A 56011-nucleotide genomic window follows, 5' to 3' on the forward strand; every position below is an offset into this window, starting at 1 on the left:
GGCGCCGAGCTGCGTGAGTCGTGCGGGCACCTCGGCCCGTTGCGCATCGAGCGCGTCGATGTCGCGCTCGATGTCGGCGACACGCCCGGCGCCGGCCCGCAGCTCGCTCTCGCGTGCGGGCAACTCGGCCTCTTGCGCTGCGGCCGCGACCCACACCGCGAGCTCGCCGGTGAGGGTCTCGACGAGCTCGTCGAGGTCGGTGGCGGCATCCACGCCGGCCCGCTCGGCGGCATCCCGCCATGCTGCTTCTGCGTCGTCTGCTGCGGCACGGGATGCCGCGGCCGATCGCTGCGCACGGCGCGCGGTCTCGAGCGGCGCGCGCAGCGTCTCGGCCGATCGTCCGCGCGTGAGCGTTGCGCGGTCATCGGAGACGCTCGCAGCCGCTTCGTCGAGCGCGGTCAGGCGCTCCCGCGCGCGGAGGAGCTCGGACTGCCCCTTCGCCAGCGCTACCCGCGCGGCGTGCTCGTCGTCGGCCGCCGCACGGGCGGCGTCGGCGCGATCGCGTTCGTGCCTCAGCGTCTCGAGTCGATATGCGGCCCGCTTCTCGCCGAGCTCGACGGCGGCGCGTCGTGCGCCGAGATCGGTCGGGGCATCGCCCTCGTCGGCCAGGTCGTTCGCCGCGATGAGGCGCTCCGCCTGCTCGAGGAGGGTTCGTGCCCGCTCGCCGACCGCGTCGAGCTCACGCTGCGCCGCTTTGCCGCGCTCGCCGAGGTCGCGCGCGTACTCCTCGTAGCGCCGGGTGCCGAACAACGCCCGCAGCAGCGCCTGCCGTTCGGTGCCCGACGAGAGGAGGAACCGCGAGAATTTGTTCTGGGCGAGCAGGATGACCTGCTGGAACTGCTGGGCGTTCAACCCCAGCACCTCATCGAGCAGCAGTCCCACGTCGCGCGGCTTGGCCGCACGGCCGACCCAGGCATCGTCTACCCGCTCTTCCAGCTCGGCGCGCGTCGGCTCGGTCGTGAGCCCGCCGCCGCGGCGCGCGGGTCGCTGATACTCCGGTGCGCGCGTCACGCGCCAGCGCCGGTCGCCCACGGTGAACTCCAGGCGCACCTCGGTCGGCTCGTCGGGCGCGCAATGGTCGCTGCGCAGTCGCTTGTCGCCGGTCTCGTACCGCGGCACCGATCCATAGAGCGCGAAGCAGACGCCGTCGAGGATGCTCGATTTGCCGGCGCCGGTGCGGCCCGAGATCAAGAAGATCCCGTCGCGTGCGAACGCGTCGAAATCGACGCTCTGACGCTCGAGGAAGGGTCCGAACCCGGTCAGCTCGAGCTGGTGCAGCCTCATGCGGTGGCCTCTGCACGGGTGCGCTGGCCGAGCATCTCGGCGATCAATTCGTACTCGCGGGTCGTCGCGCCTTCGCCGTCGCGCACGTGGAGGAGGAACGCATCCACGAGCTCGGCGTCGTTACGAGCCGCCCGCACGCGCTCAGCGTACGTGCGGGAATCGTCGACGCGCGCCGCGACGGGGATGTGCGCCACCGCGGCGCAGTACGGGAAGCGCTCGAGCAGACGGCGCATCGGGTCGCGCTGCGGCAGCGGATCGGTGTACTCGGCGTTGATCCAGTCGCCTTCGTGCGGGGCGTGGCGCGCATCTGCGAGCAGATCTTCCAGCGTGCCGGTGAGGGTCGTGAGTGCGCGCGGCACCGGGAGCGGCAGCCACCGGACCGCGGCCTGCGCAGCTTGGTCGCCGGCGTCCGATTCGTCTGCCCCGGGCAACTGCGCACCCAGCCCGTCGGGCCCGAGGTCCACGAGCCACGACCCGCGCGGCTTGAACCGCTCACCGAAGCTGTAGTGCAGCGGTGCACCCGAGTAGCGCACGCGCGGGCTCGGTTGCTGCTGCCCGTGGATGTGCCCGAGAGCCATGTAGTCCACGCCGTCGAAGGTCGACAGCGCAACGATGTCGAGGCCGCCCTGCTGGATGTCCCGCTCGAGCTGCGGCGTCGGCTCGACGCCTGCCGCGAAGCAGTGCGCGATCGCGACCGAGCGGCCGCCGCGGACGGCGAGATCGGCGCGCACGAGATCCATCGCCCGCTCGAGCACGTCGGCCTGCGACCGCACGCCCGGCCAGACGTGCCGCATGAGCACGGGCTCGAGGAACGGGATCCCGTAGAAATGGACGGGACCGTCGTCGTCCGACACGGTCACCGGAGCACCGATCGATGCGGGATCCGTGAGCACATGCACGCCGTCGCGGAGCAGTGCCGACTGAAACCCGAGCCGTGCAGCGGAGTCGTGGTTGCCGCTCGTGACGATCACCGTCGCGCCGGTGTCGGAGAGGCCGCGCAGCACGTCGGAGAGGAGGGTGTACGCCCCCGCCGCCGGGGCGGCGGAGTCGAAGACGTCGCCGGCGACGACCACCACGTCGACGCCCTGCTCGCGCACCTGCTCGACGAGCGCCTCGAGCACGCCCCGCAGCGCCTCGAGCGTCGAGTGCCCGTGGAAGGACCGGCCGATGTGCCAGTCCGAGGTGTGCAGGATCCGCATGCTGACACCGTACGTTCGCCCGCCGACATCTCGATCGAGGCGAGCCGGGCAGGCGCGAACCGCCTGCCTGCGCATTCTCTGCGAACGCCGCCCGGACGAACTCGGCCGATTCAGACCGCGCCGTCGCCTCCCGCTCCTGCGGCCGCGCGTATGCGGCGACTCGGCGAGGTGTCGCGCGCGCACCCGGTCCGCGGGCATATCGTGGAATATGGCGCCCACCCCAGACTCCGCCCCGCGATCCACGGTCGTCGCGCTCGTCGGGGCGGGCAGTGACGAGCTGCTGACCGGTCTCGCCGATGTCCCGGCGCTCATCGCGCTGTCACTGCGCGAAGCGGATCCGTCGGTCGCGACGCACCTGGTGACCTCGGCATCCGCTCCCTACGTGATCCACGATGCCGACCCGCTCGAGCACGTCGCCGCGGCGTGGGTCGAGCTCTACGAGGAGCGGGCCACGCTCGGATCGCTCGAGATCGAGGTCGAGACGCTCCTCGGATTCTTCGCCTCGGGCGAGGTCGTGATGCCCGACTACTACGTCGTCGCCGGACCCGAGGCGATCGAGGGGACGTGGCGGCACTGGTGGCTCGGGGCGCTCGCCCTTCGCGCGCCCTCACGCGTGCTCCCGGTCGAGGCGTCCGGCCCCGCCCTGCGCTCGCGCCTGCGGTCGCTGCCGACGTCGCGTCCCTGGCCCGATCCTGCGACGTGGCTGCCGCACGTCCAGTTCGACATCCCCGACCGCGTCGGCCTGCGCGATCAGCCCGGCGCGGCCTGATCGTGGCGCCGGATCGCGAAGAGTTCACCTCCCTCGGGGCGACGCTGATCGCTGAACGCCGCGGCCGAGCGCCGGCCGCCTTCGTGCTGATCCACGGGATCGGGATGGGACGCACGGTCTTCGGGGATCTCATCCGCCATCTCGGCGACGGCGAGGTCGTCGCCGTCGACCTGCCCGGGTACGGCGAGGCTCCCGAGCCGCCCCGGGTGCTCACCATGGAGCGGAGCGCAGATCTCGTGGCCGCCTACCTCCGCGACAGAGTGGCGACACCGGCGGTGCTGATCGGGCATTCGATGGGCGCTCAGGTCGTCGCAGAGGTCGCGGCGCGGCATCCCGACACCGTCGCCGCCGTCGTGCTGATCGGCCCCACCGTCGACCCCGCCGCGCGAACGGCGCCTCAGCAGCTGTGGCGGCTGCTGTGCGACATCGCGGTCGAGAGTCCGCGCGTGATCGCCCTGGGCGCCCGTGAATACATACGCGCGGGGCCGCATCTGCGCACGAAGTTCCGCGCGATGCTCGTCCACGAGCCGGAGAAGACGTTCCCGCGCGTCCGGGCGCCCGCTCTGGTGCTGCGAGGAGAGAAGGATCTGGTGGCGCCGCGTCGCTGGTGCCGAGCGGTGGCGTCATCGCTCCCGCAGGGGCGGCTGGAAGAGGTTCCCGGCTACGGTCACGAGACGATGATCCGGGATGCCGCGCCGGCCGCCCGCCTGATACGCGCGTTCGCCGCATCGCTCTGATCCGCATCGCTCTGATCCGGGGCGTTCGGTCCGCGTCCGGCGGGCCGCGGACTGCCTCGCTGCGACGGAATCCTGCCAACCAGCTCCGCCCCGGCAATGTCGGAACCCCCGCGTACGTTTTCGCCGTCGGAACCAACGGAGGAAACCATGCTCTCGCTCGTCACCGCCGCCGAACACCAGTACCGTCACGAGGCTCGCACGCGCGATCGCGAACACGCTCTGCGTGCGTCGATCCGCGAGCACCACGAGTATCGTGCGACAGCGACCGCGGTCGCACAGCCCCGCACGGCCGTCGCGGTCGCCTCGCGCCCTCCGCGCGCCGTCTGGGCGCGACCGATCGGGGCGCATGCGAACCCGGACGCCACGCAGGTCGGCTGCGCCATCGCGTGAAGCGACGCCACCCCGCCCCGATCGGGCGAGGTGGCGTCGATCCACGCCTACACGGGATCCGCGGCGTCACCGACCGAGACCTGGCGGGCCAGCTCCTGGATGTCGTCGTCGGGCAGGTCGACACCGGACTGCTCGAGCCGCTGACGCAGCACGTCCGCGATCCTCTCGAGCGACTCTGTACCGACGTCGCTGCGCGTCTGCGCGACGATTCCGGTGACCTTCTCCACGTCGGACGCGTTGTTCTGCGCCATGGCGGGCAGCCGCTGCTCCTGCTCCGTGCCGAGCGCGCCCGGAGTCCGCTGGGCTTCGCCGGCCGTCGATGTGTCGCGGCCGTCGTCCTGCCCGTGGTGATCCGTTCCCTCGTCGGGCACGCCGATACCGACCGCGGTGTGGCTCGGTTCCGGCGGAGCGGCTCCCTCACGGGTCGGCTCCCCCTCGGCCGGGGTGCGCGTCGCACCATCTGCGTCTTCACGGTCGGGGTAGTTGATCCCGGGCTGCTCGTACTCGTTGCCCGTCGTGCTCCGGGTGCTCTCGTTGCCGGCAGTGCTCATCAGGGCTCCTCTCCTCGGTCGGCGTCTCCCACGAGGTCGGGGTCGGTTCCGCGACGTGCGGCCTCGCCCTCTACAGGATCGTCGGGTGCCAATGCGGAATCGGTCAGCAGGTCCTCGGCGTCGGCGGCCTGTGCAGCCGACGAACGCTCGCCGGCTTCTTTGTCGCCCACCTCGTCCCACCCACCGGGCGGGTCGGCGTCGATGACGCCTTCGGGCAGATCACGGTCCATGACACGCTCCTCTCGTCTCACTCCACCCTCGCGTGGAGCACCCCCCGGCGACATGGGGTTGACAAGAGGGGTCAGGGACGCTCGACGCCCTCGGGGTCGACGGCCCGCGCTCCTGCGGCGGGTGCGGTGCCTGCCGCAGCAGCGCGATCGCGCACGACGGCATCGCCGATCATCTGGCCGCCGCTGCGCGTGAGCGCCCGCCGCCACGGCAGCGTGCCCTCGATCTCGATCTGGATGGACATCGACAGCAGCGTCCGGATGAGGACGATCAGACCGAGGATCGCAGCATCCTCCAGCGACGGCTTCGACGTGATCGTGCGGATGAGGTCGGCGGCGACGAGCACTTCGAGGCCGAGCAGGATGGCTGCACCGAGGGTCGTGCGCAATGTGGTGAACGCCGCCGCTCCGCCTTCGCCGCGCGAGAGGGATCGGACACCGAGGACCACGGCGATGGCGAAGCCGACGATCATCGCCAGCGCGCCGACGGCCTCGAATGCGACGGCGACCGCGGTGAAGACCTCTTCCATGTGCACGCGGCCAGCTTAGGACCGCGGTGCGCGCACGCGGCTCAGGCCGATCGGCGCTGGTTCAGGATGCCGCCACGCGCGGGATTCGCGGCGAACCAGTCGGCGACGTACCAGCACACCGGGCTGACCTTGCGATCGCCGGCGGCCTCGAGTTCGCCGACGGCGCGCTCGACCAGTTCGCCGGCGTATCCGTGGCCGCGGAACGTGGGGATCGTGTAGGCGCGCGTCATGGCCACGGTGCGTCCGTCGTCGCGATAATCCAGAACGCTCACCAGGTCGTCGCCCCGGTGCAGCGTGTAGCGCGAGGCATCCGGCTCATGCGAGAAGCGAAGCTCAGTCACCCGCACAGGCTACGCCCGCTCTCGCCCCCTCGGACCAGGGAGCCGGGATGTCGCAGCGATCACTCGGCGACATCCCGGTTCACGTTCAGGACGAAGGCCCGGTCGGTCTCCTCGGGCGTGACGCCGGTGCGTGCAAGCCGCGAGTACCACCGACCGCTGTCCTTCACGGTCCGCTCCAGTGTGTCGAAGTCGACCCGTACGATGCCGAACCGCTTGGCGTAGCCGTAGCCCCACTCGAAGTTGTCGAGCAGCGACCAGACGAAGTAGCCGCGCAGGTCGACGCCCTGCCCGATCGCACGGTGCGCCGCGGTGAAGTGGCGGCGCAGGTAGTCGAGGCGCTCGGGGTCGGGCACCGACCCGTCTTCGGCGACGACGTCGTCGAACGCGGCACCGTTCTCGGTCACCATGAGCGGCTGATCGGGGAACTGGTCCTTCAGCGAGACGAGCAGCTCTTCCAGGCCTTCGGGCGCGATGTTCCAGCCCATGGTCGTATAAGGCCCGGGCTGCTGGACGAACTCGACGAGCTGGTCGCTGCCGGGCCATGCCGTCCCGCCTGCGGCACCCTTGTGGCCGTCGTTGGTCTGCTTCGGCGAGACGCCGTCCCACAGCTGCACCGTCGCGGTGGAGTAGTAGTTGACGCCCAGCACATCGATCGGCTGGTTGATCGCCGCGAGGTCGCCGTCGCGCACGAACGACCAGTCGGTGACCGACGCGGTGTCCGCCAGCAGATCCGCCGGGTACGAGCCTTTCAACAGCGGGTGCGTGAAGGCCCGGTTCGCCAGGGCGTCGATACGGCGCACGGCCTCGGCCGCGCCGTCGCCGACGCCTCGCAGCACGTGGAAGTTCAGCGTGATCGAGTAGTCGGGGTCACCGGTCGAGGTCGCGCGCAGCGCCTGGACGGCGCGGCCGTGCGCGAGGTTGAGGTGGTGCACGGCGGCGAGCGCGGCGGCCGGCTCATGCCGTCCCGGTGCGTGCCCGCCCTGCCCGTAGCCGAGATAGGCCGAGCACCACGGCTCGTTCAAGGTCGTCCAGGTGTGCACGCGGTCGCCGAGGGCCGCGCCCATCACTTCGGCGTATCGTTCGAACGCGTCGGTCGTGGCGCGCACGGGCCAGCCCCCGGCATCCTCCAGCGCCTGCGGAAGGTCCCAGTGATAGAGCGTCGCGACAGGACGGATGCCGCGCTCGAGCAGGCCGTCGACCAGACGCGAGTAGAAGTCGATGCCGGCCTGATTCACCTCGCCGGTGCCGGTCGGCATGATCCGCGGCCACGCGATCGAGAACCGGTACGCGCCGAGGCCGAGCTCCTTCATGAGGTCGAGGTCGGAGTCGAGCCGGTGGTAGTGGTCGCACGCCACGTCGCCCGTGTCGCCGTTCCACACTTTGCCGGGCGTCTTGCTGAACGTGTCCCAGATCGACGGGCCGCGGCCGGCCTCGTCGAACGCGCCCTCCACCTGATAGGACGCGGTGGCCGAGCCGAACGTGAAGCCCGGCGGGAATACGAGACCCGAGTCGCGGTAGTCGGGCGAGCCCTGCACAGGGGTGGAAGTGGTCACGGATGTCATCGTGTCACCTGCGCGAGGTCGGCGGTGAAGTCCTGGGATCGGCCGTCGGGCGCGGTCACCGTGATGGTGCGTGAACCTCTCCCGCCGGGAAAGACCCTCAGCTCGAGCCCGTCGAGATAGTCGTAGTCGGGCCGGTCGGTTCGCGCGCCCCACGGCAGCACCGTGCCCGGGCGGACGTACAGCGGGAGGCTGTCGAAACCGTGGGTCTCGCGGCGCCATGCTCCCCCCGAGACGGTCTCGCCGGTGAGCAGATTCGTCCACTCGCCGTCGGGCAGGTAGAAGTCGACCTCACCGGCGGCGGAGAACACGGGAGCGACCAGGATGTCTCCGCCGAGCATGTACTGCCGGTCGAGGTGGAGCACGGCGGGGTCGTCGGGGAATTCGAGCAGCATGGGCCGCAGCACCGGCACACCCGTCGCCGCGGCATCCACTCCCGCCTGGAACAGGTAGGGCATCAGGCGCATCTTGAGGTGGGTGAAGCGCCGGGTGACCTCGACGGCCTCGTCGTCGAACGCCCACGGCACGCGGTACGAGCCCGAGCCGTGGAAGCGGCTGTGGCTGCCGAGCAGGCCGAACGCCGTCCAGCGCTTGTAGACGGCGGCATCCGGCGTCCCCTCGAAACCGCCGATGTCGTGACTCCAATGCGCGAAGCCGCTGTAGGCGAGCGACAGCCCGCCGCGCAGGGTCTCGGCCATCGAGGCGAAGGTCGAGGTCGAGTCGCCGCCCCAGTGCACCGGCATCGTCTGGCCGCCCGCGGTCGCCGACCGCGCGAACAGCACCGCGTCGCCCGCGCCGCGCGCCTCGACCAGCACCGCGTGCACGGCTTCGTTGTACAGCTGCGCGTAGAGGTTGTGCATGCGCTGGGGATCAGCGCCGTCCGCCCACTCGACGTCGACGGGTATCCGCTCGCCGAAGTCGGTCTTGAAGCAGTCCACGCCCTGATCGATGAGACGGCGCAGGTGCGCCTGGTACCACGCGGTCGCGTCGGGGTTCGTGAAATCGACCAGGCCCATGCCCGCCTGCCAGAGATCCCATTGCCACACCGAGCCGTCCGGTCGCTTCACGAGGAAGCCCTGCTCAGCGGCCTCCGCGAACAGCGGCGAGCGCTGCCCGATGTACGGGTTGATCCACACGCAGACGCGAAGGTCCTTCTCGTGCAGACGCGCGAGCATGCCCTCGGGATCGGGGAACGTGCGGGGATCCCACTCGAAGTCGCACCAGTTGAACTCGCGCATCCAGAAGCAGTCGAAGTGGAACACCGACACCGGCAGCTCACGCGCGGCCATCTCATCGATGAACGACGTCACGGTGGCCTCGTCGTAGTCCGTCGTGAACGACGTCGACAGCCACAGTCCGTACGACCACGCCGGCACGACGGGCGGACGCCCGGTGAGCGCGGTGTAGCGCGACAGCACGTCCTTCGGCGTCGGACCGTCGATCACGAAATACTCGAGCACCTCGCCCGGCACGGAGAACTGCACCCGTTCGACGGCCTCGGAGCCGATCTCGAACGACACGTGTCCGGGGTCGTTGACCAGCACGCCGTAGCCGCGATCGGTCAGGTAGAAGGGGACGCTCTTGTAGGCCTGCTCGCTCGAGGTGCCGCCGTCGGCGTTCCAGATCTCGACGCTCTGGCCGTTCTTCACGACCGGTCCGAACCTCTCGCCCAGGCCGTAGACGAGCTCGCCCACGCCCAGGTCGAGCTGCTCGTGGACGAAGACGCGCTCGACGGGTGCCGGCGCTCCGGTGCGGGCGTTGTCGACGATGCCGGTGTCGACCTGCGCATCGGCGGCGAGTCGCAGGTACCCCTGCGACTTGAGCCCGCTCGACGTCAGCACGCGGCCCTCGCGCTCGAACGACAGCGACCACGGCTGGCCTGCGGCGACGCGTGCAGTGAGGCCGCCGGTGGTCAGCACCCCGCCGTCGGCGGTGACGGATGCCTCGCCGGCCCCGCCTTCGACGGCACCGGGCAGACCGAACCCGCCGTGCCACGCTCCGCCGACGTGGTGCGCGATGCGCACGCGCACCACGCCCGCCAGCGGCGACGACAGGGTCACGGTGAGCACCGGGCGGTTGAGCGTGTCGCCGCGCTTGGCGATGACGGTCGTCGGCGCAGTGATCACGAGCCCCGGGCCGTCGGGGGTCGCGTCCGTCTCCCAGACGTCGTACGCCTCTTGCGCGTAAAGCGCGGTGACTCCGGGCCGGAGCTGCCAGAACCCGTCGGTGAACTTCATTACTTGACTGCTCCTGCCGTGATGCCGCGTGTGAGGGTGCGCTGGAAGATGAGGAAGAAGAGGAGGGTGGGGATGAGGCCGAGCAGTGCCGAGGCGCTCGTCGTCGTGACATCCATGAGCCGGTCGCCCTGCAGCACGCTGATCGCGACGGGCACGGTCTGGTTGGCGTTGGACACCAGGAACGTGAGTGGGATGAGGAACTCGTTCCACGTCCAGATGAAGAAGAAGATGAGCAGCACCGACAGGGTCGGGCGGCTGATCGGGAAGATCACGCGCCAGAGGATCTGCCATCGGCTCGCGCCGTCGATCGACGCCGCCTCGAGGACCTCCTTGGGGAAGGTGCCGTACACCGAGGAGAGCAGGTAGGTGCCGAAGGCCGCCTGGATGACCGTGAAGATGATGATGACCGACCACACGTTGTTGTACAGGCCGATGCCTTTGAACATGTAGTAGAGCGGATACAGCAGCGCCTCCTGCGGCAGCAGGTTCGCCAGCAGGAACAGAAGCACGATCCACGAGCGGCCCTTGACGCGGCCGATGCCGATCGCGAAGGCGTTGAGCACCGAGATGAGGACGGCGAGCACGGCGACCATCCCCGAGATGAAGACCGAGTTCCACACCTTCTCGGGAAAGTTCACGCGCTCCCAGAACGCCGAGATGCCCTCGGTGTAGAAGCTCGTCGGAAGCGCCAGCGGACCGCCGTTGGAGTACTCCGCCGGCGACTTGAACGAGTTGACGAGGATCAGGTAGAACGGCGCGATGATGACGAGGGCGGCGACGATCGCGAACAGCAGCAGGAGCCAGTCGACCGGCTTCTTCTTGGTCAGGCCGCCGCGGGGCTTCGGCGCGCGGGCCGTCCTGCGCTTCTCCGCCTTCGCTTCGACGGGGATCACGGGGAGCGTCGAGACCATCACAGGCCCGCCCTTTCCTTGCGCTCCGCGGCGTTCTGCGCGCGGATGAACAGCACCGAGACGATCGCGATCACGATCGTGAGGGCGGTCGCGATGGTCGCGCCGTAGCCGACCTGCTGCGCCTGGAAGAACTCGGTGTAGGCGTAGTACGCCGGGACGATCGTGGAGGTGCCGGGGCCACCGCGCGTGAGCACGTAGACCGGTCCGAAGACCTTGAGCGCGGCGATCGTGCACGTCAGGGTGACGACGTAGATCTCGGGGCGGATGATGCTCACCGTGATGGCGCGGAAGCGCTGGAACCAGTTGGCGCCGTCGAGCTCGGCGGCTTCGTAGAGTTCAGGATCGACGCGCTGCAGTGCCGCCATGAAGACGACCACCGGGTAGCCGATCTGGATCCACACCAGCACGACCATGAGACTGGGAAGAGCGGTGGCCGGATCGCCGAGCCAGTTGTGGGCGAGGCCGCCGAGCCCGATGTTCGTGAGGATCTCATTGAGAGCGCCGTCCTGCGGGCGCAGGATCCAGCCGATCACGACGCCGGCGATCGCTGCGGGCAGGATCTGCGGCAGGTAGTAGGTCGCCCGCAGGAAGCTCGCGGACTTTCCGCCGAACTTGCGTCCGACGAGGTCGAACAGCAGCGCGGCGAGGATCAGGCCGATGAGCGTCGGCACGATGACCATGGCCACGATCATCCAGATGCTGTTCGCGAACGACGTCCAGAACTTCGCGTCGCCGAACAGCTCGATCCAGTTCTCGAGGCCGATGAACTCCGGCGGCTTGATGCCGCGCCACGAGGTGAAGCTCAGGTAGATGTTCCAGCCCAGCGGCACGAGCACGACGAGGGTGAGCAGCACGAAGCCCGGAAGCAGATACAGCCAGTACGAGCCTCGGCCGCCCCGGCCGCGCTGCGGGATCAGCGGCTCCTCCGCGGGAAGCCGGGTGCGCGGGGCTCTGGCCTTGCGCACGAAGGGAACGGCGGTCATGTCCTTCTCCTGAGGGGTGAAGCGAGCGTGGATGCCGCAGCAGCGGCCGTCTCGTCGGACGTCGGGTCACGGCATCCGGTGTCGGGCGGCCCGCCCGAGAGCGGGCCGCCCGAGGGGTCAGCGGAAGTCCGCCACGTAGGACTCGTACTCGTCACCGAGCGACGTCTGCACCTCTGCAGGGGTCTTGGTGCCGTTGACGAGTTCCTGCAGCTCTGCGACGAGCGAGTCGTAGAACGTCGGGGTGGGCCAGTCGGGATAGAACGAGAGGCCGTCCTTGTCATTGACCGCGTTGAACGCCTGAATCAGCTCGAGGCTCTTCGCATCGGTGATGTCGGCCTCATCGGCCGCGACGGGCAGTCCGCCGTTGTTGCCGATGAGCGCCTGGATCTCGGGGCGCATCGTGATGTCGATGAACTGGTAGGCGAGGTCCTTGCTGCCCGAGCGCTCCGGGACGACCCAGAGGTTGCCCGACGAGCCCAGGCTCAGGTCGCTGTCGGGGAACGGGAACACTCCCCAGTCGAAGCCGTCGATCTCGTCGACGAAGCGGCCGTACCACCAGCTGCCCGAGATGAAGATCGGTGCGGTGCCGTTGATGAACGAGACGCCGGCGTCCTCGGCCTTGAGGCCGGTGACGTCCTTCGAGATGTAGCCCTGGTCGACCCAGTCCGCCAGAGTCTCGGTGGCGTACGTGATCTCCTCGCCCTCCCAGTCCACGGGGTTCTCGTAGAGCTGGTAGTCGTTCACGAACTGGCGGTCGGCCTGGCTCAGCGCCAGCTGGTACCAGACCTGGCCGAGCGGGTACTCGAGGCCGGCCGTCGCGAGCGGCGTCACACCCTGATCGGCGAAGGCGCCGAGCACGTCCACGAACTCGTCGTAGGTCGTCGGGACCGCGAGGCCCGCCTCGGCGAAGGCATCCTTGTTGTAGTAGACCGTGACGAACTCGCCGTAGTTCGGGATGCCGTACCAGGCGCCCGAGCCCATCACGCCGTCTTCGTCGTAACGCGCGGTGGTCTGCAGCGCGGGAGCGAGCTTGTCGTCCCAGCCGTACTCCTCGACGGCATCTCCGATGTCGGCGAGCAGGCCTTGACTCGCGAGCAGGCCCGCGGTCGCGTTGCCCTTGTTGTACTCCATGATGTCGGGAGCCTCGTCTGAGTTGAGCACCTGGCTCGCCGTGGAGCGGATCTGCTCGAAGCTCTTCTCCTCGAACTCGACGGTCGCGCCCGTCTCCTCTTCGAAGACCTTGATCGCCTCGTCCCAGGCGATGCCCATCGCGCTGTTCGCACCTTCGAAGTGCCACAGGGTGAGCGTGTTGTCGTCGGATTCCTCGCCGGATCCGCCGGCGCACGCCGACAGCGCGATCGCGCCGATCGTCAGTGCGCCGACGGCGGCGAGGCCGCGCCGGGCGTTCTTGCGTGTGATTCGTGCCATCAGTGGCACTCCTTTCTCAGTGACCTGCGTTGGTCTCTCTGCGACCTGGTGCGGTCGAGGGGTGGGGATTCGGTTGTGTTGTCGAAGCGCTTCGATAACGGACACGAAGCAAGGATCGGATGCCGCGGCGATTCAGCTCGCCGCAGTCTCCGACGATGGTGTCGCCGGCGGGGCGACGGACCCCTGCGGGCTGTACGTGGGCGCGATGAGGCGGACTCCGGGCTCGGGCCGGTCCGGTCCGAGCGCCTGAATGGCCAGTTCGACCGCGAGGTCGCACGATGTCTGCGGCACGAGCGGAATCGAGTCGACGGAGACCGGCAACGCGGTCGTGTCGAACGACGCGCCGACCGAGATCACCGACACATCCTGGGGAACACGAAGGCCGCGGGATTCGATCTCGGCGAGCACGGCGGAGTGCGCCTCGTCGGAGCAGTGAAGGATGAGCGCGGTCGCACCGCCGGCGAGCAGGTCGCCCGTCGTGCGGCGAACCCAGGCGCGGTCGGCGTGCTTGATCCCCGATGTGCCGTGTGCGACGTCGGCGTCCCGCTCGCCGGCCCGGGCGAGCACGCTCGCGCGCACCCTCGGCGGGAAGTTCGATTTCACGTACGCGGTCTCGGTCTGTCCGACGAGCCCGATGGATGCGTGGCCCGCATCGACGAGGACGTCCACCGCCCGGGCGGCGGCCGCCTCGAAGTCCAGGTCGACGCAGACGAGGCCGTCGTGGTCGTCGGGGATCCCGATGAACACCGTCGGCGTGCTGATCTGACGCGCAAGGGCGACCCGAGGGTCGTCGGGGGCGACGTCGAGCACGAGGATCGCGTCGACGAGACCGTTCGCGGCCACACGGCTCATGCCGGCCTGGGCCTGTTCGTCGGTGAGCAGCAGGATGTCGTAGTCATTGCGTCGAGCGGCGATCGCCGTGGCGAGCACGAACGACATGTGCGTCGGCGCATGCGTGTCGTTGCGCAGCGGCTCGGTCAGGGCGAAGATCTGGGTGCGGGAGCCTGCGAGCATGCGAGCTCCGGCGTTCGGGCTGTACCCGAGTTCGAGCACGGCGGCCTCGATGCGCCGGCGGGTGTCGGGCGCCACCGGCCGCTTTCCGCTCAATGCGTACGACACCGTGCTGATGGACACCCCGGCGACCTCAGCCACCTCGTTGATGTTCGCCACGTTGACCTCGTCGTCGTTCGCCTACAGGGTTGCGAAGCGCTTCGCGGAAACGCTTCGACGGCATGTTAGGCAGGTCTCGACCCGGAGCGCAAGCCTTTTGTCGAACTCGACAACAAATCCCCGAGCCGGCGACTGAGCAATCTGTCACATTCCGTCATCATCGGGACGCGGCCTCCGGGCGATTTGACGCATTCAGACCCTTTCCGACATAATCAGCCTCATGACTGACAACGCGCATTCTCTGTCCGCCTGGGAGGCGAACAGGACTGCCGGCATGATGATGGCCGGCAGCGTTGTCATGTGTTGTCGAATGTGCCACTAGCACGGTGACCCGCCGGACTCCTCCTCCGCTTCTGAAACACGGCCAGCAGGAGTCCCCCCGAAGCACCGGTTTCGTGCGTCGATCACGCGCACCGGGACTGCTTCGCACACCGCCCAATGTCGGGCACCAGCCTCCAGAGGCTCCCTGCCACTCAGGGCCGCAGCACAGCCGAACCCGCCGTCATACCGGCCGGTTCCCTCCCACAAGGACATCGTCATGTCGACCATCGCTCTCCTCGACCGCCCCGCCGCTTCTTCCGTCCGCCACCTTCGCGCCGTGAACCACCCGGCCACCGTGGACGCCACCGCAACCCCCGAACCGGCCCAGGCCGCCCGCACGCTCCCCGCCGGCACGTCGCCCCGCGGCTTCGCCCTCTACGTCGGCATCGACGAGGCCAAGGCCGCCGCGTCCGGCGTGAGCCTGGGCGTCCTCGTCGAGGCGCTGCGCCGTACGCTCGGCGAGCTCGCCCCCGACGCCGAGACCTACGCCACCGTCGCCCTCGCGCCCGTCGGCTCGGGTGGCCGCGATGTCGACGTCGTGCGCCTTGCGCTGCACGAGCCGTCGGCGATCGCCCGCACCAAGCAGGAAGAGCCCGAAGACGAGGACCGCGCCGCCGGCGGCGTGGTGGTCGACATCTCGCGCAAGCGCGTGCTCATCGACGGCGACTCGGCCGCGTTCACCTTCAAGGAGTTCGAGCTGCTGCAGTACCTCGTGCTGCGCGAAGGCCGCACCATCGAGCGCACCGAGCTCGTGTCGTCGCTGTGGCAGGCCACCGACGACGACGCCCCGGGTGAGCGCACCATCGACGTGCACGTGCGACGTCTGCGCGCCAAGCTCGGCCGATACGAAGACATCGTTCGCACCGTGCGCGGCGTCGGGTACCGCTTCGACCGCCACGCCGACGTCGTCATCCGCTACGGCCACGGCACGCCTTCGCCCGACCGCTTCTGATCCGACGCGTCCCGTCGGGTTCGCACGCGACGACTCGGCGGATGTCGGAGGGCTCGGCGTAGGGTGGGCGGCATGACCACGTCGCTCTCGCACATCCCGCGTGCGAGGGATGCCGGTCGCTTCGTCACCGCGCCGTCTCGATCGCGTGACGCTCGGCCCGATACGACGCACCCGCTCGAGACGGAATACCGGCCACGGCATCCGCTCGATGTGCGACGCACGCTTCTCTTCCAGCGACGCGGCGCCGGCGACCCGACGATGACCGTGGCGGGGTCGGTCGTCTGGCGCGCGAGCCGCACCCCTGCCGGAGTCGCGACGCTCGCGATCCGCGAGACGCATCCCGGGGTGATCCGCGCGGCCGCGTGGGGGCCCGGCCGCGACTGGGCGCTGGGGCAGCTGCCGGCGCTGTGCGGCGCAGACGACGATCCGACCGGCTTCGATGCGTCGCGGCATCCGCTCATCGCGGACGCGCACCGCCGCAACCCCGGCCTGCGGCTCTCACGCACCGGCCTCGTCTTCGACGCGCTCGCGTGCGCGATCTTCGAGCAGAAGGTCACCGGCATGCAGGCCTTCGGCGCGTGGCGGCGCATCGTGACATGGTGCGGCGAGCGGGCGCCGGGCCCGACGCCGACACCGCTGTTCGCTCCCCCGACGATCGACGGCTGGCAGCACGTCCCGTCATGGGTGTGGCATCGCGCGGGCCTCGAGCCGCCGCAGTCGCAGACGGTCGTGCGCGCAGCCCGGCGCGGCGACGCGCTGGTGCGGGCAGTCCTCGCCGCCGACGACGGCGAGGCCGTCGACCGGGTCCTGGTGAGCCAGCCCGGCATCGGACCGTGGACCTCCGCCGAGACCCGTGCCCGTGCGCTGGGCGACCCCGACGCCGTCAGCGTCGGGGACTTCCACCTCGCGCATGAGGTCGGATACGCGCTGACGGGCACACGAACCGACGACGACGGGATGCTGCGTCTGCTCTCCCCCTGGGCGGGCCACCGCCAGCGGGTCATCCGCCTGATCGGCGCGAGCGGCGTCAGCGAGCCTCGCCGTGGACCTCGACTGCACCCCGAGGACCACCGCGACCGCTGAGCGCGCATCGCACGACGATGACATCTCGTCGACACCGCGTGTCGATGGCTGGTGCACGTCGCGAGCGGGCGGCAGGATGGGGCGATGATCGAGTCGCTGCACGGCCTTCCCGATGGCGTCCTCGGATTTCGCGCGGTCGGCGCAGTCGAGGCATCCGATTACGAGAGCGTTCTCGACCCGGCGATAGACGCCGCCATCGAGGCCGGGCGGGCGGTCAACCTCGTCTACGTGCTGGGCGAGGAGTTCGAGCGCTACTCGCTCGGAGCGCTGTGGCAGGACGCACGGCTCGAGGGCAAGCCGCCGAAGATCTGGGGGCGCATCGCCCTGGTGACCGACCACCCGGTGATCGGCGAGATCATCCACGGCATCGCGTTCCTGTTTCCCTGCGAGCTGCACATCTTCGCGGTCTCGGCGCTGGACGACGCGGTCGCGTGGGCGGCGGAAGGTCCGCAGACGTTCTGATCGGCGTCACCCGAGGTCTCTTGCGAATGTCGGAGGCCCGGACGACACTGGGATCCGCCACGCGGCCGGGCGCGGCATCCCTCTTCTACGTCCAGGAGTACGACATGCCCAGCCTCAATCCGTATCTGTCCTTCCAGAACCAGGCCCGCTCCGCGATGACCTTCTATCAGAGCGTCTTCGGCGGCGAACTCGATATCTCGACGTTCGGCGAATTCGAGGGGATGGTGCAGGACGACGCCGAGAAGGATCTCGTGATGCACGCCCAGCTGACCAGCCCTGACGGCTTCGTGCTGATGGGCGCCGACACCCCCACGGGCATGCCCTACGCGAAGCCCGCAGGCATCTCGGTGTCGGTCAGCGGCGATGACGAAGCCTCGCTCCAGGGGTTCTGGGACAAGCTCGTCGACGGCGGCGAGGTCGTCATGCCGTTCGACACCCCGCCGTGGGGCGGCCGGTTCGGCATGCTCACCGACAAGTTCGGCATCGACTGGATGGTCGCGCTCAACGCCTCGCAGTCGTAGCCGCAGCGAGCGGGGGCGCGATCACGCGTACTCGCTGTCGTCCACCGGCGAGGGTGCGGGGCCCAGAGCTGCCAGCTCGTCCCACACCCCGTCGGGGATCGGCGTCGCGGCGAGCTCATCGAGCTGCGCGCGCCGGTGCGGTGACGACACCCCGACCACCGTCGAGTCGACCAGGGGCGAACGCAGAGAGAAGTGCAGCGCGACCGCCGGCAGCGACACTCCGTGCGCCGCGCAGACCCGTTCGAGGCGCGACACCCACTCCTGCAGGTCGGGCGGCGCCGGCCGATATGCGTACATCGCGCCTTCCCGGGGGCCGGTGACCAGGATGCCGGCGCCGAACGGCGCCGCGTTGAACACGGTCATGCCGCGTTCGCGTGCGTCCTCGAACACCGGCGCGGCCGACGAATCGACCACCGTGAAGCGGTTGTGGATGAGCACGGCGTCGAAGACCCCCGTCCCGACGTAGCGCGCCATGAGGGGCACGGGCCCCGCGGCCACCCCGATCGCCGCGACTCGTCCGGACTCGCGGAGCTCGAGGAGCGCCTCGACGGCTCCGGCCCGACCCATCGCCTCGTCGAAGGTGACGCCGTACGGATCGTGCAGGTGCACCAGGGCGAGGCGGTCGACACCCAGGCGAGTGGTCGTCTCGTCGAACGAACGCAGCACACGGTCTCGGTCGAAGACCCCCGTGTCGAGGTCTGCGTCGACCTTCGAGATGATGCGGGATGCGGCATCCGGTCCGACAGCCGCGATCGCGAGCCCGAGGATGGCCTCGGATCGGCCGGCGGCGTAGTTGTTCGAGGTGTCGATGAATGCGTGGGTGCTCGCGAGCAGGTCGAGCGCGGTATCGACGGCCGCGGCCTCTTCGGACGATCCCGGCTCGGTGTCGCGGCCGAGGCCGGAGGTGCCGAGGGTCAGTGGGCTGACGTTGAGAACCATGGTTTCCGTTCCGGTCGGGCGAGCATCCCTTCCAAACTACCGATCCCGCGACTCGCGGGGCCCTAGGCTGTGGCCATGGCAACGAAGAGCAGGGGCTGGACCCGCGGTCACTCCGGGTGGGCGTTCGGCACAGCGCTCATGTTCACCCTCGGCATCATTTTCGGCCTCATCTGGGGCAACGTGCTGCTGGGCGTCGTGCTCGCCGCCGCGGTGTCGATCGGGTGGCTCATGGCCTACGAGTCGTGGCGGGGCCGCAACGTCGGCCTTGAGAACCGCGACGACGACGGCGCACGGCTGTAGCACCGGCATCCGCTGATCTGCTCCGTCACGAGCGCAGCGCCCCGAGCGGGCGCGCGGACGGACCCCTACCCTTCGCGACGAGCGCGTCGTATCGTGAGCGCCAGGAGGTGGTCCGCATGCGAGCGATCGTCGGCGACCGCGTGATCATCCACGGACGTATCGTCGGTGCAGCCGAGCGTGCCGGTGAGGTGATCGATGTGCGCGGGAGTGAAGACAACCCGCTGCTGCTCGTGCGCTACGACGACGGGCACGAGGTGCTCCTGTCGCCGGGCAGCGACTGCGAAGTCCGGCACGCCCCCTGACGCATGACCCGACTGCGGCGCCGCAGTCGCAGCCGGCACGGCATGGCCGCGGATGCCGACGGCACCTCGCCCCTGCGGTGACCGGCCGAGGCGTATCTTCGGAGCACGATGAGCAGCACGCAGAATCCCTCTGGTCGCCGGACGATCGCCGTCGCGGGTGGCACGGGCGTCGTCGGCCGCCATACCGTCGAGGCCGTCCGCGCCGCCGGGCACGTCCCCGTGATCCTCAGCCGCAGCACCGGAGTCGACCTGCTCACCGGCACAGGACTGGACGCCGCGCTGGCAGGTGCCGACGCCGTCATCGACACGTCGAACATCACGACCCTGTCCGCGGCCGCGGCGACGACGTTCTTCACCACGGCGACCGGCAATCTCGTGGCGGCGGCCGCACGGGCCGGCGTGGGCCATCTGGTGGTGCTGTCGATCGTGGGGATCGACCGCATGCCGCACGACTACTACGCGGGCAAGGTCGCCCAGGAGCGCGTCGTCGCGAATTCGACGGTGCCGTGGACGATCCTCCGAGCGACGCAGTTCCACGAGTTCGCGGCGCAGCTGTTCGACCGCGCGAAGCTCGGTCCGCTGCATGTCGCCCCTCGTGCGCGAGTGCGGCCGATCGCCGCGCGTGAAGTCGGCACGAGGCTGGCCGAACTCGCCGCCGGTCCCGCCCAGGGCCGCGCCACCGATCTGGGCGGCCCGCGCGAGGAGCGCCTCGACGAGATGGTGAAGGCGTTCGCGCGGCGCACCGGTCACCGCGGCTGGATTCCCTCGGTCAGCCTTCCCGGCGCCCAGATGAAAGGCATGAGGGCCGGGCTCGCGCTCCCCGCGTCCGGTGCCGTGCTCGGCACCCAGACCTTCGCCGCGTGGCTCGACACGCTCGACTGAGCCGCCCCGGGAAAGCGGCGAGAGCTACCGCGGCCCGAGGAGTTCGGCCACGATGGAGCCGGGGCAGGCGAACACACGACAGCGAGGGGGCAACGTGCGGCTCGCGATCGCCGGCGGCACAGGCCTCACCGGCTCCCGGATCGACGCGGTCGCGCGCGCCCGCGGACACGAGACGGTCGTGCTCGCGCGCAGCACCGGTGTCGAGCTGCTGAGCGGCGCGGGCATGCGCGGCGTACTCGAGGGCGTGGACGCCGTCATCGACGCCACCGATGTCGCGACCGCGAAGCCCGATGTGTCGGTGTCGTTCTTCGCGGGTGTCACGAAGACCCTGCTCGCCGCAGAGCGTGCGGCCGGCGTCTCGCACCACCTCGCGCTCACGATCGTGGGAGCGGATGCCGCACCAGACGGCTACTACGCGGGCAAGCTCGTCCAGGAGCGACTCGTCGCGGCGGGGTCCATCCCGTGGACGATCCTGCGCACGACGCAGTTCCACGAGTACGCCGCGCTGCTGTTCCACCGCGGACGCGCGGGCGCCCACGTCGCGCCGCGCGGACGGGTGCAGCCCATCGCGGTGGACGAGGTCGCCGCGCATCTGGTCGACCTCGCCGAGCAGGCGCCTGCGGGCCGCGCCCGCGACCTCGGCGGGCCGCAGGAGGAGAGCCTCGCCGACATGATCCGCCGCTACGCGCGCGCGATCGGGTTCCGCGGACCGATCCCGCTCGTGTCGGTTCCGGGGACGTGGGGCCGGGCGCTGCGCACCGGCGCACTCCTGCCGAGACCGGACGCGAGGCGCGGCACCCAGACGTTCACCGACTGGCTCGACGCTCTGCCCGACGCCTGATCGCTCGGCGCGGCGACCGCGTCCCGACCTGGTCAGTGACCGATGCGCAGCAGATGCGTGATCGCGCGAAGGACATCCCGACGACCGGACACCGACGATCGCCCCGCACGCTCGGCTCGGCTGAGCTCGACACCGGCGCGCGCGGAGGCCGCTACATCTCCTCGTGGACGTCGGGGTCCGCGTTCCACAGCCTCCCCCGCTCGAGCGCGCTGATCGCAGCGAGCTGGTCGGCGGTCAGTGTGAAGCCGAAGACGTCGGCGTTCTCGCGCTGCCGGTCTGCATCGGCCGACTTCGGGATGGGCGTGCTGCCGAGCTGGGTGTGCCAGCGCAGCACGACCTGGGTGGGCGTGACGTCGTGGACGACCGCGAGCTCCTGCAGGATCTGCTCCGTGAGCAGCTCGCTCCGTTTGGCCAGCGGGCTCCAGCTCTCGGTACGGATGCCGTGCTCGGCGTGGAAGGCTCGCAGCTCACCCTGAGGGAAGTACGGATGCATCTCGACCTGGTTGACCACGGGCACCACCCCGGTGCGCTCGATCAGCTCACTGAGCATCGCCTCGGTGAAGTTCGACACGCCGATCGACCGCACGAGCCCCCGTTCGCGCGCCTCGATCATGCCCTGCCAGGTGTCGACGTACTTGCCGACGCTCGGATTCGGCCAATGGATGAGCTGGAGGTCGATGCGATCGAGCCCCAGCATCGCGAGCGAACCTTTGATGCTGTCGATCGCCTGCTCGCGCCCGTGATGGCGGCCGGGGATCTTCGAGGCCACGAGCAGATCATCACGATCCGCTCCGCTGCGCCGCACCGCCTCGCCCACCTCGCGCTCGTTCTCGTAGTTCACGGCCGTGTCGAGCAGGCGATAGCCCGACTCGATGGCGGACACGATCGCCGAGATCCCCTCCTCGCCGCGCAGGTCGTAGGTGCCGAGCCCGAGCTCGGGGAACCAGGCGCCGTCGTTCAGAGTCACCGAGGGGATTTCGCTCATGACTCCATCCTTACGCGGTGACGGACGCCTTATCCAGGGGCCGTGTCGATCATCGGGCGAGCCCTCCGCGTCGGCGGCGGCTATGCGCCGTCGTCGGGGCCCTCGCTGATCGAGCGGATCCGCTCGCGAGGACCGGGAATCGCCCGCTCGGCGCGAGACCAGAGTCCGTCGGCGCCGCGCACCTCGTAGGCGGCGAATGCACAGGCGATGCCGTTCGCGGTCATCAGGTCGGCGGAGTCCATGAGCTGGAAATGCAGGTGCGGTGAGGTCGAGTTTCCCGTGTGACCGACGCGGCCGAGGATCGCGCCCGACGCGATCGCATCTCCGGACGCGACCTCGACGCTCCCGGGCACCAGGTGCGCGAAGCCCGCGTACACGTCACCCGCCCGCAGGATCACGTGGTTGCCGAGGATCGCGGGGATCCTGTCCGGCCGGAAGGTGACGCCGTTCCAGATCATGCGCGCCGCCTCGCGGAACGGATTGATCCAGCGTCGCTCCGGCATCCCGTCGACCGCGGCGACGACCTCGGCATCGAACGGCGCGTGCACCGCAGCGCCCCACGCATAGCACTCGTCCGTGCGGCCGCCGATCGTCGACGCGACGAAGGTCGACGTCGGGTGCACGTGCACGCCGGCACGATCATCGACCTTGATGAAGTCGAACGCGTACCGCTGCCCGAGAATGTCGACGCCATGGCTCGGGATCCGCGCCGCAGGCGTCGTCACCGCCATCCAGCCGGCACCGCGCAGCGGGAAGTCCACGACCACGGCGTTCTCGAGCTCGTGCGGCATGGGCACGAGCGTACCGACCGACCACCGCGAACGCTGTGCGATCGCCCCGCATCCGGATAGCTTCTCTCATGAGCGTCGGACCGACACCGACACAGACGAAAGGCCACGAATGACCTGGCGGATGCCGCACGAGGGCGACCTCCACGAGCGCACCTGGATGGCGTTCCCGAACGACGGGGCGACGCTCGGCGCCGACCCGGCCGAGCAGGACGGCTACTACGACGCGTGGAGTGCGGTGGCCCACGCGGTCGTCGAGTTCGAGCCGGTGACGATGCTCGTGGATCCCTCGAAAGCGGACCGTGCACGCCGCATGCTGAGCTCGGAGATCGAGATCGAGATCGCGCCCGTCGACGAGTTCTGGTTCCGCGACCATGGGCCGACCTTCGTCATCGATGACGAGCGGCCGGGCGTGCTGGGCGCCGTCGACTGGATCTTCAACGGCTGGGGCGCCCACGAGTGGGCCGGCTGGGCGGATGCCGCGCGGCACGCGCGCCTCGTCGCCGGCCTCGTCGGGGCCGAGATCGTCAGCTCGCTCCTCGTCAACGAGGGCGGCGGCATCCACGTCGACGGCGAAGGCACGGTGCTGGTGACCGAGACCGTGCAGCTGGATCCGCGCCGCAACCCCTACGCCGACAAGGCGCGCGTCGAGGCGGAGCTGGCTCGCACGATCGGTGCGACGAAGGCGGTCTGGCTCCCCCGCGGCCTCACCCGCGACTACGACGACCTCGGCACGAACGGCCACGTCGACATCGTCGCGACCATCCCTACGCCCGGGCGCCTCCTGCTGCACCAGCAGCGGAACCCCGAACACCCCGACTTCGCAGTGTCGCGCCAGTTGCGGGAGGTGCTGACGCAGGAGACGGATGCCGCGGGCCGCAGCTTCGAGATCATCGACCTGCCGGCACCCGACGTGCTCCGCGATCGCGAGGGATTCGTGGACTACAGCTACGTCAACCACCTCGTGGTGAATGGCGGCGTCATCGCGTGCGGCTTCGGCGAGGAGCGCGCCGATGCCCGCGCCCGCGACATCCTCGAGGCGGCCTACCCGGGCCGCCGCGCCGTGACGATCGACGCGCGCCGGATCTTCGCCGGAGGCGGCGGCATCCACTGCATCACCCAGCAGCAGCCGAAAGTGCTCCGATGACCCGTGTCGCGAGGACCATCCGATTCTGTGCTCGAGGCGAGGCGGTCTGATGTTCCCCGTCGTCGAGAGGACGATCGCCGAACTGCGCGCCGCACTCGCCTCGGGCGCCACCACGAGTGTCGGGCTCGTGGACGCCTACCTCGCCCGGCTCGACGCGTACGACCTTCCCGGCACCGCGACCGCGCTGAACTCCGTCGTCGTGCGCAATCCCGACGCGCGAGCCGATGCAGCGGCCTCGGATCTCCGGCGCCGCGAGGGGGGTGCTCTCGGGCCGCTGGACGGCATCCCGTACACCGCCAAAGACTCGTATCTGGCACGCGGGCTCACGGTCGCTGCCGGATCGCCGGCGTTCGCCGACCTCGTCGCGCGGCACGACGCGTTCTCGATCGAGCGTCTGCGCGCGGCCGGATGCGTGCTGATCGGCCTGACGAACATGCCTCCGATGGCGAACGGCGGCATGCAGCGCGGCCTGTACGGGCGCGCCGAGAGCCCGTACAACAGCGCATACCTGACGTCGGCGTTCGGATCGGGGTCGTCGAACGGCTCCGGCACGGCGACTGCCGCGTCGTTCGCGGCGTTCGGCCTGGGCGAAGAGACGTGGTCGAGCGGCCGGGCGCCTGCATCCCACAACGCACTGTGCGCCTACACCCCCTCGCGCGGCGTGATCTCGGTGCGCGGCAACTGGCCGCTCGTGCCGACGATGGATGTCGTGGTCCCGCACACACGCTCCATGGCGGATCTGCTCGAGATCCTCGATGTGCTCGTCGCGGACGATCCCGAGACCCGCGGTGACTTCTGGCGCGCGCAGCCGTGGATCGAGATACCGGATGCCTCGGCCGCACGTCCACTCTCGTACCCCGCCCTCGCATCCTCCGGTGCGGAAGCCGCGCGCGCGAAGCTCGCCGGGCGGCGGTTCGGGGTGCCCCGCATGTACATCGGCACCGATCCGGAGGCGGGCACCAATCCGGACGGCGGGATCGGCGGACCGACCGGCGAGCGCATCCGGCCCCGCCCGTCGGTGCTCGCGCTGTGGGAGCACGCCCGGCGAGATCTCGAGGCGTCGGGCGTCGAGGTGGTCGAGGTCGACTTTCCGGCGGTGACGAACTACGAGGGCGACCGCCCTGGTGCGCCGACCATCCTCACGCGCGGTCTCGTGTCTGCGGAATTCCTGCGGCGCGAGATCGTCGACCTGGCGGCGTGGGCGTGGGACGACTTCCTCGCCGCCAACGGCGACCCGGCGCGGGATCGGCTGGCGGACGTCGACGGCGCGACGATCTTCCCCCCTCCCTCCGGAGCGCTGCCCGACCGCTACACCGGGTTCGACGACGACATCGCGAACTATCCCGCGCAGGTGCGGGAGCACCCGTACACGTCGTTCACCGACATCCCCGAACTGGAGGCCGGAGCGCGCGGGCTCGAAGAGACCCGACGTGTGGATCTGGAGGAATGGATGTCGCGGCTCGGCCTGGACGCGGTGATCTTTCCCGCCGTCGCCGATGTGGCACCCGCCGACGCCGATGTGAACGACGCCGCGGCCGACATCGCCTGGCGCAACGGCGTCTGGGTCGCCAACGGCAACCTCGCCATCCGCCACCTGGGCATTCCGACGGTGACCGTGCCGATGGGAACAATGCCCGATATCGGCATGCCGGTGGGCCTCACGCTCGCCGGCCGCGCGTACTCGGACGCCGACCTGCTCGCGTGGGCGTCGGCGTTCGAGGCACTCCGCTCGCGCCGCACCACTCCCCCGCGCACACCCGAACTCTGACCGGAGCGGCGGGGTGACCGAGCCCCCGCGAGCAGAGCCCCGCGAGCCGGAGAGAGAACGCCCCGGGGCGGATACATCACCTCGGGGCGGGGAATACACGTCCCGAGGGGGAGGAAACGCCCCGGGGCGGATACATCAACACGGGGCAGGGAATACACGTCCCGAGCCGGAGAGAGAACGCCCCGGGGCGGATTCATCACCACGGGGCAGGGAATACACGTCCCGAGGGGGAGGAAACGCCCCGGGGCGGATTCAGGAAACGCCCCGGGGCACCGGGCGTATCAGCGCACGCTCGAGCGCAGATCCTCGCCGGCCCCGCCGATGGCCTCATCCGTGCTGTGCAGCGATGGCGGAGCCGCGGCATAGGCGGCCGACAGGGCGCGGTACGGCTTCGACCCGAACGCGAGCAGCACCACGATCAGCAGCACCAGACTCGCCCCGACGAAGGCGAGGGCTATGCCGCGCGCCTCGCCGGCGCCGAGCAGCCATCCGAGCGAGTCCTGACCCTCCTGCGAGTTCATGAACGGGATCAGCCAGAACTGCGCGAGCGGGCCGATGAGGAACGCCGAGACGGGAGCCGCCGCCGACTCCACGCTCGCCGCGAAGCCGAACACGCGCCCCTGCTTCTCGAACGGCACGACGCGCTGCACGATGGTCTGCTCCGCCGCCTCTGCGATGGGCATGAGGCACATGAACACGAGGATGCCCACCCCGTACAGCCACCACCACTCCCGGATCGCGAAGGTCATGCCGAGCACCGCGATGCCCACGTTGACCAGCAGCATGGTGCGCACCGGGTTCCTGCCCAGGCCGAACTTCGCGACTAGCGCGCCTCCGAGGATGAAGCCGAAGCTCGTGATGCCCAGCACGATGCCCCACACCTCGACAGAGAACAGGGTCAGACCGTAGGGGTCCATGAGCGCCATGAAGACGCCGCCGACGAGATTGTTGAACGTCGAGAACAGGATCAGCGCGAGAAGCCCCGGGACCACGACGACCGCGGGGATCACGCCGCGGAAGCCGAAGCCCTTCGGCACCTCGCCCTCGACGTGCACGACCCCGCGCTCGGGGATCGGCACGACGAGCAGGTGCACGAGCGCGAGCCCGGTCGCGATGATCGCGATGACGATCGTCCAGCCCATGCCGAGCAGACCGATCGAGAGTCCCGAGAAGACGCTCGTGACCATGAACGCGATCCCCTGCACGGCGCCGACCAGCCCGTTGGCCCTGTCGCGCCGCTCGGACGGCACGAGCAGCGTCACGGTCGTCGACAGCGCGATGTTGCGGAGGTTCTCGACCACACCGCCGATGAGGATGACGCCGGCGAAGACCCAGAACCACGGCCCGCCCCAGTCGATCAGCACGCTCTCGGGGAACGACAGGTACATCGCGCCCGCGAGCAGGTACGTCGAGAGCGTGACGACGCTCGACAGCACCATCACGGCCTTCTTCTTCATGCGGTCGACGATGACGCCGAACACGACGCCGAACACGGCGACCAGCAGCATGTACGACCCGCCGATGATCGCCGTCGCCAGGACCGAGCGCGTCTCGAGGTAGGCCCAGAACGTCAGCGCCCACCACAGGTAGCTGGAGGTGACGTTGGCCACCGCCGTGTTGGCGAGCACCTGGTAGAAGGCGCGGATCGTGCGGGGTCCGGGAGGCGCCTGCAGCGCCTCGGCATGCGTCGACGGCTGGGGCGACGACTGGCTCATGGGGGATTCCTCCGGCGTGGGCTGCGGGGCGAACGACGAGCGGGACCGCTAATGTGAATGTGGACACCGTTCACATAGATGTTCACACCGTACACACACGAGCGGAACCGCGCAATGACTTCACCGCGCACCTATCACCACGGGGACCTCCGACGTGCCCTGATCGACGAGGGTCTGCAGCTCGCGCGCGTCGGCGGACCGGCCGCGGTCACCCTGCGCGAAGCGACTCGCGCCGTCGGCGTCTCACCCAACGCCGCGTACCGCCACTTCACCGATCGCGAAGACCTCGTGCGCGCCGTGGCCGGTGAAGCGCAGCGCGCGCTGGCCCGTGCGATCGGCGACCGCGTCGCCGCTGCGCCGATCCACCTCTCCCCCGCGGATGCCGCGATCGAGCAGCTGCGCCGGGTAGGCCTGGCCTACATCGACTTCGCCCGGGCCGAGACGGGCTGGTTCGAACTCGCCTTCGCGACCCAGGATCCTCAGCCGAGCGAGGGCATCGTGACGCTCGACGACGAAGTCGTCGCGCCGTTCCAGCTGCTGCTGGACACGCTGGATCGGATGGTGGATGCCGGAGCCCTGGACCCCGGACGCCGTCCCTTCGCGGAATGGGCGTGCTGGTCCGCCGCGCATGGCTTCGCCGACATCGCCGTGCACGGTCCGGTGCGGTGGCAGCCGGCATCCGTCATCGACGCCCTCGCCGCCTCGGTCGTGGAGGCCGCGATCACGGGCGTCCGCGGCACCCCGTCGCCCGCACCCGCCGGGCTTGCGGCCCCGTAGACCGCAACCGGTCGCCGATCACGCTCGACGCTCGCGGCGCAGGCGAGCGCCGGGGCGGATCCGTCACCCCGGGACGGGGCGTTCACGCCCCGAGGTGGAAGGCGCGCCCCGGGGCGCGCCGCCATAGACTTCGCGCATGGCACGTCCCACGCCGCATGGCACCGCCCGCCCGCCGGTGCTGCGCAGACTGCTGTGGTGGGCAGCCGACTACCTCTACGCGGGGCGCCGCCAGCTCGCGGTGCTCTCGCTGCCCTGGTCGATCGGCCGACCGCGGCCCACGCCCGATTCGTGGCGCCGCGGCGATCCCGCACTCGCCGAGGTGTACCTGCTGCCCGGCGTGTACGAGCACTGGACGTTCCTGCGTCCGCTGGGCGATGCCCTCGCTGCCGCGGGGCACCGGGTGCACGTCGTGCACGGCCTCGGCGTGAACCGGCGGAGCATCCCCGATACCGCGGAGCGGCTCGTGCAGATCCTGAGCGAGACTCCTTCTCCCCCCTGCGGCCGCGTTCTCGTGGCCCACAGCAAGGGCGGACTCATCGGCAAGCTCGCCCTGGTGTCGTCGGGCGCGGCGATCCAGCTCGCGGACCCGCCTGCGCTCGGCGGGGACCCGTCGGTCTCGCTGCCCCCTGCGGACGGCATCGGCGCCGCGCACGGAGTCTCCGGACTCGCGAGCCCCGCCGCGAGCTCCGTCGAGACGCACCCGCTGGGGCTGCGCGGGCTCGTCGCGGTGGCGACGCCCTTCGGGGGAGCGCGGCGCGCGCGATATCTGTTCGCCGATCCGAGCATCCGCGCCTTCCTTCCCGCGGACGAGACGATCATGATGCTCGGCCGCGAGACGTCGATCAACGGACGGATCGTGTCGGTGTTCGGGTCGTACGACCCGCACATCCCCGAAGGCAGCGCGCTGGACGGTGCGACCAATGTCGAAGTGCCTGCGCCCGGTCACTTCCGGGTGCTGGCCGCACCGTCCACGGTGCGAGCCGTTCTCGACGCGATCGCACTGCTCGCCCCGGGCGGTCTCGCCGCGCCGTGATCAGGGGGATGCCGCGCCCGCGGGCTCCGCGGCGGCCGGCGCCGCGTCGACCACGACGCCGACCGGCTCATGGGCGCTCGCCACGTCACCTCGCCACGCGCGCAGGATCTCGATGTGCCGCAGCAGGAACGCCCGCTCGTCGAGCCGCTTGCGTCGAAGCCACCCGGTGACCTCGTCGTTGCTCTTGCTCGCATTGCACGAGCGGCAGGCGGGCACCACGTTCTCGAAGGTGTAGCGGCCGCCGCGCGAGATCGGCTGGACGCAGTCCTTCTGGAGCGCTCCGCCTTCGTCTCCGCAGTACGCGCACGCAGCCCACGCCTCGACGAGGGCTTCCCACTCCTCGACGGTGAGGTCGTTGTCGGCCGCCGCCACACGACGCGCACGGCGTCGGGACGCACGCGCCCGACGGGTCTGACTGACGGCCATGGCGGAAGGCTACCCGGGAACGGCCACGAACCGCCTGCACCGGACACCGTGTTCCTCGTCATGAGCCGAGGAGAGCCACCCCGGGCCCGTGTCAGGCGGCTCCGTCGAGAAGCTTCTCGATCGTCGTGATGACGCCGCCCTCGAGGTTCGAGGGCGCTGCGAACCTGGCCCGGGCCGACACCTGCGGATGCGCGTTGGCCATCGCGAACGACAGGTCCGCGGCATCCATCAGCTCCAGGTCGTTGAGGTAGTCGCCGAACGCCGCCGTCTGCGCGCGCGTGATGCCGAGCGCGGTCTGCAGTCCCTCGAGGGCGATGCCCTTGTTCACGCCCTGGTTCATGACGTCGATCCAGTGGTGGCCCGACACGACCACCTGGTGCGTCGCGCGCAGGTCGTCGAGCGCGGGGGCGGTCTCTTCGGCGGCGACGAAGTCGTAGATCGCGACCTTGAGGATCTGGTCGTCGACGCCGAGCAGATCATCGACCGGCTGCAGCCGCGCGTAGTACTTCTGCGCCTCGGCGAGGAACGAGGGATCGGTGCGCTCGATGTACGCCGACCGCTTGCCGCACACCACGACACCGAGATCGGCACCGTCGTCGGCCAGCGCGCGAAGGCGCGTGACGAGGGATGCCGCGAACGCCGGGTCCATCGCGTCGGAGCTGACCTCGACGTCGCCGTGGACGACGTAACCGCCGTTCTCCGCGATGAAGACCATGTCATCGAGATGATCCGCGAAGGCGCGCTGCAGGGTGGCGAGCTGGCGGCCGCTGGCCGGTGCGAAGCGGATGCCGCGCTCGTGCAGCCGGTCCAGCAGCGGCCAGAGCGCGTCGGGGATGCGGCCGGCGCCATCGAGCAGCGTGCCGTCCATGTCGACGGCGATGAGCTTGAGATCGGGCGAGGGAAAGGGCATTCGGGACCTCCGCCTTCCAGCGTAGGCGGAGGCGACCGGCTCCGGCGCAGGGCCGGAGGGACTCACAACCCGGGTCGAGCGTCAGTGAAGACCGCGAAACCAACGTGCACCCGGGTCCCTGTACCGTGAGTTGCGTGACTGCTCCCGTCGATGCCACCGCCACGTCCGCCTGGGCCGAGCTCAGCTCGATCCGCGACTCGTTCTCGCCCGACCTGCGCGGCTGGTTCGCCGCCGATCCGGACCGCGCCGAGCGGCTGAGCCTCGAGCTCGCCGACCTGCACGTCGACCTGTCGAAAAACCTCGTGACCGACGAGATCCTGGCCTCGCTCGTGCGCCTGGCCGAGCAGACCGGCGTCGCCGAGCGCTACGCCGCGATGCTCGCCGGCGAGCACATCAACACGACCGAGGACCGCGCGGTCCTGCACACCGCGCTTCGCCGCCCGGCGGGCGCCGAGCCCGCCCTCGTGGTGGACGGCCAGGACATCGACGCCGATGTGCAGTCCGTGCTCACCGCTCTGAGCGCCTTCGCCGACCGCGTGCGCTCTGGCGAGTGGACGGGCGTGACGGGCAAGAAGGTCACGCACATCGTCAACATCGGCATCGGCGGGTCCGACCTCGGCCCGGTCATGATCTCGGCCGCGCTCGAGCCCTATGCCACGGCCGGCATCGAGGCCCGCTTCGTGTCGAACATCGACCCGACCGACATCGCGCAGAAGACCAAGGGTCTCGATCCCGAGACCACGCTCGTCATCGTCGCATCCAAGACGTTCACCACGCTCGAGACGCTGACCAACGCGCGCCTCGCGCGCGACTGGCTCTGGGCCGGTCTCGAGGCATCGGGCGCGATCGACGGCAGCGAAGAGCAGCGGACGGATGCCGTCGCGCACCACTTCGTCGCCGTCTCGACCGCGCTCGACAAGGTCGCGGCCTTCGGCATCGACCCGGTGAACGCGTTCGGGTTCTGGGACTGGGTGGGCGGCCGCTACTCGGTCGATTCGGCCATCGGGCTGTCGCTCGCGATCGAGCTCGGCCCCGACGTGTTCCGTGAACTGCTCGCCGGCTTCCACGCCGTCGACGAGCACGTGCGCACCACCCCGCTCGCGCAGAACGTGCCGGTGCTGATGGGCCTGCTCAACGTCTGGTACACGAACTTCCTCGGCGCCCAGTCGCACGCCGTTCTCCCCTACGCGCAGCAGCTCAGCCGGTTCGCCGCCTACCTGCAGCAGCTCACGATGGAATCCAACGGCAAGTCGGTGCGCTGGGACGGCACGCCGGTCACCACCGACACCGGCGAGGTCTTCTGGGGCGAACCCGGCACCAACGGCCAGCACGCGTTCTACCAGCTGATCCACCAGGGCACCCGAGTGATCCCCGCCGACTTCATCGCGTTCGCGAATCCCGCCTATCCGCTCGCCGACGGCGGGCGCGATGTGCACGGACTGTTCCTGTCGAACTTCCTCGCGCAGACCAAGGCGCTCGCCTTCGGCAAGACCACCGAAGAGGTCGAAGCCGAGGGCACGACCGGACCGCTGGTCGCTGCCCGTACGTTCGCCGGCAACAAGCCGACGACGTCGATCTTCGCCCCCTCGCTGACCCCGTCGGTGCTCGGCCAGCTGGTCGCGCTCTACGAGCACATCACCTTCACCCAGGGTGTCATCTGGGGCGTGAACTCGTTCGACCAGTGGGGTGTCGAACTCGGCAAGCAGCTCGCCCTTCAGATCGCTCCCGCGGTCGAGGGCGACGCGGACGCGCTGGCCGCGCAGGACGCCTCGACCCAGGCTCTGCTGGCGTACTACGCCGCGCACCGCACCGTCTGAATCGAGACGGATGCCCTCCCCCACGCGTCGTGACCGGCGCGTGATTCGAGGGTGTCGGCATCCGTCTCCTTCGGGGTGATTTCCCGTTCCTGAGTCGGCCTGATCAGGCCTTTGCGAGCGGGCGCTCTCACGGTTCTTCCAGCGAAGCCCGGGGTTTCGTCCAGACGGATTGCGCAGACTCGGGAACTTGTGCGTCCGACCCGAGGACGCACCACGTCGCTTTCGCCGACGCGGAACACCCGAAGGATCGTACGCTCTCCATGCACGAAACCCCCTCGAAAACCCCTACCCGTCGCACTCTCCGCAAGACTCGCTCCAGCGCCCGCCGCCGCCCGACCCTCGCCGTGACCGTCGCCACCGGTGCCGCACTCGGCATCCTCGTGACCACCGGATTCGCCGCCGCCTCACCGGCCGTCGCGGTTGCCGCCGCCTCGACTCCGCTGGCCGCGTCGACCGTGGCGATCGCCTCGTCGATCGTCGGCGCCGAGACCCTGAGCGACATCCGCACCGACGCGCAGAGCACGCTCCTGGCCGCGCGCGTCGCCCTCACCGAGGCTGACGCCATCACTGCACGGATCGAGGCTTCGGGCCTCGACATCGGCGTCGACCGCACGACGATCGACACCTCGGCACTGCAGAGCTCGACCGACCAGCTCGCGAACCTCGACGTCGTCCCTGCTCTGCTCGTGCCAGGTATGGCCGAAGACACCGCGACCGCGACGCAGGCGGTGGCCGACCGGGTCGATGATCTGAGCGAGCACCTCGTGGCCGCGCAGGCGCAGAAGGCGGCGGAAGAAGCGGCCGCCGCTGCCGCTGCCGCCGCCGCGGAGGCTGCCGCAGAGGCCCAGCGTCAGGCAGAAGCCGCTGCGGCCGCCATCGCTTCCGCCAACACTCCCGATGGCGCGAAGGCGCTCGCCGCGCAGATGGCGTCGGCGAGCTTCGGCTGGGGCAGCGATCAGTTCTCGTGCCTCGCGTCGCTCTGGCAGAAGGAGTCGAGCTGGAACTATCAGGCCTACAACGCCTCCAGTGGCGCCACCGGCATCCCGCAGGCGCTGCCCGGCAGCAAGATGGCGAGCGCGGGCACCGACTGGCAGACCAACGCCGCGACGCAGATCGCGTGGGGCCTGGGCTACATCTCGTCGGTGTACGGGACCCCCTGCTCGGCATGGGGCCACTCGCAGTCCACGAACTGGTACTGAGCTTCGCCGCCGACGGAGGACGTGACGGGCGCCCCGCCCCGTGGGGCGGACGTCACTCCCCCGTCGGCCCCGCATCGAGCTGCCAGGCGGTGACCGCGACGTTCGACCCTTCGATGATGTCGAGATCGACCGGCCATGAGCCGCGCTCCATGCCGGCGGTCGGCGCCGCGTAGACGGTCTTGGTGACGAGCGCGCCGTGCGGTGATGCGGCATCCCATCCGAGGAACGACACGGCATACCCGCCGGCGGGCACCTCGATGCGCTGCGGCCCCGGATCCTGGGTCATGAACGAGCTGCCGGGCTCGATCGTCACCGCCAGCAGGTGGTTGTTCTGATCGCCGAACGCCACGTCGGGGTACCCCTCGATGGTGCACGGCTCGTCCGAGAAGTTCATCAGCCGGACCGGCATGCCGCGATGCCCGGTGGCCGCATCGGGCTCGCCGCTGAGCAGCATCGCCTTGTCGGCGGTGCACCACTGCGGGTCGAGATCGACGGATGCCGGAGCCTGCGTCGGCACGGGAACGCCGGGGGCCTCTGGATCGGGCAGGGCGCCGAACGTGACCTCCGCCTCGGCCGCCTGCCGCGCCGCGTTCTCCGCGGCGATGGCCTCTGCGCGCGCGCTGACGGACGCGACACCACCGGCGACCACGGCGACGATCGAGATCGCCGCGGCCGGCAGCAGCCACGCGGGTCGCCGGCCGGATGTCGGGGTCGCACCTGGGTCGGCGGGGACCGGGACCGGCGCACGCGCGACGAGGCCCGGCATCCATCCCGCCGCCAGGCCCCACAGTGCACCCGACGCGGCGCCGGCGCCGAACTCGCCCCCCAGAAGTCCGCGAGGACCGAACATCGCGAGCGAATCCCACGCCGCCGCAAGGTCGAAGGCGAGGCCGACGAGCGCACCCGCGGCGATGGTCGCAAACCATGCGACGACGAAGAGCGCTCCGCTGCGACTCAGAAGCGCGGTGACCAGCGCGTGCACCAGCGCCACGGCGAGCGCGCCGAGCAGCACCGCGGCGATCAGCCAGCCGCCGCTTTCACCCCACAGGAGTTGCGCCGGAACGACCTCGGGCACGAGCTGTGCGAGCTGGGCGGCTCCGCTCTGTATCTGCGAGAACGCCCAGCGGACGACGACGACCAGAAACCAGAGGGCGGCCGCGAGGACACTCGACACGAGCAGGCGGCGGCTGAGGGGTGTGCGCATCGCCCCCTATCCTGACGGATCCGCGGTCCACAAGTGCGGAGCCGGTGACCCGGATCAGCCTGCGCGCCCTGGCCCGTACCGCTCGGCGATCTGCTTCGAGGTGAACCAGCCGTCGTAGGTGTCGCTCTGCGGCCATCCGTCCGGCGAGTCCTGCCAGGCCTCCTGGCGGCCGTAGGGCAGTACGTCGACGAGCGGGAAGGTGTGCCCGAGCTGTTCGGTTCCGCGGCCGTTCGTGTGCCACGTGCGGAAGACCCGGTCGCCGTCGCGGAGGAAGACGTTGACGGCGAATCCGCCGCCGGCCGGTGCGTCCATGTCGGCGCCGAAGGCGCTGCCCGCCGTCGAGTACCAGTCCATGCGGTTGCCGGTCCGCTCCTTGTAGGCGAGCGCCTCGTCGATCGGCCCCTGGGTCACGATGACGAATCGCGCGTCGTAGGGCTCGAGGAACTCCAGGCGCGTGAACTGCGACGTGTACCCCGTGCATCCGGGGCAGTGCCACTGCTTTCCCTCGAACCACATGTGGTGGTACGCGATGAGCTGCGAGCGACCCTCGAAGATGTCGGCGAGACGGACGGGGCCCTCGGCGCCCACGAGCGTGTAGTCCGGCAGCGCGACCATGGGCAGTCGCCGCCGCTGCGCGGCGATCGCATCGAGCTCACGTGTGGCGGCCTTCTCGCGGATCCGCAGCGCGTCCAGCTCACGACGCCAGCTGTCGGCGTCGACGACGGGCGGGAGCGGTCGTTCGGTCGTGCTCGGCATTCCAACCTCCTGTGCGTTGTGCGCGATTATGTTCACACTGTACACATCGAGAGATCGGCGTCAAGGGGTCCGTACCGCCGTCGACCCCGTCGCGGGCGTCGCCGCCACACGCTGCAGCGCCGACTGTGGCAAGGGAACGCTAGTCCGGCACCGGATTCGATGCCGGCTTCTTCGTCGGCGTCAGGGCAACGCCCCCCGCGACCGCAAGGGCAGAAAGAGCGAGCGCGGCAAGACCGGCGCCGAGCGTGAACGCCGACGCAACCGCGCCGACGAGAAGCGGACCAGCGCTATCGCCGAGCTCTCGACCGAGTTCCGCTGAGCCCATCGTGCGACCCATCCGCTCCGGCGGCGTCGAATCGGCCAGAGATGCGAATGCGAACGGCGTGACCACGCCGATGCCCACACCGATGAGGACTGCCGCTGCGTACAAGCCGACCGGCCCCAGAGGCACTGCCGCGATCAGCACGCCCACAGCCAGCAGCAACAGCCCGGCGACCGTGCCCCGTCGATCCGAGACTGCGCCTCGATCGCGACGTGCGCCGACCCAGGGCTGCGTGATCGCGGAACACAGCGCCAGCACCGACGCGATTGCCACCGCCGCGATCACGCTCGACCCGTCTTCGGTCGCGAGAGCCGGCAGGAAGCCGATCGACGCACCCAAGACGGCCGTGGAGGTAGCGAGGGCGAGGGTCGGGATCACGAATCGACGATCGGTCGTCTGCCGAACGAGATCGACGACGGTATAGCGCGGGCGCGGCAACGGCGGGATCGACGGCAGCGCAACGGCCACCCAGACAGCACTCACCGCAGCCACCGCGGCCAGGACGCCGAACAGCAACGGCATCCCGCCCATGCCGATCAGTGCAGCCGCGAGAATCGGCCCGAGCGTGTACCCCAGAGACTTCCATGAGCCATATCGACCGAAGTACCGGCCGGTGCGCCCCGTGCCCGCGAGGCGCGCCACCGATGCCGACGCCGCCGGAGAGAACGCGGCAGCAGCGGCTCCCTGCCCGAGCCGTGCGACCGCGAGCATGACCATGTTGTCAGCCCCCAGCCCGAACAACGACAAGCCCGCGAACGCCACCAGCCCACCCACGATGACGGGCTTCGCGCCGATCCGGTCCGACAGTGATCCGAAGATCGGCTTGAGGAGGACTTCTGCCACGTCGTACAGGGCGAGGAGCACACCGATACGCAGGAGGCTGAGCCCGATCTCCTCCCCCGTCGCCCCCAAGCCCGCGGCCACGCTGAACGCCCCGAAAGCGGTCACAAAGCCGGCCGCATACAACGGAGCGATCGCCGACGTCGCCGCAGGATCCGCGATTCTCGTCACGCCAACTCCTCTCTCGCAGCGGCTCGAAAGACCGCTCCTCCAGCATGGCCTGCGCTGGGTCTCTCTCACGCTCTCGGCAACGGCGACTCGGTTCTGGCGCTCTAGGACAGACCCTTAGGAAACAACTCGAACTTCCGTCGCGCCCGCGACGTTGCGCCCAGAAGGGTCAATGTGTAGTTTCTGCCAGGGATGCTGTGGTCGAGTTCGACAAATTCACTGGAGAGCTTGGACGCCCAAGGACCTCGTCAAGGGGGGCGGGCAGCGACAGTGATTCTGTCGGTCATCGGAGCCTCGCCGGTCCTGCTCGGCCCGGAGCGGAGCGGATCGGGGAAGGCGAGCGGTCGGTCAGTGCTGTTCTGGGTCGAGCCACAGAGTCATGCGGAGGCCGTCCTCGGGGAGGTAAAGGACTTCATGGCGACGTGCGACCACGTCGCCGTCGTGGATTCTGAGGTGCTTGACCGATGTGCGTCGACGCTCGACGATGTGTCCGCTCCACCACGTTTCGAACTGCGAGTTCGTCGCGCTCAGTTCGCCAACGAGTCCCTTCAGCTCGGGGTCCTGAAGGTCATCCGCGTTGGCGGCTCTCAGATGGGCGACGGCGCCGTGGGCGAGTTCTTCCCATTCGACAAACGTGTTTCGCGCTCTTGGATCGGTCATGAGATACCTGCAGGTGTTCCGCTGCGCTGGCGGCATTCCAGCGAAGCCGTCGTAGAGGGTCAGCCCTTCCGCGTTCGATGCGACTATGTAGCTCAGACGGTCAAGCACGTACGCGGGGTGCGGACTGACGGCTTCGACCAGCGCGTTCATGCGATCTCTCACCGCATCATCGACCCTCCGCTCGGAGGTCAGCGCTGAGGGGCCGCGATTTCGAAGACGGTAGAGGTGATCCGTGGCGTCGGCGGTTAGCCGGAGTGTTTGGGCAAGCGCATCCAACACCGTATCGCTGGGGTTGCTCTCGCGGCCTTGTTCGAGGCGGATGTAGTAGTCGATGCTGACGCCCGAAGCGGCGGCTACCTCCTCGCGCCGCAGGCCCGTGACGCGTCGTCGGGTCGTCCTCGCCGGCGGGGGTTCGAGAGTGGCGTCAGCGCGTCGGGCGCGGAGGAAGTCGCCGAGTTCGTGAGCCATACGGAAACTCTCGCAGACCCTGCGGCGACTTGTGCGGAAAGGGGTTGCGCCACACCTAGGAGTGGCGCGGTCTTCCCAGGGAGTATCAACCGAACGAGGCTGAGGCCGACCAACTTCACCGACTTCAATGGAGATCTCATGGCCACCTACACCCACGGGTATCACGAGTCCGTGTTGCGATCACACCGCTCCCGAACTGCGGAGAACTCCGCGGCCCATCTCTTGCCGTTACTCAAGCCCACCGATCGACTCCTCGACGTGGGTGCGGGCGCCGGGACAATCACGGCGGATCTTGCCCAGCTCGTCCAGTCCGTGAGCGCGACTGAGATCGGACCGGGGGAGCTTGCGGTGACGCGGACGACAGCGGCGGAGCGGGGCGTGGGCAACATCGACTTTCACACCGCCGACATCCATTCACTCCCATTCGGCGACGCCAGCTTTGATGTGACTCACGCGCATCAGGTGCTCCAGCACGTCACTGATCCCGTTCGGGCATTGCGCGAAATGGCTCGGGTGACGAAACCCGGTGGGATCGTCGCTGTCCGAGATAGTGACTATGCGGGGTTCTGCTGGTGGCCGGAGCTACCCGCGCTCGACTCCTGGCTGAGGCTCTATCGCGATGTCGCTCGCCTGAATGGCGGAGAGCCGGATGCCGGTCGGCGCTTGCTGTCCTGGGCGCATTCGGCTGGCTTCACCGACGTTGCCGTTACATCGAGTACGTGGTGCTACGCGTCGATTGAGCAGCGCGAATGGTGGGGTGGCATGTGGGCAGATCGCATCCTCAACTCTGCGATCACGGGACAACTCACAGACGCCGGACTGGCCGCTCACAACGAGCTTCGCGACATCAGCGACGCGTGGAAGCAGTGGGCGTCCGACGAAGACGGATGGATCTCGATACTCCACGGTGAACTGATCTACCGCATACCGGAAGAGTAGAACCTTCTTTCAAGTCGTCGCTGTGAGCCACGAGCGGATGGGAAACGGGCTGTGCGGGGCGCGCCGCGCCGCCTACCGCCGTTGGCTCTCGCTCAAGTGTTCTCTTCGTCGGGAGCAGCGACTTGCCACTTGGTGACAACACCGCAGAGGTGACGATCGAAGAGATGGTCACGGTGGGTGCCGGACGGCGAAGTCGCGGCATTCCCCGATCGACGTGCGGATCCACGTCGAAGTGCCAGCGCACACCATCTTCGGCGATCGGGGGCAGGTCGAACAACGCAGGGGAAGCGACTGTCTGCTACGGCCTGGTGTCGCCGCCCGGCCTGAACTCACAGAAGAGGACATCGCCCGCGTCGCTCACATTCTCGCGACCAAGGGCGGGCTGGAGGCGATCAACTCGGCGCTGCATGAGGCGTTCCCGGAGGACTACATCCGCATCGTTACCGATCTGTGGAACGGCGTGACCGGTGGTCGCGGTGGGGATCCTCGGGACGAGGCGGGCGAGCTGTCCTATCTCTCAGCCACATCTCACTCGAGCCCGGCGAGACAGGCTGCGCGACCGACCTGTACTCGACCCCGCCGTTCTGAATCGGGCAACAATCGCACGTGTTTCACGGGCGCGGCTCTCCGAGCGCGGGCTGATTCAGCAGCAAGGGGATCACTCATACGGACTCCGCGAACGCATGCAGGAGACACTCGGAAAAAGAATCACAAAAAGATAACGCCCACCTCTTGCCACCGTTATCTGCCCGTTATAGAGTCATCGCACGGTAGTTGTTTTGCTGTGGCAGCTACCTAACATGTGATTGCAGGACACTCTTGGTGCAAGGGACAAGGGCCGGTCGGTAGCCTCTCCGACCGGCCCTTACTCTTGCCGTTTCGAGGCATTGCTCGCCCGGCTCGTCGTCCGCGGGCGAGTGCCTACCGGTCTGCGGGGAAGACCCAGGTGTGCACGGCCGGATCGTAATACTCGACGCCTTCGGGCAGCACATCTGCGGGTTCTCCGAACCAGACCCGATAGTCGGTGTCGTCAGACCCCGCCGCCTCCCCCGCCGCCGCCGCCGCCACCTGCCGAGCCCCCGCCCGATGAGCCGCCCGACGTCGAGGACGACGAAGCGGTCGAGGCCGACAGCCCCGAGATGCCCGCTGAGAACGCGGCGGCGTTGAAGCCGCTCGAGCCCGAGTACCAGCCCGGCGAATTGCCTTCGCCGTACAGCACGGCGAGCTCGCTGGCCCACTCCTTCTCCTGCCCGAAGACGACCGCGTACGGCAGCAGCACCTCGTACAGGTGCAGCATCTCGCGCCGATCGGTGGTGTCGACGACCACCCTCTCGGCACCGCGCGGCGACTGCAGCATGCGAATGCGGTCGGCTTCGGCCCACTCGATGAACTCCTTGAGCCCCGCGAGATGGTCGCGCGCCTCGGCACCGGCCGCACTCAGCGGCACCCGCGACACCAGGCCGATCACCACGAACAGCGCGAGGCCCGATCCGACGATCATCAGGATCGGGATGAGCGGATCGACCGCGGCGCTGAACGCGAGAATCGCCGTCAGCACCACCAGCGCCGCTGCCGCCATCGCCAGCAGGACCGGCCACGCACGGACCGTTTTTGGCACCTCACGACGAAGGCCGCGCCGGGTGAGCTCCTCGTTCGCGAGCTTGAGGATGTTCTGCGCCGCCGATGAGAACCGGGTATCGGTGCTGCCGAACTCGTACTCGGTGCCGGGCGTGAGGAAGGGGAAGAGTCCCGCGAGCAGCAGCCTGCCGTCGCCGTCGGCACGCGACGGGTCGACGAGCAGAGCCTTCAGCTTCACTCCCCCGAAGAACTTGCGCTCGCCTTCGACGATGCGGATGCTGCCCACCACGGCCTGCTCCAGCACCTCTGCCGGAATCGCCTTCGTGGTCTTGCCGAGCAGCACGGCACTCTCGAGCGCGTCGATTCCCGCCGGCGGCGTGTACTCCGCGATGATCGTCGGCCGGCCCGGCTCATCGCGGAGGTACCGTGCGCGGGTGACGACGGCGAACACGATCGCCCCGACGGCGGTGAGCCCGGCGAGCATCTGCAGCCACCCCCATGGCGAGGCGAGGTACGACGAGTCGAACGGCGTGAATGTGCCCTGCTCGAATCCGATCGCGATCGTCATGGTCTGGTACGCGAACACGTCGGTCGCCGACGCCTCGAACGTCGCCGCGCCGTTGGCCGCGGCATCCCGTGTGATCTCGCACGTCTGGCCCGAGCCCTCGTAGCCGACGTAGCAGGCCTGTGCACCGGTGAGCGATTCGGTGAGCGCCGGTGCGACGACGAGTCGCACCGAGACCCGGCCGAACGGCTGCTGCCATTCGGTGCCGTTGACGTTCCAGTAGAACTCGTCGACGCCGGTGTCGTCGAAGAAGCGCGCGACGTTTTCGAGCGTGTACGTGAACACGTACGTCTGAGCGCCGTGCACGTAGCCGTCGGCGCGCGAGGTCATGCTGAAGTAGCCGTCCTCCGACGAGGTCTCGCTCGCTCGCGGGTTGCCCTCGCCATCGGTGATCGAGACGAGCGCGGGGTTCAACGGCGCCCCCAGATAGGAATCGGGGATGCTGCGCCGCATGCCCCGGTTCTGGTCGGTCTCGGGAAACAGTGCGACGAAGGTCTCGACCACGGTGAGCGTGCTGCTGCCGTCATCGGCACGATCCAGCCGGTACTCGACATCGAGGCTCTCGAAGGTGAAGTCGTTCACATCGGCGCGCGCCGCGGTGCTCTGCCAGCCCGCCGCGGGCAGCACCAGCGCTGCGAAGAGGGCGACCAGCATCCCGACCACGACCAGGCTCGCCGGCCGAATCCGCCGCGGCGCGAGGGAAGGAGTCCACATGCGGCCAGCCTATGGGGCGGCGTTCGCCGTACTCTGTTTCCTATGACCGATCGACGCCTCGCCATCGACGCGTGGGAGAGCCTGTTCCGCGCGCAGCACGAGGTGTTCGGCGACATCAACCAGGACTTCGACGAAGACACCCTCAGCCAGGCCGAGTACGACGTGCTGCTCACCGTGACCCGCGCGCCCGAGATGACCGCGCGCCTGCGCGATGTCACGTCCAACATGCTGATCAGCCAGCCGAGCGTGTCCCGGCTCGTCGACCGCATGGCCGTGCGAGGACTCATCGTCAAGTGCGCCGATCCCGACGACGGGCGCGGCTCGCTCGTGCGGGCCACGGCGACGGGCGCCGCGCAGTTCCGCAAGATCGCCAGCGCGCACGGCCGGGCGATCGCCGAGCGGATGTCGCTGCTCACCGACGACGAGCTGGCGCAGCTGCGCGACCTCGCCTCCAAGCTGCGCAAGAAGCAGCCAACCTGCTGAGCGCAGACGCTACGGCGTGCGGCGGCGCAGGGTCAGCGATGCGAGGATCAGCGCACCGACGGCGAAGGCGACCACGACCAGCAGCGGTCCGAACACATCCCAGCCCTCGTCGCCGGCGGTGACGGCGTTGATCGTATCGATCGCGTAGCTCAGCGGCAGCGCCTTGGAGATCTGGTAGAGCACCTCGGGCATGTCTTCGCGCGGCATGAACAGCCCGCCCAGGATGATCTGCGGGAACACGATCAGCGGCATGAACTGCACGGCCTGGAACTCGGTGCGTGCGAACGCGCTCGCGAGCAGGCCGAGGGCTGTCCCGAGGATCGCGTCGATGACGGCGACGAGTCCGAGCTGCCAGATCGGCCCCTCGACCTCGAGCCCGCACACCCAGACTGCGAAGGTCACGGTGATGACCGCCTGCAGCGTCGCCATGAGGCCGAACGCGAGCCCGTAGCCGACGATGAAGTCGGCCTTCTCGACCGGCGTCGTCATGAGCCGCTCCAGCGTGCCGGACCGGCGCTCCCGCAGCGTCGTGATCGAGGTGATGAGGAACATCACGATGAACGGGAAGAGCGCCAGGATCGGCCCGCCGAACTGATCGAACACCCCTTCCTGATCGCTGAAAAGCCAGGCGAACAACCCGACGAGCAGGCTCGGAGCCACGAGCATCAGGACGATCGAGCGGGGGTCGTGGCTGAGCTGACGCAGCACCCGCCCGGCGGTGGCGAACGTCCGCACGCCGTTCACGACTCGTCCGATCCGGGCTCGGGGGAAGCATCCGGATGCTCGGCCTGCTCGCGCGCCTCACGCCGGGTGCGGGGGTGCGCGTCGGCAGGCTCGACCGCCGCCGGGATCCCGGACTGCCTGTCGCGCTCGATGATGGCCAGGAACGCGGCATCCGGATCCGTCGTCCCGGTCTCGGCGAGGAGTCGTTCGTGCGTGGTGTCGGCGACGATGCGACCCGCGCGCATGAGGATGAGCCGGTCGCAGCGCAGCGCCTCGTCCATCACATGGCTCGACACGATCAGGGTCGCCCCGCGCGCGGCGAGGCTGCGGAAGACCTCCCACAGCTCCGACCGCAGGAGGGGATCCAGGCCCACCGTCGGCTCGTCGAGCACGAGCAGCTCGGGAGTGCCGAGCATCGCGACCGCCAGCGAGACGCGCGATTCCTGCCCGCCGCTGAGCGATTCGATCGTCTGATCCCGCTGGTCGGCCAGACCGACCTCTTCGATGACCCGGTCCACGTCACTCCGCGGAGCCCCCAGCAGCCGGGCGAAGTAGCGCAGATTCTGGCGGATCGTGAGGTCGCCGTACACCGAGGCCGCCTGTGTGTCGTACGACACGCGATGGCGCAGCGTCCGCGATCCGGCTGGTTCGCCCAGCACCGTGACGGTGCCTCCGGCGACCCTCTGCACACCGACGATGGAACGCATCAGCGTGGTCTTCCCGCACCCCGACGGCCCGAGCAGTCCGGTGATCTGCCCGCGCGGGATGTCGAGATCGAGGTCGGTGAACACCTCGGTCGCGCCACGTCGCACGTGCAGTGCGCGCACGTGCACGGCGTCCGCCACGGCATCCGTCCCCGCAATATTCATCACGCGATGAATTATTCGCCTGCCGAACGACGAGGTCAACCCCTCCGCGCCGGTGCGAAGGCGCCAGCCTCAGTCGTAGAGGAACCGCTGCACGCTGGGCGCGACCCGCACCACGAGTTCGTCGACGGATGCCTCGGTGAGGGCGGGCAGACGCAGCACGTAGCGTGCGATCAGCAGGCCCGCGACCTGCGATGCCACGAGCGAGGCGCGCAACTCGGCATCGGCGACGTCGAGCGCGAGGGCGATCCGTGAGAGCAGCTCCCGCGAGAGGAACCCCGCCAGCAGCGGCGTGGTGAGCTTGTTGCCGATCGCCGTGCGCAGCAGCGCGACGCCCCGCCGGCGCACCTCGGGCTGCTCCCACGTCTCGAGGATGTACCGCACGATCCGCTCGCCGACCTCGTTCCGGGGCCCCGCGAGGATGTCGGGCAGCGCGATGTCGGGCCGCATCGGCGCACCGATCGTCTCGCCGAACAGATCGGCCTTGGTGCCGAAGTGATGGTGCACGAGCGCCGAATCGACTCCGGCCCGCGCGGCGATCCCCCGCATCGTGGCGCCGTCGTACCCCAGCTCGCCGAACTCGTCGATGGCCGCCGCGAGGATCCGCTCGCGAGCGTCGGACTCGCCCGCGCGCGGGCGTCCGCGGCGCCGCTTCGGCGCGGGCACGACGTACTCGACCACGAGGCTCAGCCTACGTCCGGGTGCCGCGGCGCGGCATCCGTTCGAGGTGAAGCCCGCCCGTCACCAGCGGTTGTGAACCTCCTCGGCCCAGCCGAGGATCCCGTCGAACGAGATCGTCTCGCCGTCGCGCGTGGCGAACGTCCCGGCCCAGTGCCCGAAGCACTGGTCGGTGCGCGAGGCGACGACGCCGAGATTCGTGCGCGTCACCTTGTCGTAGAACGGGACGAAGGATGCCGCCAGCCCGCCGCCCGAGACGCGCCAGGGCCGCCGCCAGTCGGCGATGTCGTAGTCCCAGTCGAGCTCGTCGTGGATCTTGTGCAGACGCCCGTCGACGAAGACGGCGTTCTCGGTGGATCCCGTGCCCTCGGTCCACTTGCCGCCGACCTGGATGCCGATCACGCGACCGCCTGAGACGCCCGAGCCCGCACCCCAGTTCCAGCGGATGTCGTACGGCCAGCGTCCGCGGCCGTGATCGAGCACGGCCCACGAGTCACCGGCGGGCACGTCGTACGCGACGCCCTCGATCGTGACCGCACCCGACGCGGGCCGCGCGACATCCTTCACCGTGTACTGGAAGCGCGTGCTGCTCCACGGCACGACGACCGCGAGTCGCTCGTGCCCTTCGGGCAGCTCCGCGACGACGTCGAACGAGACATCCGGAGTCCGTGCGCGCAGCCGCGTGCCACCGGCGACGGGGTCGATGTCGATCTCGAGGTCGTTCGCCCGGGCCCGAGCGGAACCGCTCTCGACGTTCGAGGGAAGCTCGACCCTGCGGGCGGGCAGCACGGTGGCGCCCTTGCTCCACGAGCGCTCGGTCGCCCGATCGAACACCCAGACCTCGTGCACGGCCGCGTAGTCGATGGACGACACCGTGAGCGCGAGGATGTGGGTGGGCGTGGTGACGTTCCAGTACTCCCACCGCTTGTTGCGCCCGCGCCCGCGTGTGATGCCGGACGTATCGACGAGAGGCTGGCGGGCCCACCCGATGGCGTCGGGATTCACTCGCCCGTTCGGCAGAGTCAGCGAGACGGATGCCGTCAGCTCGCGTTCGGTCATGCGGTCTCCTTCGAAGCGCGCGCACCGTCGGCGGCCGCCCGCAGTCGGTCGTTGATCGCACGCATGGTCTCTTCGGCGATCTTCACGAAGCGGCGGTCGTACGTCACGAGCCCGTTGACCTCCTCCTCGACGTCGGCGAGCTGGGTGTACACGGTCGCCGCGAGCCCGCGCGCGATGGCCGGTGCGATCTCACGGTCATGCAGGCGCTCGAGAGCGGTGACGAACTGCTCTCGCGAGCGGTAGCGACGGTAGCCGAACACGCGGTCGCTCCAGGTGTGCGAGGGTACGGCGAGGCTGTAACCGCCGTACTCGGTCACCGCGAGCACACGCCGGTCCCGGCCGCGGGGCACCTTCACCGGACGGAAGTAGACGTGCAGACTCCGCACGTCGCCCGCGCCTTGGTCGTGCCAGCCGCTGGCATGATCCACCGGACGAGTCGGGTCGAGTTCTCGCACGACCCCGGCGATGCGCGCGGCGTCGAACTGCCCCCAGCCCTCGTTGAACGGCACCCACAGCGAGATGCTCGGCACGCTCCGCAGGTGCTCGATCATCTCGTGCAGTTCGGCCTCGAATCGCGCCCGGCCGTCGGCCGATCGCCGTCCGAACCGGCCATGCCGCCGATCGTCGAGCGCCGGCGTTCCGATCACCGGTGCGGTGATCACGAGAGGGTTGTAACGCTCGCCCCCGCTGACCGCGTCCTGCCAGACGAGCATGCCGAGGCGGTCGCAGTGGTGATACCAGCGCAGCGGCTCGACCTTGATGTGCTTGCGCAGCATCGTGAAACCCATGCGCTTGGCGAGGCGGATGTCGTATTCCAGCGCCGCGTCGCTGGGCGCGGTGTAGCCGCCGTCCGGCCAGTAGCCCTGATCGAGCAGCCCGACGGGCAGGGAGGGCTCGCCGTTGAGCAGCAGCCGCGCGAAGCCCCGCTCGTCGGCGCCGACCCCGAACGACCGCATGCCGACGTACGAATCGACCCGGTCCTCGCCGAGCGTGACCTGCACGTCGTAGAGGAACGGGTCATCGGGACTCCACCGCCGCACCGGGCCGGCGAGCGCGATCGCCGTCGGCACACCGACGGGCACGAGAGCGGATGCCGCGACCCCGTCGCCGCCCCTCACCTCGACGACCGCCTGCTCGCCGGCTGCAGCCTCATAGCTGCCGACCGTGACGATCACGCTGCCGGCATCGAGGTCGGGGGTCAGCACGAGGAAGTCGACGGCGACACCGGGCACGATCTCGAGCCAGACCGTCTGCCAGATGCCCGACTGCGGGGTGTACCAGATGCCGCCAGGACGACCGGACTGCTTGCCGCGGGCCAGCCACGAGGCATCCGTCACGTCGCGCACCGCGACGACGAGCTCGTGCTGTCCGGCGCGGGTCGATGCGAGCGCCCGCGTGATGTCGCACGAGAACGGCAGATAGCCGCCGGAGTGCCCGCCCACCTCGACCCCGTCGACCGCGACACGGCACGACTGGTCGACGGCGCCGAAATGCAGGATCGCCCGCTCGCCCTCGCGAAGTGCGCGCGGCAGCGCGAAGGTGCGCCGGTACCAGAGCGTCTCCACGGCCCGCAGCGTGCGCTCGACACCCGACAGGACCGTCTCGGGCGAGAACGGCACCACGATCGTGCCGTCCCATGAGGTTGGACGCACGAGCGGGTCATCGACGGCGACCGGATCGTCGTCGGATCGTGCGCGCGGCGCGATCGCGTAGTCCCAGCGCCCGTTGAGGTTCGCCCAGTCGCCGCGAACGAGCTGCGGACGCGGGTAGTCCGGGAGCGGGGCGTCGACGTCGAGCTCGGCAGCCCACCGAGTGAGCAGGCTCATGCGTCGACCACCGCGGAGGCGTCGGCGGCGATGCGCTCACGCCGCACGAACATGAGGGGGACGAGCACGAGGATCGCGATGACGGCCGCAGCGACGAACATCCAGGGCGTCGGGACCTGCTTGACGACGCCGAGGTCTTCGTACGTCTCGTTCGCGCCGAGGATGACGAGCGCGCCGACGAACGGCCCGATGACCATGGGGATGAGCACGACGAAGATCATCCTGAGACCCTGCACCATCCCGACCCGGTCGACGGGCGTCTGGTCGCGCACATTCGCCGACAGCGACGCCGTCGAGAGCATGAAGCCGCCCATCATGATGGTGCCGAACACGATGACGGTGAACATGTCACGGGCGAAGAACATGCCGATGAGGCCCACGATCATGAGCGCCACGGCGGGCATGACAGCGCGCAGCTTGCCGACCCGGTCGATCACGCGGCCGCCGAGCACGCTGATCACCGCCGCGAGCACCAGCACGCTCGCGAGGACCATCGCGTAGCCGTCGATGCGCAGGTACCGCTGGATGTAGATGATCAGATACGGGATGAACACCTGCGAGCTGGTCCCGATGATCGCCCAGGCGGCCAGCAGCGTGTAGAGACGGGGGTTGGCTTTCACGGTGCTCGGGCGAAGGCCGTGCACGAAGGCGGCGAAGTAGCCGTCGGAGGTCGTCTCGATGTCGGGCGCGTCGCGCACGAGGAACCACGCGATCACGCCCACCACGGCGGTCGCCCCGCCGATCAGGCCGAAGAACAGCTTCCACTGCCCCGCCTGCGTCAGCGGATCGAGCGCGCCGAACACCAGCAGCATCGAGATCAGCGGCAGCACCGCCAGTACGCCGTCGACACGGCCGCGGTTCGAGGGGCGTGTGGAGTCCGTGACCCATGCGTTGAACGCGGCGTCGTTCGCCCCCGAACCGAAGAACGACATGACGCAGTCGAGGAGGATCACCGCGACGACCGCGGTGCCCACGACCTGCGCGGCCGCGGCACCCGACTCCGGCTGGACGAAGCCGAACATCGCGGTCGTCGCGCCCCAGAGGATGTAGCCGATCGCGATGAACGGACGCCGAGACCGGACTTTGTCGGACCATGCGCCGACGACCATCGTGGCGAGCGTCGCCGCCACGGCCGAGGCGGCCACGAGGATCGCGATCACCGTGGGGTCGGAGGTGATCGTGTCGTACACGAACAGGTTCAGGTACATGTTCTCGACGGTCCAGGCGAGCTGGCCGACGAATCCGACGATGACGACGACCCACCACGTGCGGCCGGCAAGCGGCGCTAAGCGCCGCGGAGCGGGTGCGCCCGCACGCGGCGCATCGGCTGGGGTGTGGTCGGCTGCGGGGCGTGCGGCAGAGGACGCAGGCTCGACTGCGGGGCGTGGGCTGGACGCAGGCGTATCTGCGGGCATCGGCATCCTTGCTGACGTTCCGGGGGCGGGTGCTTCGATACTAAGCGGCGCTCGGTGTTCGCCACGCCGCATCCCCCCTCACGCCGCGCAGTCTCAGATTGCCGCAATCGGTCACCTCCGCCACGAATGGCGCCACAACGCGACCCCGCCGCCGGCGCGCATCCCGTCACATTGCCGCAAAGGGTCGCATCCGCCACCAATAGCGACACAACGCGACCACCCTGCGCATTCCGGCCAGATTGCCGCAATCGGTCGCATCCTCCGTCGGATTTCCCCGTTTCGTCGCGTCATAGCCCGGATGCGGCAAACTGCGGCAACCGCGAAGCGAGCACAGCTCCTCCCCGGGTGCGGTCCGGCCGGAGTTGTCCACGGGCCGGGGGTATCGGCATCCGTCCTGCGTGCTGGCTCCGGCAGGGTGTCGGACATGCCGTCACGCCCGCGCCAACTACCCGCCGTCCTCGGCGACGTCTTCTCGGTTCGCGATGCGATCCGGGTCGGCGTCTCCCCGCGCCGGTTGCGACACCGCGCACTCGCAGTCCCGTTTCACGGCGTGCGGATGACGATCGTCGATCCCGTCGCGGAGGGCGCCACTGACGAGAGCCCGCTCGCTGCGGAAGCCAGGGAGCGCAGATCAGACATTGCCCGGCGCGCCCGCGCGTACGCGAGCAAGGCCACCTCCCACGCCTTCTTCATCGGCGTGACCGCAGCCGTGCTGTGGCGGCTCCCGCTGCCACTTCGAGTGCTGAGGCCGGCCCGAGCGCGCGAAGGCGAGCGAGCGGATGCCGCCGCATCGCGGGACATCGACGTTGCGGTCCACGCTCCCCATCGCGCGCCGCGTGGGAGGAGCGTGCACGGTCGGCGGCTGAGCTCGGCCGCTGCCCCGGTCCGAGAATCGGACGGTCTGCGCCTGTCGAGCCCGGCCGCCGTTTGGGCAGAACTCGCGACGGTGCTGAGCATCGATGAGCTCATCGCGCTCGGTGATGCCGTCGTGCATGTTCCGCGGGTCCGTGGCATGACGCGCGGTGCCCCGGACTCGGGACTCGGGACGGCGAAGCAGCTCGAGGCGTCGATGAACACGGGACGCCGGCCGGGTGTCGCGAAGCTGCGCGCGGCGCTCCCGCAGATCCGCGTGGGCGTGGCGTCCCCGGCCGAGACAGAGGTGCGACTCGCGGTACTCCGTGCAGGACTCCCGGAGCCGGAGCTCGACTACGACGTTTACGACGCGGACGGCCGTCCCATCGGATACACGGAACTCGCCTACCCGCGATGGCGGATCCTCATCGAGCGCGAGGGCGACCATCATCGAACCGATCGTCGCCAGTGGTATCGCGACATCGAGAAGCACGCAGCGTGCGCCGCGGCCGGCTGGACTGTGATCCGGCTCACTTCTCGCCACATGCATCCGACGTCGGCATCGGCAGTGACCCTCATCCGCGACGCCTTGGTGCGCGCGGGGTGGCGGCCCTGACGACTGCGCCTGCCTCGCCCTCTCCCTGCTGGAGGAGTGTCCCGCCGCAACCGTCCGCCCCGCCGAATTGCCCCGACTCGTCGCATCCCACCCGGGACGCGACCATCTGCGGCAACCACGCATCCCGCGACGACCCAACGCGCGGCACCCCGCCCCGCCGAACTGCCCCGACTCGTCGCATCCCACCCGGGACGCGACCATCTGCGGCAACCACGCATCCCGCCGCGACCCAACGCGCGGCACCCCGCCCCGCCGAATTGCCCCGATTCGCCGCATCCGCCCCGGGACGCGACCGTTCGTGGCAACCACGCGACCCGGCGACCCGGGGACCCGCGCCACCGTCAGCACTCGATGACGTTCACCGCGAGGCCGCCCTCGCTGGTCTCCTTGTACTTCGTCGACATGTCGATGCCGGTCTGGCGCATGGTCTCGACGACGGCGTCGAGCGAGACGTAGTGCGATCCGTCGCCGCGCAGCGCGAGGCGCGCGGCGGTGACCGCCGTCGATGCGGCGATGGCGTTGCGCTCGATGCACGGGATCTGCACGAGGCCGCCGACCGGGTCGCAGGTGAGCCCGAGGTGGTGCTCCATCGCGATCTCGGCCGCGTTCTCGATCTGACGGTTGGTGCCGCCCATGACGGCGGTCAGTCCTCCCGCGGCCATCGCACACGCCGACCCGACCTCGGCCTGACAGCCGCCCTCGGCGCCCGAGATCGACGCGTTCGCCTTGAACAAGGACCCCAGTGCGGTGGCGGTGAGCAGAAATCGGCGGATGCCGCGGCGGCGGTTCGCCTCGGCCACCTGCTCGTCGTTCCATCCGGCTGCATCCTCGGGCGCGATCGCATGGCCGTGGTAGCCGAGCAGTGCACTGCCGACGAGCTCGCCGTACGGCGTGACGGCGTTGCCGGCCCCGAGCCCGGAGTCCGCGAGGAAGCGCCACCAGTACATCGCGACGGCCGGCACGATGCCCGCGGCGCCGTTCGTGGGCGCGGTGACCACGCGCCCGCCCGCCGCGTTCTCCTCGTTCACGGCAAGGGCGAAGGCGCCGAGCCACTCACCTGGCAGCTCACGCCGCCCGTCGGCCTCGGCCGTTTCGAGCTGCCCCCGGATCGACGCTGCGCGCCGTTTCACTCCGAGCACCCCCGGCAGTACGCCCTCGGCCCGAAGCCCCGCTTCGACGCAGCCCGCCATCGCGTCCCAGATGGCGTCGAGGCCCTCGGCGATGCTTTCGTCAGGGCGCAGCGACTCCTCGTTGATGCGTGCGGCCTCGGCTATCGTGATGCCGCGCTCGTCGCAGAGCGCGAGCAGCTCCGCCGCGCTCCCGAAGTCCAGCGGGAATGCCCGCGCCCCTCTCTCCGGGCCGGAAGGATCCCCTTCGCGGCGGATGAACCCGCCTCCGACGGAGTAGTAGGTCTCGCGGACGAGGAGTCCGGCATCCGCCCGCTCGTCGATCGCCGGCTCTGCGAGCGCCGTGCCGCCGGTCGCGCGGATCCCCAGCCTCTCCGCGCGCACGCGCACCGGGCCCTCATCGGGCGACGACCACGCCTCGAGACTCATCGCGTTGGGATGCCCCGGCAGGCGCGTGCGCGGCGCGAAGGCGATGTCGGTCCGGTCGAACGCGATCGCGTGTGTACCGTCGAGATCGAGCAGCCGGCCGGCGGGCCAGTCGCTCCAGGCGGCGCGCACCGTGTCGGGATCGACGGTCTCGGGCTGGAGCCCGCGCAGTCCCGCGACGACGGCGTCGGGGGTGCCGTGGCCGATGCCGGTCGCGCCGAGCGATCCGTACAGCGTGCAGGTCACGCGCCTCACCTGCGGGAGCAGTCCTGCGCGCCGCAGGCCCACGGCGAAGTCATGGGCGGCCCGCATGGGTCCGACCGTGTGGGAGCTCGAGGGTCCTACCCCGATGGAGAACAGCTCGAACGCCGAGACGTATGCGCTCACGCGTCCAGGCTACGCCGCCGGTTCGACAGAGTGCACTCCGTTATCGAGTCGGAATGGGCAGGATGCCTCGCATTATCGCCTCAATATCCTCATACTGCCCGCGGTGTCACGCCTTCTGGAACGAGATCAGCCCGACGGTGTTGCCCTCGGAGTCCGTGATGAACGCATGCCACTCGTCGTGGCCGGCAGGCCCGAGCGTGTCGTCGCCGTGCTGGAAGATCACGTGCGGCGGCGAGACGATCTCGGCGAAGCCGTCGAGGCGATCGAGCGCCTCGTGCACGTCACCGACCCGGAGGTAGATCAGCGCCGACGGCGCGTTGCGATCGAGCAGAAGTCGCACGCCCTCGAGGTCGAAGAACAGGAGCCCGGGCGGGTCGAACGTTGCGGTGGGCGGCACCTCGAGCAGCCGGGCGTAGAAGTCCGCAGCACGGCCGAGATCCTCGGCGCGCTGCGCGACCTGAGCGAGTCTCATCGGGCCTCCGCGGCCAGTGTAGGCCGGGCCTGCGACGTCCGACAGGCGCACTGAAGTCGCTAGCCCGTCACCCGGTCGTCCGCAAGCCCCTCTGCTGCGGAGCGCGATTGACCTACCTTCAGCGGCAGAGCCCCGCACGAGCGAGATGGGAGGAGCGATGGCGACGACCTTCGGAATCGAGGAGGAGTTCGTCATGCTCGATCCGGTCACCCTGGCGACGGCGGATGCCCGTGGTGCCGTTGCGAGTCTGGCTTCCTCGCGTGACGGCGTCGTCACGAAGGAGTTCTTCCGCTCGCAGATCGAGCACGCCACCCACGTGTGCACCGACGCTCTCGAAGCGCTCGACTGTCTGCTCGCCTTCCGTGAGAGGCTCTCGTCCTGGGCGCGCGAGTGGGGGCTGGTTGCTGCCGGATCGGGAACGCCGCCTCGGATCGGCCACGACTCGTCACTCTCGGAGGATGAGCGATACGCCCGGATCGCCGCTCAGGTCGCGGGCATCGCGCCCGAGCATCAGATCAACGGGCTGCATGTGCACGTCGGCATCCCCGATCGCGACACCGGGATGCGTGCGTCGAACGCGCTGCGCCCCTGGTTGCCGATACTGCTCGCGATGTCGGCGAACTCGCCGTTCTGGAACGGTGCGGACACCGGCTTCCACAGCTGGCGCGCGATCCACGGACGCCGCTGGACGACCTCGGGGATCACGCCCTGGTTCGCGGATGCGAGCGCCTACGACGATGCCGTCGCCCGACTGTCGGGCATCGGCGCGACCTCGGATCTCGGCACGATCAACTGGAACATTCGCCTGTCCAACGCGTACCCGACGGTCGAGATCCGCGTCTTCGACGCACAGCTGGACGCCTGGTCCGCGGTGGCGCTCGCGATCGTCGCACGGATCCTGGTCGAGCATGCCCGCGACCGGTTCGATCCCACGCAGTTCGACGTGACGGATGCCGCCCTCTGGCATGCCGCCCGGTACGGGGTCAGCTCCACCCTCGTGCACCCGACCGAGGGTGAGCTGATTCCGGCGGTCGACGCACTTCTGCTCCTGCAGCGAGAGGTCGATCCGCACCTGCAGACGACTTTCGAGCGCACGTGCGTCGACGGTCTGTTCGCACGCCTCGCTGCGGGCTCCACCGGCGCGGCCGCCCAGCGACTGGCCCGATCCCGCGGCGACGGGGCGCTGGCGGACCTCTACCGCCGGAGCCTCACACGTGTGCCCGAGGGGAGCACCTCACGCGCTCGACGGATGACCCGCCTGTCAAGCCCGCCCGGCATGAACACTGCCGCGAGTATCGTCACGGGATGAGCCGAAGGAGGGCGCCATGGCCGTTGCGAAGGGCATGAGTTCAGCGGGAGATTCCCCGCGCGACGAGGCACCTCCGGGCCGTGACGAGGCGGTGGTCTTCTGGTCGTGGATCGCAGTGCTTTCGATCGGCCTCGGGTATATGCTCGCGATCCCGCTCAGCGGGCGGTAGCCGTGCGCCGCGTCCGAGACAACGGGCTGAGCCTGGTGTTCGGCGCTCTCTTCGTGCTGGCCCTGGCCGGCCAGTCCCTCGCGGGATGGCTGGAGAGCAACGAGCGCCTGCAGCAGCACGGCCTCCCCCCGGACACCTTCGGCGCCTTCGTCACCTCGTCGGAGTTCGTCGTCGACGTCGCCGAGAACTGGCAATCCGAATTCCTGCAGTTCTTCCTGTTCATCACGGCCACGATCTGGTTCGTGCAGCGAGGTTCGCCCGAGTCGAAAAAGCCCGGCGACGAGGGGCCGGGAAGCGACCGGGACCAGTTGGTCGGCGAGCACGCACGCGACGACTCCCCCGCGTGGGCACAGGCCCGCGGCATCCGTCAGACGATCTTCTCCAACTCCCTGCTGATCGTGATGGGCACGGTCTTCGTGCTGTCATGGCTCGCGCAGTCGCTCGCGGGGACGGTCGTGCTCAATGCAGAGAACGCCGAGCACGGGCTCGCCCCGCTCACCTGGCTCGACTACCTGGCGACTCCCGACTTCTGGAACCGCACGCTGCAGACTGGCAGTCCGAGTTCCTCGCGGTCGGGGCGATGATCGCCCTGTCGATCTTCCTGCGCCAGCGCGGCTCGGCCGAGTCCAAGCCCGTCGGGCTGCCACACCACGAGACCTCGGTGGAGAGCGACTGATCACGACGACGATCAGTACGGGTCCACGAGCGTCTGCTCACCGCCCACCGCATCGCCATCGGTCGCGGCGGGCGGATTGTCCAGGCGACTCGTCCGCTCTCGCAGATCGGCGACCGCTGCACTGTTGTCGGGCTCCGAGACCGAGGTCCGCACGCTCTCGGAGATGATGAGCGTCCCCGAATCGAGCACGAGCGTGGCCTCGATCTCGTTTCCGTCGGCTGCGAACCCCATCAGGGTGACGTGGTCACCCGTCCGGTGCCGTGCGACGGCGGCGGCATATGCCAGCAGTGCGGAAGCAGCGTCGTCTCCTACGATCAGGGACTTCTGCCCGTAAGTGATGTGCTTCATGGCTCGACGGTAGATCGCCGCGCCCGCATGCGCGCACGGGCTTGACGTGACCGGCGTACCCCGCTAGCGGTCGTCAGACGACGTCGTCGTACCCCTGCGCGTGACCGATCTCTTCAGCCGACATCGGCGTATCGCCGCTGGGCTCCAGCCGATGCTTCTGCGCGACGATCGCCCGCACCGCGCCGTGGTCGACGAGTTCGTCGCCCGTGATCGACTGTGACTCGGCATTGACGTGCGTCTGCCAGCCGATCGTGATCACGGCCTGCTCGACGCCGCCGTGAGCGGCGCGGAAGGGGATCTCGACGGCATCCACCCGCTGCGCATTCGACAGTGCCACCCCGAGGCTGACGACTTCGTCGGCGATCAGATCACCGGTGAGGTACGTTCCCGTCCCGTTCGTCAAAAGCTTCATGTCTGCACCCGACTCTCATTGAGAACGCCGGGGTCTGGGGCGTAGCACCAGTTTACGCCCGCGAATCGGGTCATGAGCGGGCAATCCCTTCACCGGACGGGCCATCGATGCGAAGCTCGCGATTGACCAGTCTCGCCGCGACGCTGCTCAGCGGAAGTTGATTTCGTCGAGCGTAAGAGCGGATGATCTGGAATGCATCGTCAATCGGAACGCCATTCGTGTGCGACACGACGCCCTTGGCCTGCTCGATCGTGATGCGCGACTGCAGCGCCTGCTGCAACTGCCGCGCGAGCAGTTCGGACTCGCGAAGCGAGCGCTCGTGCAGGATGCCGATCGTCGCGACATCGGCGAAGGCCCGGGCCGCGATCACGTCGAACTCCTGCGTCGATCCCTCCTCTTCACGAAGGAGGTTCAGGGCACCGATCGTGGTGTCGCGCAGGCGCAGGGGCACGGCGTCGGTCGCACCGAA

At 69.5% G+C, this 56011-nt stretch carries 56 protein-coding genes and 1 pseudogene (2 of these 57 cut by a window edge); 23 read left to right on the top strand and 34 right to left on the bottom strand.

Translation table 11 applies throughout. The features are described from left to right. Both KEC57_RS04085 and KEC57_RS04090 read right to left on the bottom strand, forming a co-directional pair. Positions 1–1284 carry the 5' end (the start) of an AAA family ATPase gene (locus tag KEC57_RS04085; protein WP_229383243.1) on the bottom strand. It extends 1713 nt beyond the left edge of the window, so 1284 of the gene's 2997 nt are visible here — the first part of the coding sequence; it begins with the start codon at positions 1282–1284; the stop codon falls past the left edge of the window. Further along, a complete protein-coding gene (locus tag KEC57_RS04090; protein ID WP_229383244.1) occupies positions 1281–2483 on the bottom strand; it encodes an exonuclease SbcCD subunit D in 1203 nt (400 codons plus the stop codon). The genes KEC57_RS04085 and KEC57_RS04090 overlap by 4 nt, the downstream gene beginning before the upstream one ends. Positions 2484–2691: 208 nt before the next feature. On the opposite strand from KEC57_RS04090, the gene KEC57_RS04095 reads away from it, so the two are divergent. The 3 genes from KEC57_RS04095 to KEC57_RS04105 all read left to right on the top strand — a co-directional run bounded on the left by KEC57_RS04095 (position 2692) and on the right by KEC57_RS04105 (position 4379). Then, positions 2692–3252: a hypothetical protein gene (locus KEC57_RS04095; protein ID WP_229383245.1), complete on the top strand. Its 561-nt coding sequence runs from the start codon at positions 2692–2694 to the stop codon at positions 3250–3252. 2 nt (positions 3253–3254) lie between these two features. Continuing rightward, a complete protein-coding gene (locus KEC57_RS04100; RefSeq protein WP_229383246.1) occupies positions 3255–3989 on the top strand; it encodes an alpha/beta fold hydrolase in 735 nt (244 codons plus the stop codon). A gap of 147 nt (positions 3990–4136) precedes the next feature. Then, positions 4137–4379: a hypothetical protein gene (locus tag KEC57_RS04105; protein ID WP_229383247.1), complete on the top strand. Its 243-nt coding sequence runs from the start codon at positions 4137–4139 to the stop codon at positions 4377–4379. Between the two features lie 47 nt (positions 4380–4426). Here the strand turns inward: KEC57_RS04105 and KEC57_RS04110 are convergent, their stop codons facing one another. The 10 genes from KEC57_RS04110 to KEC57_RS04155 all read right to left on the bottom strand — a co-directional run bounded on the left by KEC57_RS04110 (position 4427) and on the right by KEC57_RS04155 (position 14316). After that, positions 4427–4930, bottom strand: coding sequence for a hypothetical protein (locus KEC57_RS04110; RefSeq protein WP_229383248.1), 504 nt, complete (start codon positions 4928–4930; stop codon positions 4427–4429). After that, complete coding sequence (locus KEC57_RS04115; RefSeq protein WP_229383249.1) at positions 4930–5160, bottom strand: hypothetical protein; 231 nt, start codon at positions 5158–5160, stop codon at positions 4930–4932. Before KEC57_RS04115 ends, KEC57_RS04110 begins: the two co-directional genes overlap by 1 nt. A 71-nt stretch (positions 5161–5231) precedes the next feature. Then, on the bottom strand, positions 5232–5687 hold the full coding sequence (locus KEC57_RS04120; RefSeq protein ID WP_229383693.1) for a DUF1622 domain-containing protein: 456 nt from the start codon (positions 5685–5687) through the stop codon (positions 5232–5234). Between the two features lie 41 nt (positions 5688–5728). After that, complete coding sequence (locus KEC57_RS04125) at positions 5729–6028, bottom strand: GNAT family N-acetyltransferase (protein ID WP_229383250.1); 300 nt, start codon at positions 6026–6028, stop codon at positions 5729–5731. Between the two features lie 59 nt (positions 6029–6087). Next, the gene (locus KEC57_RS04130; RefSeq protein WP_229383251.1) at positions 6088–7590 is read right to left on the bottom strand and encodes a glycoside hydrolase family 1 protein; all 1503 of its coding nucleotides are present in this window, start codon (positions 7588–7590) and stop codon (positions 6088–6090) included. Beyond that, positions 7587–9824: an alpha-xylosidase gene (yicI, locus tag KEC57_RS04135; protein WP_229383252.1), complete on the bottom strand. Its 2238-nt coding sequence runs from the start codon at positions 9822–9824 to the stop codon at positions 7587–7589. The genes KEC57_RS04130 and yicI overlap by 4 nt, the downstream gene beginning before the upstream one ends. Further along, positions 9824–10735, bottom strand: coding sequence for a carbohydrate ABC transporter permease (locus KEC57_RS04140; protein ID WP_229383253.1), 912 nt, complete (start codon positions 10733–10735; stop codon positions 9824–9826). Before KEC57_RS04140 ends, yicI begins: the two co-directional genes overlap by 1 nt. Continuing rightward, a complete protein-coding gene (locus KEC57_RS04145) occupies positions 10735–11718 on the bottom strand; it encodes a carbohydrate ABC transporter permease (protein WP_229383254.1) in 984 nt (327 codons plus the stop codon). Before KEC57_RS04145 ends, KEC57_RS04140 begins: the two co-directional genes overlap by 1 nt. Positions 11719–11835: 117 nt before the next feature. After that, positions 11836–13146, bottom strand: a complete 1311-nt coding sequence (locus KEC57_RS04150; protein ID WP_229383255.1) for an ABC transporter substrate-binding protein — start codon at positions 13144–13146, stop codon at positions 11836–11838. 132 nt (positions 13147–13278) lie between these two features. Next, on the bottom strand, positions 13279–14316 hold the full coding sequence (locus KEC57_RS04155) for a LacI family DNA-binding transcriptional regulator (protein WP_229383256.1): 1038 nt from the start codon (positions 14314–14316) through the stop codon (positions 13279–13281). A gap of 538 nt (positions 14317–14854) precedes the next feature. Here KEC57_RS04155 and KEC57_RS04160 point away from each other — a divergent pair. From KEC57_RS04160 to KEC57_RS04175, 4 genes are all read left to right on the top strand, one after another. Beyond that, positions 14855–15589 carry a winged helix-turn-helix domain-containing protein gene (locus KEC57_RS04160; RefSeq protein WP_229383257.1) on the top strand — a complete coding sequence of 245 codons (735 nt, stop codon included), beginning with the start codon at positions 14855–14857 and terminating at the stop codon, positions 15587–15589. A 72-nt stretch (positions 15590–15661) separates the two neighbouring features. Then, entirely contained in the window at positions 15662–16672 is a 1011-nt protein-coding gene (locus tag KEC57_RS04165) for a DNA-3-methyladenine glycosylase family protein (protein WP_229383258.1), read from the top strand. Positions 16673–16756: 84 nt separating this feature from the next. After that, positions 16757–17134 (top strand): SpoIIAA family protein, encoded by a 378-nt coding sequence (locus KEC57_RS04170; protein WP_229383259.1) that lies wholly within the window; start codon positions 16757–16759, stop codon positions 17132–17134. Positions 17135–17238: 104 nt separating this feature from the next. Beyond that, positions 17239–17655: a VOC family protein gene (locus KEC57_RS04175; protein WP_229383694.1), complete on the top strand. Its 417-nt coding sequence runs from the start codon at positions 17239–17241 to the stop codon at positions 17653–17655. 21 nt (positions 17656–17676) lie between these two features. Here KEC57_RS04175 and KEC57_RS04180 read toward each other — a convergent pair whose 3' ends face one another. After that, on the bottom strand, positions 17677–18594 hold the full coding sequence (locus KEC57_RS04180; protein ID WP_229383260.1) for an aldo/keto reductase: 918 nt from the start codon (positions 18592–18594) through the stop codon (positions 17677–17679). 75 nt (positions 18595–18669) lie between these two features. On the opposite strand from KEC57_RS04180, the gene KEC57_RS04185 reads away from it, so the two are divergent. From KEC57_RS04185 to KEC57_RS04200, 4 genes are all read left to right on the top strand, one after another. Beyond that, the gene (locus KEC57_RS04185; protein ID WP_229383261.1) at positions 18670–18894 is read left to right on the top strand and encodes a hypothetical protein; all 225 of its coding nucleotides are present in this window, start codon (positions 18670–18672) and stop codon (positions 18892–18894) included. Between the two features lie 116 nt (positions 18895–19010). Continuing rightward, positions 19011–19196, top strand: a complete 186-nt coding sequence (locus KEC57_RS04190; protein ID WP_229383262.1) for a DUF1918 domain-containing protein — start codon at positions 19011–19013, stop codon at positions 19194–19196. A 108-nt stretch (positions 19197–19304) separates the two neighbouring features. Next, positions 19305–20078, top strand: a complete 774-nt coding sequence (locus KEC57_RS04195) for an SDR family oxidoreductase (protein WP_229383263.1) — start codon at positions 19305–19307, stop codon at positions 20076–20078. Between the two features lie 94 nt (positions 20079–20172). Next, on the top strand, positions 20173–20919 hold the full coding sequence (locus tag KEC57_RS04200) for an SDR family oxidoreductase (protein WP_229383264.1): 747 nt from the start codon (positions 20173–20175) through the stop codon (positions 20917–20919). Between the two features lie 151 nt (positions 20920–21070). Here the strand turns inward: KEC57_RS04200 and KEC57_RS04205 are convergent, their stop codons facing one another. Further along, the gene (locus KEC57_RS04205; RefSeq protein ID WP_229383265.1) at positions 21071–21904 is read right to left on the bottom strand and encodes an aldo/keto reductase; all 834 of its coding nucleotides are present in this window, start codon (positions 21902–21904) and stop codon (positions 21071–21073) included. 80 nt (positions 21905–21984) lie between these two features. Continuing rightward, entirely contained in the window at positions 21985–22695 is a 711-nt protein-coding gene (locus KEC57_RS04210; RefSeq protein ID WP_229383266.1) for a M23 family metallopeptidase, read from the bottom strand. A 109-nt stretch (positions 22696–22804) separates the two neighbouring features. On the opposite strand from KEC57_RS04210, the gene KEC57_RS04215 reads away from it, so the two are divergent. Further along, complete coding sequence (locus KEC57_RS04215) at positions 22805–23839, top strand: agmatine deiminase family protein (RefSeq protein ID WP_229383267.1); 1035 nt, start codon at positions 22805–22807, stop codon at positions 23837–23839. 49 nt (positions 23840–23888) lie between these two features. Then, positions 23889–25607 (top strand): amidase, encoded by a 1719-nt coding sequence (locus KEC57_RS04220; protein WP_229383268.1) that lies wholly within the window; start codon positions 23889–23891, stop codon positions 25605–25607. 281 nt (positions 25608–25888) lie between these two features. Here KEC57_RS04220 and KEC57_RS04225 read toward each other — a convergent pair whose 3' ends face one another. Continuing rightward, complete coding sequence (locus tag KEC57_RS04225; protein WP_267492040.1) at positions 25889–27322, bottom strand: MFS transporter; 1434 nt, start codon at positions 27320–27322, stop codon at positions 25889–25891. 114 nt (positions 27323–27436) lie between these two features. Here KEC57_RS04225 and KEC57_RS04230 point away from each other — a divergent pair, with 114 nt between their 5' ends. Both KEC57_RS04230 and KEC57_RS04235 read left to right on the top strand, forming a co-directional pair. Beyond that, the gene (locus tag KEC57_RS04230; RefSeq protein ID WP_229383269.1) at positions 27437–28099 is read left to right on the top strand and encodes a TetR/AcrR family transcriptional regulator; all 663 of its coding nucleotides are present in this window, start codon (positions 27437–27439) and stop codon (positions 28097–28099) included. Between the two features lie 136 nt (positions 28100–28235). After that, positions 28236–29132, top strand: coding sequence for a lipase family alpha/beta hydrolase (locus tag KEC57_RS04235; RefSeq protein WP_229383270.1), 897 nt, complete (start codon positions 28236–28238; stop codon positions 29130–29132). On the opposite strand, the gene KEC57_RS04240 is transcribed toward KEC57_RS04235, so the two are convergent. Then, positions 29133–29558, bottom strand: a complete 426-nt coding sequence (locus tag KEC57_RS04240; RefSeq protein ID WP_229383271.1) for an HNH endonuclease — start codon at positions 29556–29558, stop codon at positions 29133–29135. A 91-nt stretch (positions 29559–29649) separates the two neighbouring features. Then, positions 29650–30468: a Cof-type HAD-IIB family hydrolase gene (locus KEC57_RS04245; RefSeq protein WP_229383272.1), complete on the bottom strand. Its 819-nt coding sequence runs from the start codon at positions 30466–30468 to the stop codon at positions 29650–29652. A gap of 134 nt (positions 30469–30602) precedes the next feature. Here KEC57_RS04245 and pgi point away from each other — a divergent pair, with 134 nt between their 5' ends. After that, positions 30603–32285 (top strand): glucose-6-phosphate isomerase, encoded by a 1683-nt coding sequence (pgi, locus tag KEC57_RS04250; RefSeq protein ID WP_229383273.1) that lies wholly within the window; start codon positions 30603–30605, stop codon positions 32283–32285. Between the two features lie 260 nt (positions 32286–32545). Next, entirely contained in the window at positions 32546–33484 is a 939-nt protein-coding gene (locus KEC57_RS04255; protein WP_229383274.1) for an aggregation-promoting factor C-terminal-like domain-containing protein, read from the top strand. A gap of 52 nt (positions 33485–33536) precedes the next feature. Here the strand turns inward: KEC57_RS04255 and KEC57_RS04260 are convergent, their stop codons facing one another. From KEC57_RS04260 to KEC57_RS04275, 4 genes are all read right to left on the bottom strand, one after another. Further along, entirely contained in the window at positions 33537–34688 is a 1152-nt protein-coding gene (locus tag KEC57_RS04260; protein ID WP_229383275.1) for a DUF4232 domain-containing protein, read from the bottom strand. 54 nt (positions 34689–34742) lie between these two features. Continuing rightward, positions 34743–35444 (bottom strand): DUF899 domain-containing protein, encoded by a 702-nt coding sequence (locus tag KEC57_RS04265; protein ID WP_229383276.1) that lies wholly within the window; start codon positions 35442–35444, stop codon positions 34743–34745. Between the two features lie 139 nt (positions 35445–35583). After that, positions 35584–36777, bottom strand: coding sequence for an MFS transporter (locus KEC57_RS04270; protein ID WP_229383277.1), 1194 nt, complete (start codon positions 36775–36777; stop codon positions 35584–35586). Positions 36778–37122: 345 nt separating this feature from the next. Beyond that, on the bottom strand, positions 37123–37902 hold the full coding sequence (locus KEC57_RS04275; protein ID WP_229383278.1) for a helix-turn-helix transcriptional regulator: 780 nt from the start codon (positions 37900–37902) through the stop codon (positions 37123–37125). A 138-nt stretch (positions 37903–38040) separates the two neighbouring features. On the opposite strand from KEC57_RS04275, the gene KEC57_RS04280 reads away from it, so the two are divergent. Next, positions 38041–38841: a class I SAM-dependent methyltransferase gene (locus KEC57_RS04280; RefSeq protein WP_229383279.1), complete on the top strand. Its 801-nt coding sequence runs from the start codon at positions 38041–38043 to the stop codon at positions 38839–38841. A 1030-nt stretch (positions 38842–39871) separates the two neighbouring features. On the opposite strand, the gene KEC57_RS04285 is transcribed toward KEC57_RS04280, so the two are convergent. Continuing rightward, positions 39872–41698, bottom strand: a complete 1827-nt coding sequence (locus KEC57_RS04285; RefSeq protein WP_229383280.1) for a DUF2207 domain-containing protein — start codon at positions 41696–41698, stop codon at positions 39872–39874. A gap of 42 nt (positions 41699–41740) precedes the next feature. Between KEC57_RS04285 and KEC57_RS04290 the strand changes: the two genes are divergently transcribed. Beyond that, entirely contained in the window at positions 41741–42181 is a 441-nt protein-coding gene (locus tag KEC57_RS04290) for a MarR family winged helix-turn-helix transcriptional regulator (protein ID WP_229383281.1), read from the top strand. Positions 42182–42190: 9 nt separating this feature from the next. Here KEC57_RS04290 and KEC57_RS04295 read toward each other — a convergent pair whose 3' ends face one another. From KEC57_RS04295 to KEC57_RS04320, 6 genes are all read right to left on the bottom strand, one after another. Then, positions 42191–42925: an ABC transporter permease gene (locus tag KEC57_RS04295; protein WP_229383282.1), complete on the bottom strand. Its 735-nt coding sequence runs from the start codon at positions 42923–42925 to the stop codon at positions 42191–42193. Continuing rightward, the gene (locus KEC57_RS04300; RefSeq protein WP_229383696.1) at positions 42922–43773 is read right to left on the bottom strand and encodes an ABC transporter ATP-binding protein; all 852 of its coding nucleotides are present in this window, start codon (positions 43771–43773) and stop codon (positions 42922–42924) included. The genes KEC57_RS04295 and KEC57_RS04300 overlap by 4 nt, the downstream gene beginning before the upstream one ends. A gap of 69 nt (positions 43774–43842) precedes the next feature. Further along, the gene (locus KEC57_RS04305; protein WP_229383283.1) at positions 43843–44451 is read right to left on the bottom strand and encodes a TetR/AcrR family transcriptional regulator; all 609 of its coding nucleotides are present in this window, start codon (positions 44449–44451) and stop codon (positions 43843–43845) included. A gap of 60 nt (positions 44452–44511) precedes the next feature. Continuing rightward, on the bottom strand, positions 44512–45507 hold the full coding sequence (locus KEC57_RS04310) for a DUF2804 domain-containing protein (protein WP_229383284.1): 996 nt from the start codon (positions 45505–45507) through the stop codon (positions 44512–44514). Beyond that, positions 45504–47333, bottom strand: a complete 1830-nt coding sequence (locus KEC57_RS04315; protein WP_229383285.1) for a glycoside hydrolase family 2 protein — start codon at positions 47331–47333, stop codon at positions 45504–45506. Before KEC57_RS04315 ends, KEC57_RS04310 begins: the two co-directional genes overlap by 4 nt. Further along, positions 47330–48748, bottom strand: coding sequence for an MFS transporter (locus KEC57_RS04320; RefSeq protein ID WP_229383286.1), 1419 nt, complete (start codon positions 48746–48748; stop codon positions 47330–47332). The genes KEC57_RS04315 and KEC57_RS04320 overlap by 4 nt, the downstream gene beginning before the upstream one ends. Before the next feature lie 424 nt (positions 48749–49172). Between KEC57_RS04320 and KEC57_RS04325 the strand changes: the two genes are divergently transcribed. Continuing rightward, positions 49173–50216, top strand: a complete 1044-nt coding sequence (locus KEC57_RS04325; RefSeq protein WP_229383287.1) for a putative endonuclease domain-containing protein — start codon at positions 49173–49175, stop codon at positions 50214–50216. A 341-nt stretch (positions 50217–50557) separates the two neighbouring features. On the opposite strand, the gene KEC57_RS04330 is transcribed toward KEC57_RS04325, so the two are convergent. Together KEC57_RS04330 and KEC57_RS04335 are read right to left on the bottom strand one after the other, a co-directional pair. Beyond that, complete coding sequence (locus KEC57_RS04330) at positions 50558–52156, bottom strand: L-serine ammonia-lyase, iron-sulfur-dependent, subunit alpha (RefSeq protein WP_229383288.1); 1599 nt, start codon at positions 52154–52156, stop codon at positions 50558–50560. Positions 52157–52262: 106 nt separating this feature from the next. Next, positions 52263–52628, bottom strand: a complete 366-nt coding sequence (locus KEC57_RS04335) for a VOC family protein (protein ID WP_229383289.1) — start codon at positions 52626–52628, stop codon at positions 52263–52265. A 157-nt stretch (positions 52629–52785) separates the two neighbouring features. Here KEC57_RS04335 and KEC57_RS04340 point away from each other — a divergent pair, with 157 nt between their 5' ends. The 3 genes and pseudogenes from KEC57_RS04340 to KEC57_RS04350 all read left to right on the top strand — a co-directional run bounded on the left by KEC57_RS04340 (position 52786) and on the right by KEC57_RS04350 (position 54782). Beyond that, on the top strand, positions 52786–53937 hold the full coding sequence (locus KEC57_RS04340; protein WP_229383290.1) for a carboxylate-amine ligase: 1152 nt from the start codon (positions 52786–52788) through the stop codon (positions 53935–53937). A 16-nt stretch (positions 53938–53953) separates the two neighbouring features. Beyond that, positions 53954–54106, top strand: coding sequence for a hypothetical protein (locus tag KEC57_RS04345; RefSeq protein ID WP_229383291.1), 153 nt, complete (start codon positions 53954–53956; stop codon positions 54104–54106). Positions 54107–54159: 53 nt separating this feature from the next. Then, positions 54160–54782, top strand: a pseudogene (locus KEC57_RS04350) (DUF6766 family protein). A 12-nt stretch (positions 54783–54794) separates the two neighbouring features. On the opposite strand, the gene KEC57_RS04355 reads toward KEC57_RS04350, so the two are convergent. The 3 genes from KEC57_RS04355 to KEC57_RS04365 form a co-directional block, all read right to left on the bottom strand. Continuing rightward, the gene (locus KEC57_RS04355; protein WP_229383292.1) at positions 54795–55130 is read right to left on the bottom strand and encodes a hypothetical protein; all 336 of its coding nucleotides are present in this window, start codon (positions 55128–55130) and stop codon (positions 54795–54797) included. A gap of 73 nt (positions 55131–55203) precedes the next feature. Beyond that, entirely contained in the window at positions 55204–55542 is a 339-nt protein-coding gene (locus tag KEC57_RS04360; protein WP_229383293.1) for a hypothetical protein, read from the bottom strand. Between the two features lie 70 nt (positions 55543–55612). Further along, a protein-coding gene (locus tag KEC57_RS04365) for a GAF and ANTAR domain-containing protein (protein ID WP_229383294.1) crosses the window boundary here: on the bottom strand, positions 55613–56011 show its 3' portion. 351 nt of this gene lie beyond the right edge of the window; 399 of the gene's 750 nt are visible here — the last part of the coding sequence; its start codon lies beyond the right edge, outside the window — the gene reads right to left on this strand; the stop codon is at positions 55613–55615.

Source organism: Microbacterium allomyrinae (assembly GCF_020682705.1).
Classification (GTDB): Bacteria; Actinomycetota; Actinomycetes; order Actinomycetales; family Microbacteriaceae; genus Microbacterium; species Microbacterium allomyrinae.

Coding starts and splice junctions, on each gene's coding strand:
- KEC57_RS04090 (WP_229383244.1), bottom strand. CDS start 2,483: ATGCGGATCCTGCACACCTCGGACTGGCACATCGGCCGGTCCTTCCAC.
- KEC57_RS04095 (WP_229383245.1), top strand. CDS start 2,692: ATGGCGCCCACCCCAGACTCCGCCCCGCGATCCACGGTCGTCGCGCTC.
- KEC57_RS04105 (WP_229383247.1), top strand. CDS start 4,137: ATGCTCTCGCTCGTCACCGCCGCCGAACACCAGTACCGTCACGAGGCT.
- KEC57_RS04110 (WP_229383248.1), bottom strand. CDS start 4,930: ATGAGCACTGCCGGCAACGAGAGCACCCGGAGCACGACGGGCAACGAG.
- KEC57_RS04115 (WP_229383249.1), bottom strand. CDS start 5,160: ATGGACCGTGATCTGCCCGAAGGCGTCATCGACGCCGACCCGCCCGGT.
- KEC57_RS04120 (WP_229383693.1), bottom strand. CDS start 5,687: ATGGAAGAGGTCTTCACCGCGGTCGCCGTCGCATTCGAGGCCGTCGGC.
- KEC57_RS04130 (WP_229383251.1), bottom strand. CDS start 7,590: ATGACATCCGTGACCACTTCCACCCCTGTGCAGGGCTCGCCCGACTAC.
- yicI (WP_229383252.1), bottom strand. CDS start 9,824: ATGAAGTTCACCGACGGGTTCTGGCAGCTCCGGCCCGGAGTCACCGCG.
- KEC57_RS04140 (WP_229383253.1), bottom strand. CDS start 10,735: ATGGTCTCGACGCTCCCCGTGATCCCCGTCGAAGCGAAGGCGGAGAAG.
- KEC57_RS04145 (WP_229383254.1), bottom strand. CDS start 11,718: ATGACCGCCGTTCCCTTCGTGCGCAAGGCCAGAGCCCCGCGCACCCGG.
- KEC57_RS04150 (WP_229383255.1), bottom strand. CDS start 13,146: ATGGCACGAATCACACGCAAGAACGCCCGGCGCGGCCTCGCCGCCGTC.
- KEC57_RS04160 (WP_229383257.1), top strand. CDS start 14,855: ATGTCGACCATCGCTCTCCTCGACCGCCCCGCCGCTTCTTCCGTCCGC.
- KEC57_RS04165 (WP_229383258.1), top strand. CDS start 15,662: ATGACCACGTCGCTCTCGCACATCCCGCGTGCGAGGGATGCCGGTCGC.
- KEC57_RS04170 (WP_229383259.1), top strand. CDS start 16,757: ATGATCGAGTCGCTGCACGGCCTTCCCGATGGCGTCCTCGGATTTCGC.
- KEC57_RS04175 (WP_229383694.1), top strand. CDS start 17,239: ATGCCCAGCCTCAATCCGTATCTGTCCTTCCAGAACCAGGCCCGCTCC.
- KEC57_RS04180 (WP_229383260.1), bottom strand. CDS start 18,594: ATGGTTCTCAACGTCAGCCCACTGACCCTCGGCACCTCCGGCCTCGGC.
- KEC57_RS04185 (WP_229383261.1), top strand. CDS start 18,670: ATGGCAACGAAGAGCAGGGGCTGGACCCGCGGTCACTCCGGGTGGGCG.
- KEC57_RS04190 (WP_229383262.1), top strand. CDS start 19,011: ATGCGAGCGATCGTCGGCGACCGCGTGATCATCCACGGACGTATCGTC.
- KEC57_RS04195 (WP_229383263.1), top strand. CDS start 19,305: ATGAGCAGCACGCAGAATCCCTCTGGTCGCCGGACGATCGCCGTCGCG.
- KEC57_RS04205 (WP_229383265.1), bottom strand. CDS start 21,904: ATGAGCGAAATCCCCTCGGTGACTCTGAACGACGGCGCCTGGTTCCCC.
- KEC57_RS04210 (WP_229383266.1), bottom strand. CDS start 22,695: ATGCCGCACGAGCTCGAGAACGCCGTGGTCGTGGACTTCCCGCTGCGC.
- KEC57_RS04215 (WP_229383267.1), top strand. CDS start 22,805: ATGACCTGGCGGATGCCGCACGAGGGCGACCTCCACGAGCGCACCTGG.
- KEC57_RS04220 (WP_229383268.1), top strand. CDS start 23,889: ATGTTCCCCGTCGTCGAGAGGACGATCGCCGAACTGCGCGCCGCACTC.
- KEC57_RS04225 (WP_267492040.1), bottom strand. CDS start 27,322: ATGAGCCAGTCGTCGCCCCAGCCGTCGACGCATGCCGAGGCGCTGCAG.
- KEC57_RS04230 (WP_229383269.1), top strand. CDS start 27,437: ATGACTTCACCGCGCACCTATCACCACGGGGACCTCCGACGTGCCCTG.
- KEC57_RS04235 (WP_229383270.1), top strand. CDS start 28,236: ATGGCACGTCCCACGCCGCATGGCACCGCCCGCCCGCCGGTGCTGCGC.
- KEC57_RS04240 (WP_229383271.1), bottom strand. CDS start 29,558: ATGGCCGTCAGTCAGACCCGTCGGGCGCGTGCGTCCCGACGCCGTGCG.
- KEC57_RS04245 (WP_229383272.1), bottom strand. CDS start 30,468: ATGCCCTTTCCCTCGCCCGATCTCAAGCTCATCGCCGTCGACATGGAC.
- KEC57_RS04255 (WP_229383274.1), top strand. CDS start 32,546: ATGCACGAAACCCCCTCGAAAACCCCTACCCGTCGCACTCTCCGCAAG.
- KEC57_RS04260 (WP_229383275.1), bottom strand. CDS start 34,688: ATGCGCACACCCCTCAGCCGCCGCCTGCTCGTGTCGAGTGTCCTCGCG.
- KEC57_RS04265 (WP_229383276.1), bottom strand. CDS start 35,444: ATGCCGAGCACGACCGAACGACCGCTCCCGCCCGTCGTCGACGCCGAC.
- KEC57_RS04275 (WP_229383278.1), bottom strand. CDS start 37,902: ATGGCTCACGAACTCGGCGACTTCCTCCGCGCCCGACGCGCTGACGCC.
- KEC57_RS04280 (WP_229383279.1), top strand. CDS start 38,041: ATGGCCACCTACACCCACGGGTATCACGAGTCCGTGTTGCGATCACAC.
- KEC57_RS04285 (WP_229383280.1), bottom strand. CDS start 41,698: ATGTGGACTCCTTCCCTCGCGCCGCGGCGGATTCGGCCGGCGAGCCTG.
- KEC57_RS04290 (WP_229383281.1), top strand. CDS start 41,741: ATGACCGATCGACGCCTCGCCATCGACGCGTGGGAGAGCCTGTTCCGC.
- KEC57_RS04300 (WP_229383696.1), bottom strand. CDS start 43,773: ATGAATATTGCGGGGACGGATGCCGTGGCGGACGCCGTGCACGTGCGC.
- KEC57_RS04310 (WP_229383284.1), bottom strand. CDS start 45,507: ATGACCGAACGCGAGCTGACGGCATCCGTCTCGCTGACTCTGCCGAAC.
- KEC57_RS04315 (WP_229383285.1), bottom strand. CDS start 47,333: ATGAGCCTGCTCACTCGGTGGGCTGCCGAGCTCGACGTCGACGCCCCG.
- KEC57_RS04320 (WP_229383286.1), bottom strand. CDS start 48,748: ATGCCCGCAGATACGCCTGCGTCCAGCCCACGCCCCGCAGTCGAGCCT.
- KEC57_RS04325 (WP_229383287.1), top strand. CDS start 49,173: ATGCCGTCACGCCCGCGCCAACTACCCGCCGTCCTCGGCGACGTCTTC.
- KEC57_RS04335 (WP_229383289.1), bottom strand. CDS start 52,628: ATGAGACTCGCTCAGGTCGCGCAGCGCGCCGAGGATCTCGGCCGTGCT.
- KEC57_RS04340 (WP_229383290.1), top strand. CDS start 52,786: ATGGCGACGACCTTCGGAATCGAGGAGGAGTTCGTCATGCTCGATCCG.
- KEC57_RS04345 (WP_229383291.1), top strand. CDS start 53,954: ATGGCCGTTGCGAAGGGCATGAGTTCAGCGGGAGATTCCCCGCGCGAC.
- KEC57_RS04355 (WP_229383292.1), bottom strand. CDS start 55,130: ATGAAGCACATCACTTACGGGCAGAAGTCCCTGATCGTAGGAGACGAC.
- KEC57_RS04360 (WP_229383293.1), bottom strand. CDS start 55,542: ATGAAGCTTTTGACGAACGGGACGGGAACGTACCTCACCGGTGATCTG.